47 protein-coding genes and 3 pseudogenes (1 of these 50 running past the window's edge) are annotated in these 57671 nt (G+C 43.4%); 36 read left to right on the top strand and 14 right to left on the bottom strand.

Translation table 11 applies throughout. The features are described 5' to 3' along the window. A protein-coding gene (locus MKY73_RS13725) for a glycoside hydrolase 43 family protein (RefSeq protein WP_339308091.1) crosses the window boundary here: on the top strand, nucleotides 1-1884 show its 3' portion. The gene continues 114 nt to the left of window position 1, outside the view; 1884 of the gene's 1998 nt are visible here — the last part of the coding sequence; its start codon lies off the left edge, out of view; its stop codon occupies nucleotides 1882-1884. A 103-nt stretch (nucleotides 1885-1987) separates the two neighbouring features. On the opposite strand, the gene MKY73_RS13720 is transcribed toward MKY73_RS13725, so the two are convergent. Then, nucleotides 1988-2800 (bottom strand): AraC family transcriptional regulator, encoded by an 813-nt coding sequence (locus MKY73_RS13720; RefSeq protein WP_339308089.1) that lies wholly within the window; start codon nucleotides 2798-2800, stop codon nucleotides 1988-1990. 168 nt (nucleotides 2801-2968) lie between these two features. Between MKY73_RS13720 and MKY73_RS13715 the strand changes: the two genes are divergently transcribed. The 7 genes from MKY73_RS13715 to MKY73_RS13685 all read left to right on the top strand — a co-directional run bounded on the left by MKY73_RS13715 (nucleotide 2969) and on the right by MKY73_RS13685 (nucleotide 14423). Then, nucleotides 2969-6664, top strand: a complete 3696-nt coding sequence (locus MKY73_RS13715) for a glycosyl hydrolase (RefSeq protein WP_339308087.1) — start codon at nucleotides 2969-2971, stop codon at nucleotides 6662-6664. Nucleotides 6665-6858: 194 nt separating this feature from the next. Then, nucleotides 6859-7722, top strand: a complete 864-nt coding sequence (locus MKY73_RS13710; RefSeq protein ID WP_339308086.1) for an ABC transporter permease subunit — start codon at nucleotides 6859-6861, stop codon at nucleotides 7720-7722. A gap of 52 nt (nucleotides 7723-7774) precedes the next feature. Then, nucleotides 7775-8644, top strand: coding sequence for a carbohydrate ABC transporter permease (locus MKY73_RS13705; RefSeq protein WP_339308084.1), 870 nt, complete (start codon nucleotides 7775-7777; stop codon nucleotides 8642-8644). 97 nt (nucleotides 8645-8741) lie between these two features. Continuing rightward, nucleotides 8742-10325: a hypothetical protein gene (locus MKY73_RS13700; RefSeq protein ID WP_339308082.1), complete on the top strand. Its 1584-nt coding sequence runs from the start codon at nucleotides 8742-8744 to the stop codon at nucleotides 10323-10325. Nucleotides 10326-10430: 105 nt separating this feature from the next. Further along, nucleotides 10431-12203, top strand: coding sequence for a sensor histidine kinase (locus tag MKY73_RS13695; RefSeq protein ID WP_339308080.1), 1773 nt, complete (start codon nucleotides 10431-10433; stop codon nucleotides 12201-12203). After that, entirely contained in the window at nucleotides 12178-12948 is a 771-nt protein-coding gene (locus tag MKY73_RS13690; protein WP_339308078.1) for a response regulator, read from the top strand. The genes MKY73_RS13695 and MKY73_RS13690 overlap by 26 nt, the downstream gene beginning before the upstream one ends. 134 nt (nucleotides 12949-13082) lie before the next feature. Beyond that, the gene (locus tag MKY73_RS13685) at nucleotides 13083-14423 is read left to right on the top strand and encodes a carbohydrate binding domain-containing protein (RefSeq protein WP_339308076.1); all 1341 of its coding nucleotides are present in this window, start codon (nucleotides 13083-13085) and stop codon (nucleotides 14421-14423) included. A gap of 457 nt (nucleotides 14424-14880) precedes the next feature. On the opposite strand, the gene MKY73_RS13680 is transcribed toward MKY73_RS13685, so the two are convergent. Continuing rightward, complete coding sequence (locus tag MKY73_RS13680; protein ID WP_339308074.1) at nucleotides 14881-15741, bottom strand: helix-turn-helix transcriptional regulator; 861 nt, start codon at nucleotides 15739-15741, stop codon at nucleotides 14881-14883. A gap of 128 nt (nucleotides 15742-15869) precedes the next feature. Between MKY73_RS13680 and MKY73_RS13675 the strand changes: the two genes are divergently transcribed. Both MKY73_RS13675 and MKY73_RS13670 read left to right on the top strand, forming a co-directional pair. Beyond that, on the top strand, nucleotides 15870-17819 hold the full coding sequence (locus MKY73_RS13675) for a beta-L-arabinofuranosidase domain-containing protein (protein ID WP_339308072.1): 1950 nt from the start codon (nucleotides 15870-15872) through the stop codon (nucleotides 17817-17819). Nucleotides 17820-17869: 50 nt separating this feature from the next. Beyond that, on the top strand, nucleotides 17870-19420 hold the full coding sequence (locus MKY73_RS13670) for a glycoside hydrolase 43 family protein (RefSeq protein WP_339308070.1): 1551 nt from the start codon (nucleotides 17870-17872) through the stop codon (nucleotides 19418-19420). A gap of 168 nt (nucleotides 19421-19588) precedes the next feature. Here MKY73_RS13670 and MKY73_RS13665 read toward each other — a convergent pair. Further along, nucleotides 19589-19708, bottom strand: a pseudogene (locus MKY73_RS13665) (lysine transporter LysE); the annotation flags it as partial. Between the two features lie 364 nt (nucleotides 19709-20072). Here MKY73_RS13665 and MKY73_RS13660 point away from each other — a divergent pair. The 12 genes from MKY73_RS13660 (at nucleotide 20073) to MKY73_RS13605 (ending at nucleotide 30763) form a co-directional block, all read left to right on the top strand. After that, complete coding sequence (locus MKY73_RS13660) at nucleotides 20073-20798, top strand: response regulator transcription factor (RefSeq protein ID WP_339308068.1); 726 nt, start codon at nucleotides 20073-20075, stop codon at nucleotides 20796-20798. 31 nt (nucleotides 20799-20829) lie between these two features. Beyond that, nucleotides 20830-21666 carry a histidine kinase gene (locus MKY73_RS13655; RefSeq protein ID WP_339308066.1) on the top strand — a complete coding sequence of 279 codons (837 nt, stop codon included), beginning with the start codon at nucleotides 20830-20832 and terminating at the stop codon, nucleotides 21664-21666. 2 nt (nucleotides 21667-21668) lie between these two features. Next, nucleotides 21669-22322 (top strand): response regulator transcription factor, encoded by a 654-nt coding sequence (locus tag MKY73_RS13650; RefSeq protein ID WP_188591889.1) that lies wholly within the window; start codon nucleotides 21669-21671, stop codon nucleotides 22320-22322. A 154-nt stretch (nucleotides 22323-22476) separates the two neighbouring features. Beyond that, nucleotides 22477-23457 carry an ABC transporter substrate-binding protein gene (locus MKY73_RS13645; protein ID WP_339308064.1) on the top strand — a complete coding sequence of 327 codons (981 nt, stop codon included), beginning with the start codon at nucleotides 22477-22479 and terminating at the stop codon, nucleotides 23455-23457. A 6-nt stretch (nucleotides 23458-23463) separates the two neighbouring features. Beyond that, a complete protein-coding gene (locus MKY73_RS13640) occupies nucleotides 23464-24471 on the top strand; it encodes an iron ABC transporter permease (protein WP_339308062.1) in 1008 nt (335 codons plus the stop codon). Next, nucleotides 24468-25250 carry an ABC transporter ATP-binding protein gene (locus MKY73_RS13635; RefSeq protein WP_339308060.1) on the top strand — a complete coding sequence of 261 codons (783 nt, stop codon included), beginning with the start codon at nucleotides 24468-24470 and terminating at the stop codon, nucleotides 25248-25250. Before MKY73_RS13640 ends, MKY73_RS13635 begins: the two co-directional genes overlap by 4 nt. A gap of 175 nt (nucleotides 25251-25425) precedes the next feature. Continuing rightward, nucleotides 25426-25620: a hypothetical protein gene (locus MKY73_RS13630; RefSeq protein ID WP_339308058.1), complete on the top strand. Its 195-nt coding sequence runs from the start codon at nucleotides 25426-25428 to the stop codon at nucleotides 25618-25620. Nucleotides 25621-25863: 243 nt separating this feature from the next. Then, nucleotides 25864-27372 carry a nickel ABC transporter substrate-binding protein gene (nikA, locus tag MKY73_RS13625; RefSeq protein ID WP_339308591.1) on the top strand — a complete coding sequence of 503 codons (1509 nt, stop codon included), beginning with the start codon at nucleotides 25864-25866 and terminating at the stop codon, nucleotides 27370-27372. A 2-nt stretch (nucleotides 27373-27374) separates the two neighbouring features. Next, complete coding sequence (nikB, locus tag MKY73_RS13620) at nucleotides 27375-28310, top strand: nickel ABC transporter permease (RefSeq protein WP_339308057.1); 936 nt, start codon at nucleotides 27375-27377, stop codon at nucleotides 28308-28310. A gap of 2 nt (nucleotides 28311-28312) precedes the next feature. Further along, nucleotides 28313-29155 carry a nickel transporter permease gene (gene nikC, locus MKY73_RS13615; RefSeq protein WP_339308055.1) on the top strand — a complete coding sequence of 281 codons (843 nt, stop codon included), beginning with the start codon at nucleotides 28313-28315 and terminating at the stop codon, nucleotides 29153-29155. Between the two features lie 7 nt (nucleotides 29156-29162). Further along, nucleotides 29163-29975, top strand: coding sequence for an ABC transporter ATP-binding protein (locus MKY73_RS13610; protein ID WP_339308053.1), 813 nt, complete (start codon nucleotides 29163-29165; stop codon nucleotides 29973-29975). Beyond that, the gene (locus MKY73_RS13605) at nucleotides 29972-30763 is read left to right on the top strand and encodes a dipeptide/oligopeptide/nickel ABC transporter ATP-binding protein (RefSeq protein WP_339308051.1); all 792 of its coding nucleotides are present in this window, start codon (nucleotides 29972-29974) and stop codon (nucleotides 30761-30763) included. The genes MKY73_RS13610 and MKY73_RS13605 overlap by 4 nt, the downstream gene beginning before the upstream one ends. 46 nt (nucleotides 30764-30809) lie before the next feature. On the opposite strand, the gene ureC is transcribed toward MKY73_RS13605, so the two are convergent. From ureC to MKY73_RS13580, 5 genes are all read right to left on the bottom strand, one after another. Beyond that, on the bottom strand, nucleotides 30810-32522 hold the full coding sequence (gene ureC / locus MKY73_RS13600; RefSeq protein WP_339308590.1) for an urease subunit alpha: 1713 nt from the start codon (nucleotides 32520-32522) through the stop codon (nucleotides 30810-30812). Continuing rightward, the gene (locus tag MKY73_RS13595) at nucleotides 32522-33145 is read right to left on the bottom strand and encodes an urease subunit gamma (protein WP_339308050.1); all 624 of its coding nucleotides are present in this window, start codon (nucleotides 33143-33145) and stop codon (nucleotides 32522-32524) included. Before MKY73_RS13595 ends, ureC begins: the two co-directional genes overlap by 1 nt. A 295-nt stretch (nucleotides 33146-33440) precedes the next feature. Next, a complete protein-coding gene (locus MKY73_RS13590) occupies nucleotides 33441-34271 on the bottom strand; it encodes a zinc ABC transporter substrate-binding protein (protein WP_339308048.1) in 831 nt (276 codons plus the stop codon). A 23-nt stretch (nucleotides 34272-34294) separates the two neighbouring features. Further along, nucleotides 34295-35098 (bottom strand): metal ABC transporter permease, encoded by an 804-nt coding sequence (locus MKY73_RS13585; protein WP_339308046.1) that lies wholly within the window; start codon nucleotides 35096-35098, stop codon nucleotides 34295-34297. Beyond that, on the bottom strand, nucleotides 35095-35787 hold the full coding sequence (locus MKY73_RS13580; RefSeq protein WP_339308045.1) for a metal ABC transporter ATP-binding protein: 693 nt from the start codon (nucleotides 35785-35787) through the stop codon (nucleotides 35095-35097). The genes MKY73_RS13585 and MKY73_RS13580 overlap by 4 nt, the downstream gene beginning before the upstream one ends. A gap of 267 nt (nucleotides 35788-36054) precedes the next feature. On the opposite strand from MKY73_RS13580, the gene MKY73_RS13575 reads away from it, so the two are divergent. Next, nucleotides 36055-38583: a heavy metal translocating P-type ATPase gene (locus MKY73_RS13575; protein WP_339308044.1), complete on the top strand. Its 2529-nt coding sequence runs from the start codon at nucleotides 36055-36057 to the stop codon at nucleotides 38581-38583. Nucleotides 38584-38756: 173 nt separating this feature from the next. Here the strand turns inward: MKY73_RS13575 and MKY73_RS13570 are convergent, their stop codons facing one another. Together MKY73_RS13570 and MKY73_RS13565 are read right to left on the bottom strand one after the other, a co-directional pair. Next, nucleotides 38757-39242, bottom strand: coding sequence for a FixH family protein (locus MKY73_RS13570; protein WP_339308042.1), 486 nt, complete (start codon nucleotides 39240-39242; stop codon nucleotides 38757-38759). Nucleotides 39243-39261: 19 nt separating this feature from the next. Next, nucleotides 39262-40680, bottom strand: a complete 1419-nt coding sequence (locus tag MKY73_RS13565; RefSeq protein ID WP_339308040.1) for a PepSY domain-containing protein — start codon at nucleotides 40678-40680, stop codon at nucleotides 39262-39264. A 406-nt stretch (nucleotides 40681-41086) separates the two neighbouring features. Here MKY73_RS13565 and MKY73_RS13560 point away from each other — a divergent pair, with 406 nt between their 5' ends. The 12 genes and pseudogenes from MKY73_RS13560 to MKY73_RS13505 all read left to right on the top strand — a co-directional run bounded on the left by MKY73_RS13560 (nucleotide 41087) and on the right by MKY73_RS13505 (nucleotide 51211). Next, the gene (locus MKY73_RS13560) at nucleotides 41087-41437 is read left to right on the top strand and encodes a hypothetical protein (RefSeq protein ID WP_339308039.1); all 351 of its coding nucleotides are present in this window, start codon (nucleotides 41087-41089) and stop codon (nucleotides 41435-41437) included. 169 nt (nucleotides 41438-41606) lie between these two features. Beyond that, the gene (locus tag MKY73_RS13555; protein ID WP_339308038.1) at nucleotides 41607-42269 is read left to right on the top strand and encodes a hypothetical protein; all 663 of its coding nucleotides are present in this window, start codon (nucleotides 41607-41609) and stop codon (nucleotides 42267-42269) included. 261 nt (nucleotides 42270-42530) lie between these two features. Then, nucleotides 42531-43685 (top strand): alanine racemase, encoded by a 1155-nt coding sequence (gene alr, locus MKY73_RS13550; RefSeq protein ID WP_339308036.1) that lies wholly within the window; start codon nucleotides 42531-42533, stop codon nucleotides 43683-43685. Nucleotides 43686-44023: 338 nt separating this feature from the next. Beyond that, a complete protein-coding gene (locus MKY73_RS13545; protein ID WP_339308034.1) occupies nucleotides 44024-44455 on the top strand; it encodes a D-alanyl-D-alanine carboxypeptidase family protein in 432 nt (143 codons plus the stop codon). Between the two features lie 53 nt (nucleotides 44456-44508). Next, nucleotides 44509-45561, top strand: a complete 1053-nt coding sequence (gene vanG / locus MKY73_RS13540) for a D-alanine--D-serine ligase VanG (RefSeq protein WP_339308033.1) — start codon at nucleotides 44509-44511, stop codon at nucleotides 45559-45561. A 1625-nt stretch (nucleotides 45562-47186) separates the two neighbouring features. After that, nucleotides 47187-47612: pseudogene (locus MKY73_RS13535) on the top strand (family 1 glycosylhydrolase); the annotation flags it as partial. 230 nt (nucleotides 47613-47842) lie between these two features. Next, nucleotides 47843-48205: a glucose PTS transporter subunit IIA gene (locus MKY73_RS13530; protein ID WP_339308588.1), complete on the top strand. Its 363-nt coding sequence runs from the start codon at nucleotides 47843-47845 to the stop codon at nucleotides 48203-48205. Nucleotides 48206-48690: 485 nt separating this feature from the next. Further along, the gene (locus MKY73_RS13525) at nucleotides 48691-48957 is read left to right on the top strand and encodes a hypothetical protein (protein ID WP_339308032.1); all 267 of its coding nucleotides are present in this window, start codon (nucleotides 48691-48693) and stop codon (nucleotides 48955-48957) included. Then, on the top strand, nucleotides 48920-49153 hold the full coding sequence (locus tag MKY73_RS13520; protein ID WP_339308030.1) for a hypothetical protein: 234 nt from the start codon (nucleotides 48920-48922) through the stop codon (nucleotides 49151-49153). Before MKY73_RS13525 ends, MKY73_RS13520 begins: the two co-directional genes overlap by 38 nt. 144 nt (nucleotides 49154-49297) lie before the next feature. Next, nucleotides 49298-49723: pseudogene (locus MKY73_RS13515) on the top strand (sigma-70 family RNA polymerase sigma factor); the annotation flags it as partial. A 9-nt stretch (nucleotides 49724-49732) separates the two neighbouring features. Further along, nucleotides 49733-50380, top strand: a complete 648-nt coding sequence (locus MKY73_RS13510) for a YcdB/YcdC domain-containing protein (protein ID WP_339308586.1) — start codon at nucleotides 49733-49735, stop codon at nucleotides 50378-50380. A gap of 132 nt (nucleotides 50381-50512) precedes the next feature. Next, on the top strand, nucleotides 50513-51211 hold the full coding sequence (locus MKY73_RS13505; protein ID WP_339308584.1) for a YcdB/YcdC domain-containing protein: 699 nt from the start codon (nucleotides 50513-50515) through the stop codon (nucleotides 51209-51211). Nucleotides 51212-51427: 216 nt separating this feature from the next. Here the strand turns inward: MKY73_RS13505 and MKY73_RS13500 are convergent, their stop codons facing one another. Continuing rightward, nucleotides 51428-52180 carry a hypothetical protein gene (locus MKY73_RS13500; protein ID WP_339308028.1) on the bottom strand — a complete coding sequence of 251 codons (753 nt, stop codon included), beginning with the start codon at nucleotides 52178-52180 and terminating at the stop codon, nucleotides 51428-51430. Between the two features lie 433 nt (nucleotides 52181-52613). Between MKY73_RS13500 and MKY73_RS13495 the strand changes: the two genes are divergently transcribed. Beyond that, nucleotides 52614-52832, top strand: a complete 219-nt coding sequence (locus tag MKY73_RS13495) for a hypothetical protein (RefSeq protein WP_339308027.1) — start codon at nucleotides 52614-52616, stop codon at nucleotides 52830-52832. 1175 nt (nucleotides 52833-54007) lie between these two features. Here the strand turns inward: MKY73_RS13495 and MKY73_RS13490 are convergent. The 3 genes from MKY73_RS13490 to MKY73_RS13480 form a co-directional block, all read right to left on the bottom strand. After that, entirely contained in the window at nucleotides 54008-55144 is a 1137-nt protein-coding gene (locus tag MKY73_RS13490) for a pectin acetylesterase-family hydrolase (protein ID WP_339308025.1), read from the bottom strand. 4 nt (nucleotides 55145-55148) lie between these two features. Next, nucleotides 55149-56078: a hypothetical protein gene (locus tag MKY73_RS13485; protein WP_339308023.1), complete on the bottom strand. Its 930-nt coding sequence runs from the start codon at nucleotides 56076-56078 to the stop codon at nucleotides 55149-55151. Nucleotides 56079-56669: 591 nt separating this feature from the next. Then, complete coding sequence (locus tag MKY73_RS13480) at nucleotides 56670-57554, bottom strand: NmrA family NAD(P)-binding protein (RefSeq protein ID WP_339308021.1); 885 nt, start codon at nucleotides 57552-57554, stop codon at nucleotides 56670-56672. Nucleotides 57555-57671 lie beyond the last annotated feature (117 nt).

The raw sequence follows: 57671 nt of genomic DNA, 5'->3' as shown, positions 1-57671 counted from the left end.
GAAAACAATGAACATCGTTATATAAACTCGGGGTTTCCCCAGCCTTGGGGAGACCAAGGTAATGGTCGCTATTGTAATCCTGTACTTCCAGGTGATTATAGTGATGCAGATGTGGTTCGAGTGGGGGATGATTATTATTTGGCTTCATCGACCTTCCAGAATTCTGGGGGTGTAGTCATCCTTCATTCCAAGGATTTGGTGAATTGGAAGACGATTAGTTATGCCATCAAGCATGTCTCTGTGCTTGGCCCCAAATTCAATTGGGATCAGATGGATAATTACGGTCATGGAATTTTTGCCCCATCTATTCACTATCATGATGGGGTATTCAGAGTATATGTGAATTGTTATAAAGGGGAAGGTTTCTTCGTTGCCACAGCAAAACAGGCGGAAGGTCCATGGCAAGTAAACCAGTTAAAAGACAAGAATGGCAAGTTGCTTCGAGTAGAGCCATGGACAGACCCGGATGCATTTTGGGATGATGATGGAAAAGCATATCTTGCCACAGCATATTTGGGTACCCATTCTTTGTATTTGTTCCAAATGAGCCCGGATGGAACCCATCTACTTGACGCAGATGTGGATGACCTCCCAGGTTCAGGCACCGTTTTTTATCAGGTCGAAGGTACAGAAGGCAATAAAATATTCAAGTATCATGGATATTATTATTTATTTAACGTGGATTTTCAAGGAAGAAGCCCCGCAGGACGGGGAGGCTATATCAAGCGATCCAGACATCTATACGGTACCAAGCCTGATGGAACGGCAGGAGGACCGGGCGATCTCGGATCGTATGACATTCGTTTTATGGGTCACCAGTTTCCCTCACAGGGTGCTTTTATTGATACACCAGATGGAAAATGGCATTTTATGGGCCAATACGATGATGGTGGTGTAGCCGGACGCAAAGTGCATCTGATTCCTGTGACATGGATGGATGACTGGCCTTATTTTGGCGAAATCGAGAATGGTTCTCCTAACGGTAGAATGACTTGGGAAGCTCCCAAGCCTGTGCAAGGATATGGTGTTGAGCAACCCCAGGGAAGTGATGAGTTTAATGAACTTCTCCTGTCACCAAGGTGGCAATGGAATCATGAACCTCGTGCGGATTACTGGACTCTCGCTGAGCGGCCGGGACATTTGCGACTCAAGGGATTCAGACCAATCAAGGGAGGTGGCTTTTTCCAGGCTGGGAATACGTTATCTCAACGCTACCTCATGACGACAGGACTACAGGTGGATACCAAGTTTGATCTTGCGGGAATGTCGGATGGGCTTCGAGCGGGCCTGGTTCATTTAAATGGGGGCGTGGATTATGCCATGATTGGAGTCTCACAGCATGGCGGAAGATGTGTAATTTATACTGAAGTAAATGGTGCATCGGAATATGGACCTGTGTTGGATACAAACCAGGAAGAGATCTGGCTGGGCACCCGAGTGAATGATGAATGTGTCAGCGTATTCTATTACAGTATGAATGGAACAGAATGGGTTAGATTTGGAAACCCGTACCCTTTGCGGTGGGGAGGGTATCGTGGCAACAATATAGGGTTGTATTGTTATAATCAGACGTATGATCAGGGCTATGTAGACTTCGTTTATTACCACTATTCTCATACTGGTCCACAATTCGAGGGAGAGGTCTATGTTCCTCATAATGATATTGTTCTTCGCCAAGGTGAGCCCATCGAACTTCCGTTGCTAAAATCCGATGGGTTTGGGCGTAAAGTTGAGATGAACGCCGAAGCCACGTTTTATTCCATGAGTTCTGACATTGCTACGGTCACACCAGACGGTACAATAATAGGCGTTGGAACAGGTATCACAGATATTGTTATCCTGTTAAATCAACGTACTTACATTGTGGGCCTACGTGTACTTTGATTTATATTCCATAATTTAGAGGCCGCTGTATTAAGATGTTCCCCAAGATGACTTTAATTAACTCTGTTTTACAGAGTCTAATGCATCTTGGGGATTTTGTTATTTACCTACTCCAAATACGGAATTTGGCGGGTGTCATCTCGGTATATTGAAGGAACATACGAGTGAGATGCGAACGCTCCATTCCTAGTTCTGTAGCGATTTCCTCTACAGACCAATCCGTGGTCAGAAGCATTTTTTTGGCACGCTCCATCTTCAGGCTTGCCCAGTATTGATGTGGTGTTGTACCGAATACTGATTTGAAATATCGAAAGAAGTACTTGGGGCTATAACCAAATGCCGTTGCAACAGATTCGATATTTAATGGTCCGTCGATGTGTTCTTGCATATACTGGGCGATTGCATCTGCACGCTCCTGCTGGCTATTTGCAATCAGCTTGGGACGAGCACCAGGTTTGCTCCATAACTCGTAAAACAGAGCGAATATAGCGGCTTTAACCGCAAGCGGTGACCATTCGTCGTCACTGTTAAACGCTTCAATTAATTGGGAAAAAATCAGCTCTGCACGATGATCTTCTCCAAGCTTGATGCGCAGTGGGGGATACAATATACGAAACAGTGGGATGTGTCCACAGTGTGCATGAAAATGACAGAACATTTGTCGAAAAGGTCTAGTTTGCGATGTAGAGTATGAGATGAGAGAACCCGCAGGTAGGAAATAGACTTCCCCAGATTGGGGGCGGAATGATTCATGATTAATCTCAAGTTTGCCTTGACCTTCAAGAAATAAATACAGACAGTTATTTGCAGTGACATGCTTGTAGTGATTCCAATCTGCAGGTACCCGCACATTCCCGGCTAAGGTCACATTAACCTTCATCTCCTCAAGGTGTCTTTGAAGCTGTGACAATCCCATCCATCCCCCTCCTTGTTTATGTCGTTGGATATGAATGATTTTAGCATAAGAGCATGAAAGGTTACTATCTTACACATCTACGTGAGTTCTATGTCTATGAGAAGCAATTCTTTTTAGGTACGATGAAAGTGTTAGCGTTCACAAAAAGAAATGGAGGAATCGACCAGTATGAACAGTACGAACATGGATGATTCATCTCAAAGGGAAGCAAAACTGGCCGAGGGAAAGTCAGAAGGGAAGCGGAGATTGGGGTACCCTAGTCGCTCCCCCGACCTCGATGTTCTATCCGGTTTTCAGTCCCCACCCGAAGGATACGGCGAAGTCGCCTTCTATTGGTGGGTAGGAGAGGCACTGGACAAGGAGAGACTCGAATGGCAACTGTGCCAATTGAAGGACCACCACATAACTGCACTACAAATTAATTATGCTCATGGGGATGAAGGCGGTCTATCATATGGGCTGACTTATCCGAGTGACCCTCCTTTGTTCTCCGAAGAATGGTGGGAGCTGTTCCGCTGGTTTGCGGCTAAGGCGGGAGAATACGGCATTTCCGTCAGTTTGAGCGATTATACGCTGTGTACGCCGGGGCAAGGCTCGTACGCGGATGAGATTTTGGCCAAATACCCTGATCTGGCTGGGTCAGTCCTCCAAAGCACAAGTTGGGATACGGGGCAGGATCTCTCGTCATGGGCAATTCCGTTACATACACTCAGCATAATGGCCGTTCGGGAAGAAGATGGAGCTGCAGTTGAAGTTCTTAACCTGAATGCCCATATCCATGGAGACTATCTTCATTGGTCCACGTCACAAGGTATCTGGCGCATAACCGCAGTCCACCTTGAGGAGCGACCCATGTCGATAGATCCTACGCATCCGCGCAGCGGTGAGCTTGTCATTGCGCATTTCTTCCAAAGGTTTGAGGATCGCCTCAAGGACATACCGGGGGCGCGTTTGGGGTTCTTTTTCTCCGATGAGCTTGATTTCGGACTGGGGAGATTCATCTGGAGTGACGCGCTCCGTCAAGCATTCATCAGGTATAAGGGTTATGATCCTCTGCCTGAGCTGGCAGGTCTATTCGTTGACATCGGTTCGCGGACGACAAAGATTAGACTTGACTACGGGGATGTGATGGTGGAGTTATCTGAAGACCATTACTTCAAACCTGTGTTTGATTGGCATGAGCGCCGGGGGCTAATTTATGGTTGCGATCATGGTGGACGGGGCAAAGATCCGATCGAATTTGGAGACTATTTTCGTACCCAGCGTTGGAATCAAGGCCCTGGGTGTGATCAGCCAAATCTAGCTTGTGATTTGATTAAAAACAAAGTGGCCAGTTCAATTGCACATTTGTACGAGCGGCCACGAACCTGGCTTGAAGGGTTCTACGGAAGTGGCTGGGGTACGACAACGGCAGCGTTAACGGACGCCATATTCCGAAATTTTGTGAGCGGACATAATCTGCTTACACTCCATGGGCTGTACTATACAACATATGGCGGTTGGTGGGAGTGGGCTCCGCCCTGCAATCATTTTAGAATGCCCTATTGGTCACATATGGAGAGCTTGATGGGATGCACAGAACGATTGAGCTATGTACTTAGCCAAGGTTATCATGTCTGCGATGTAGCCGTTGTCTACCCTGTAGCAAGCCTGGAAGCGGGGTTGGCTGGGGATACTTCCCTAGAGACTGCTTTCGGAGCGGGAGACAACTTATTTAAAAGAGGAATCGATTTTGATTTCATTGATCATCAGTCTATCGAGAGAGCCAAGGTAGAGTCAGGTAAGCTTGCAGTGGCTGGGGAATCCTACAAAGTACTTATTTTACCCGCGATGCGTGCGATTCGTGGATCGACACTGCATAAGGCACTTGATTTCTTTAACTCAGGAGGAATCGTAATTGCCATCGGTTGCCTGCCTGAAGCAAGTGAGCGGGCCGGTTCGTCTGACCCTCAAATGGATGAATCCGTTCGTCGGCTCTTCGGCTGGACGGCTGCGGAGTCAGCGGAGGATGGGGGATTCAGAACGAATAGGCAATCGGCTGGAGGCATAGCCAAGACGGTTCGTAACTGGACAGAGGCTGTTGAGTCGATCGAAGCAGCATTTCCCCGAGACTTTTACTGCTCAGGTACCTTTGATTTCGCTGATGCGTTTCCCTTTATACAACATCGCAGAATTGGTCAGTATGAGCTATACGCTGTCTACAACGTTCCCCGAGGAACCGAATGCTTCTTTAGATGCCATGGCTCAGTAGAGCTTTGGAACCCGTGGGATGGCTCAACAACACCTATTCCGGTTCAACGAGTAGATCAGGACGGAACCTGGCTCTGTATGCCATTGGAGCACACGGAGCTTCACTTGCTCGTCTTTAGGCCTGTCACAAAGAGCTTGGTACATCATACGGATGTATCGCTTTATGCGGAATCTCTAGAACCTGCTTCAATAATGTCATTGGGAGCGGAATGGTCGTTTCATCTCCTCCCAACGATGGATAACCGTTTCGGAGATTTTCGTCAACCGGCCAGCAACGAGATCATCGGTTCGGAGGCACGCTTTCTTCGATTTGCCTGGGAGGAAGATGTATCAGAAGTGCTGGACTGGCATACATCGAATCTGGACGATTCGTGTTGGAGACAAACAGAGGTTGGATATGGCCCCTTCTTTTGGAGGATGGAGCCCATCACTCTGGAGGAATGCTCCATGGAGCTGGAGCAAAGCTGGGCATTGTTGAAAAGCCCGCCCCAAGAGACAGATCATCTGGAGCAGGCGCGCTGGACCACTTATGCATACTCAACACGCTACGGTATTGCAGGTGATCCGGGGCATCAGGGCTATCACGGATTAAAGGGCAACATTTCGGATGCCTTCCTGAGCTTTGGTCGTCCGTTCCATACGTTAACCGGGATACAATATGAAGCGGACGATGCTGAAATCTACTATCTATGGTCCACCATCGATTCGGATATACCACAGCAGGCTGAGTTGCTCCAGGGTGGACTTGAGCCAGATCATCTCTGGCTGAACGGCCGCTTGTTGGGAGTGGAAGACAAGATTGTGCCACTCCATGCAGGAAACAATACATTGCTGGCAAGGTATAGCGGACCCGGTCGAGGGTATATTGTGTTTGCTTCAGCTCAACATGCGAGCAACACGGAGCTTTACCCACTTGCTATGTCCTCGTATAACCATGCTGCTGTCCTGCATTTTAACGCATTTCCTCAGCGACGAGAGCAACCATGCTGGTATCGGTTTAATGCTCCGCCCGGGCTAGAAGCGATGGAACTGACCGTACATGGGGAAATAGAAGTCTGGTCGGATGGAATCTCATGTCATTTAGTAGCCATAGGGAAAGGTGCAGAAGGTGCTGTTCGCTACCAGGTTACGCTGTCCAAACCCGTGATCCATTCGTCACCCGTAGCGATCCGCCTCGTGCCATCTGGCGGCTTCTTTGAAGGTGCCGCTATACCCGAACCCATACAATTAAAATGTGGTGAAGGACTGATTACGCTTGGAGACTGGTCCGAGATCGATGGACTTCAATGTTACTCCGGTGGGGCTGTCTACCGAAAGTACATTCATTGGAATCCACAACAAGCTCCAAGACGGGTCATTATGCAATTAGGGCATGTTTCGGCTACCGCAGCTGTAAAAGTAAATGGTAAACATGTGCGTACATTGTTGCAGCCCCCATGGGAAGCAGATATCACTGCCTATTTAAATTCGGGCGATAACGAAATCGAAGTGTGTGTGTACAATACGTTGGCTAATCATTATAAGACGATTCCGACTCAATATCGGGGTGAACTTGTTTCCGGACTGTTAGGACCGGTTCAGCTGGTCATATATGGAACAAATCATCATATGTAAGATGCAGCGTACGCTTAAAAATGACCCTCCTTTATTGAAAATGGACCGTATTCATGCCATTGTTTCCAATTATATAATTGGAGTAACGATAAGGTTGAATCAAAGGAGGGGTTCTCATTCAAAAGAAAGCGTATTCAAAACTACTGCGAAAGCAATTCCCCTTTCATGCATTCGTTGGTACCGGAATTCTGTATTTGTTAGTTTTCAGCTATATACCGATGTTCGGTATCATTATTGCATTTAAGGATTACAACATCGCCACAGGCATTGAAGGGATGTTCACCAGCCCTTGGGCCGGACTATCTCATTTCAAGGAAATGCTTGACGATTACAATTTTCCGAGTCTTGTCAGAAATACCCTGTGGTTAAGCATTCTTAAGGTGCTTTTCTCGTATCCAATACCGATTCTATTCGCAATTATGCTCAGTGAAGTTCGCAATGTCGTATTTAAACGATTTGTGCAGACCGTCAGTTATTTACCACACTTTGTATCCTGGGTAGTTGTAACAGGAATTGCATACGCTTTCTTTTCTTCCGGGTATGGCATATTTAACGATCTTTTACTCTCATTGCATGTCATTAAGGAACCGATTCAAGTTTTGACTGATCCTGATTCTTTTTATACGCTAGCCGTTTCGACGGCAATCTGGAAGGAAGCAGGTTGGTGGACCATTATTTTTCTTGCCGCGCTTGCAGGGATTGATCCCGCGCTCTATGAAGCCGCAGAAATGGACGGTGCAGGGAGAGTAAAGCGAATTCTCCATATTACGTTGCCGGGCTTAAAGGGTGCTGCGATCGTTGTCCTGATTCTTACCATTGGCAGCATACTTGGAGGTGGTCTGGTGGGATCCAACTTTGAGCAGTCAATGCTACTCGGAAATGCCCTGAATATAGAGCGTTCACAGATCATTCAGACCTATGCGTTTAATGTCGGTCTTGCACAAGGACGATTTTCCTTTGCAACTGCAATTGATTTGGCGCAATCTGTAATCTCGCTGATTCTTATATTCTCCAGCAACTATATCGCCAAACGTGTTTCCGGAACAGGCTTGTTCTGATGATTCTACAAGAAAGGAGCGGATAACCATAGGGAAGGGAAAAAAGCGGTCTTTGGAAGACTGGCTACTGGATTCGGTCATTGTAATTCTATTGATACTCATAATTCTGTTTACGCTGTATCCGTTTTACTACATCCTGATTATCACTTTTAACTCCGGGACAGATACGGCAAGCGGAGGCATGTATTTATGGCCGCGCCAATTTACGTTTGAGAACTACAGCTATTTTCTGAATGATCCCAAGTGGCTGAAGGCGTTTGGCATGTCCATCCTGCGAACGGTTGTAGGAACGACGCTTGGCGTGTTGTTCACCTGTCTGGTCGCTTACGGCTTGGCTCGCAAAGAGCTTTTGTTCCGGAAATCCTATTTTTTTATCATCATATTTGCCATGAACTTTTCGGGCGGTCTGATTGCTTATTATGTCGTGCTAAGGAGCATCGGGCTCATGAATACGTTTGGTGTATATGTGATCCCAGGTATGCTCAATTTGTTCTTCCTGCTCATTGCCATTTCGTTCTTTAACGAAATCCCAGAGGAGATTGGCGAATCTGCAAGGATTGATGGAGCAAGTGAGGTGAACATTTTTATTCGCATCATACTTCCTGTGTCAATGCCGCTCATCGCAACCATGTGTCTCTTCATTGGCTCTGGACATTGGAATTCGTGGCTGGATTCGGCTTATTTTGTTCAAAATGAGAACCTGCGCACCCTTACCTATCGAATGATGCAGGTTATTAACCAATCCATGGTTGCCTCTGGAGCCAGCGAGGCTGCGAATGCCGCAATGTCTCGAACACATGTCACACCATTTTCTATTCAAGCAACAGCAATGGTTGTTTCGATTTTGCCCATCTTGGGGGTGTATCCATTTTTACAAAAACATTTTGTGTCAGGCATGATGCTTGGCTCCGTCAAGGGATAATAGCAGTCAAGATGATTACGTAGTTTCAAGGCGTCTTACGGGCTGATTTTATCTGAAAATGCTTTAGATACAATTATATCTAACGGGGGTATAAACCATGTTGAAGCGGTTAAGAAAGTCAGCACTCCTTGCAGTCGCAGCACTCCTGCTTGGAGGCACAGTGGCATGCAACTCCAGTGATGGCACTGGCGGTACCAGCAGTGTTACGGGGGAAGGTGACAGTGCCCCTGCGAACAATAGTGGAGGGAAAGTACCAGGACAATGCACGAATCCGGTTGAGCTCGACATGTTTGTCGATGCTACATGGTATCCCTTCCAGGATTGGTCTGGCGAGATCCCCGAGGCCATTACGAAGGCAACATGTGTGAAGCCAAAAGTAACTGTTGCTACGGACGATAAGCAACTTGCTCTAATGGTAGCGTCAGGCAGCCTGCCGGATCTAGTGGTTTCCTTCAATTTCAAGCTAATGTCTGACAGTAAGCTCTCGCTTCCTTACAATGAAATCTTTCCTCAATACGCACGAAATGTGAAGTTTGATCCGGTGAAGGAATTTGTGAATACGGTAAGTGATGGGAATTATTACGCCATTCGTAATGACTTTTCTACGGAATCAGAATGGAAAGCCAATCCATACGCCCACATGATGACGGCCGGACTTGCGATGCGTAAGGATATTCTGGAGGAAATCGGTAACCCTCCGATCAAGTCTTTGGAGGATCTGAATAGTGTCTTCTTGCAGGTGAAGCAGAAGCACCCTGAGATGAGTCCTTTGATCCTGAATCCAAACTGGTTGCGTCCTTATTTTGATACCCAGTTTGGAGCCCAAGGCGGTTTTGTAGATGAAGGTGGCAAGCTCGTTTATTACCTGAAACAGAATGCATTACGCAAATCGGCACTGTATATGAATAGTCTCTATCGTAATGGTTTCGTATCAAGCGAGAACTTTGCTTATAAGAATGAATCGGAGACGGAACAAATGATGCTTGCAAATAAAGGGTTTGCTTATACCTGGACCTATGCTGCTGCAGATCGCTTGAATGCAGATGGCAAGGGAAAGTATCCGTTCGTTCAGCTTGCTGAGCCGCTTGGGCCTGAAGCGAAGATAGTCAGTACGGGAACCGGTGGTCTGGGTGTCTATGTAACGAAGAATAATAAAGATGTGGAAGCTTCTGTACGGTTGCTCGAATATATGTTTACAGAGGAAGGCTGGAGACTGGGTGAGTGGGGCATAGAGAACCAGGACTGGACATGGAACGATCAAGGTTATCCCGAATTCAAATATGATAACAACGACCTTGAATCGATTAAGAATAAAGGAGTTTACTGGTGGGGAGTCCCTTGGGAATCCGGTGTAGGCATGGCGCTCACATCGTATAAGGAGGGCTCAGAAACAACAAGACAAGGTGAGCATTACGACAAAATTATTTCATTTAACCCTGCTATCGGTATGATTGCTCCCGATACGGATTCTCCAGAGCAAATTATTAAAACGAATATAGATAATATGATCAAAACGGAGATTACCAAAGTCTATCTGGCAAAGGATGAGCATCAAGCGAATCAGGCGTTCGATGATCTATTGATTAAAGCTGATAAAATGGGGATCGAAAAACTGGAAAGCTGGGCGAATGCACAATATGGACCTTATAAAGAGAAATATGACAGTCTGACGAAAAAATAATCTTTTGCATAGAAGCATTGATCAGCCCGTGGGTCCATGAATAGTGGACCTCCGGGCCATATGTTTTTTAATTGTGTCATGATCACTTGAGTTGGAGGAAGGACGATGAAGATGCGGATCAGCACCAAAATGTTTATTGGATATGTCCTTCTGATTGTGTTACCCTTTTTGTTTTTTTTCATTTTTTTATATATACAGCTGAATGACAAGCTATTGACACAATATCAGCAGGCAAATCAGAAAAATCTCGAACAGATTGCGGGGAATGCAGAATCAACCCTGGGCAAAATTGAATCTCTTCAAACGATCTATCAGAACAACGCAGCTCTCATCGATTATTTGCAAGATACCAACATGGAAGACCGGGATATGATCTATTACTACCTTCGAGACATCAGTCCCGCATTTTCTTTTGCGACACTTGCTGAATCAAGCGTACAGTTTGTTGCCATCTACCCCAAGCTACAGCAACGTCTTCTGAACCTCCCCGGGTTCCTCCCGTATGAAGAACTGGACGGAAAGCTGACTGCTTCGGAAATGAGTGCATTGCGTCCGCTTAAGGGTCTATGGAAGCCTACTTTGGATGAGAAAGGCATACGCTTGAACTATTTTCAAAAAATCTATAGCGACCTTTATACTACCGATCTGGGTATGCTCGAAATTGTGGTGTATCCAGCGTTCCTGGACAACGTACTGAACCAGATTCTCGATAATCATTCGGAAACCACGTTACTCATGTTGGATGAGAATGGAAAGCTAATTGGAAAGCCTGTGGGTGCCACAATATCATCCGCTGATGTTTTAACACTAGAACAGGAATTATCTAGACAAACAACAAGCGCTTTCGATCTCCAACGCGGCGAACTACTCGTGAACCGGATCGAATTATCCAGGTTAGGACTGACCATCGTAGAAGTGGCTCAACGAAAGGTGGTATTTGATTTGCTTCAAGTCAAGTTGTTATGGGTGGCAGCAGGGCTGATCATGCTTGGTATTTTATCAGTACTGTATTACCTGATTGTGGCCTCTCTAACGAAACGTGTCATCAAGCTATCGCGACATATGCGAAAGGTTGACCTGGATACACTGGATTCGCCTTATACAGGCGCGGCGGGATCAGATGAGATTGGTGACATGATTACGAGCTATAATGCAATGATTCTGCGAATGGACGAATTAGTGAACAAAGTTCAGAATGTGGAATTGCTGAAAAGGGAAGCGGAATTTCGGATGCTGCAAGCCCAGATACAGCCTCACTTTTTGTACAACACGCTTGAAACGATACGAATGCTTGCCCGGTCAGGTCGTGGACAGGTCGTAGCTGATATGGCGCTTGCTCTTGGTAATATGCTCCGATACAGCCTCTCCTCGAAAAGCGATGCAATTTTCCGAGAGGAGTATGAGCACGTATGCTCCTATATGAAAATACACCAGATTCGAATGAAGGACCTTCAGTTATATCTGGATGTGGACGAAAGTATACTATCTATTCCTTGTCCACGTTTTATCCTGCAACCGCTAGTCGAAAATAGCATTCTTCATGGTCTTTCACGCAAGCGTGGAAGCGGGAGCATCTCACTTTCCATGAAACATGAAGAAAATGGGCTTCGAATAGAAGTGACCGACAACGGAGCAGGTATCGAACATGAACGTTTAATAATTCTGCAGCAGCTTTTGGCTAGTGGTACGACTATTGAAGGACGACTGGAGCCCAAGGGACTGGGTATTGGACTTGGCAATGTAGCGGCCCGGGTGCGCGCTTATTATGGTCCAGGTACAGCGGTTCTGATAAACAGCAAGCCAGGTGCCGAGACGACTGTTTCACTTAAACTGATGCTGGAGGATGGTAGCTATGCTAAAGCTGATGATTGTGGATGACGAGCCGATTCTGCTCTCCGGTATTCGGGACATAATTGATAATGCAAATACTCCATTTACACGCATTATGACTGCGGGCGACGCCTTTGAAGCACTGGAGATGATGGATTATTTCCATCCAGACCTGCTGATTACCGACATTCAAATGCCCGAGATGGATGGACTTGAATTGATTCAACAAGCCAAGTTAAAGCAGGTGAACCGATTCATTATCCTTTCAGGCTATGATTTATTTTCATATGCTCAAAGCGCGATCCGGCTTCAGGTGGCGGAATACGTATTAAAGCCAATTGATGAACGGTATTTGACGGATTTGTTAAAGAGAATGGCTCTTGAGGTGCTGGAGCATAAGAAGAGGAGCGAGGAGTACGGCGAGCTGACATGTGCAGGTGAGGGAGAAGAAAATAACGAGTATATCAAGCAATTGAAAGCCTTTATTGAAGCCAATTATATGAAGGATATTTCTCTATCCGCTGCTTCCCGATATCTGAATCTTCATCCGGTTTATGTGGGAAAGCTGTTCAAGCAGAAAACCGGTGAAAATTTTGTGGCATACATTAATCGATTAAGAGTCGAGAAGGCGAAAAAGCTAGTGATTAGCGATAGCACCATACCCCTAGACAAAATTGCGGCTTGTATCGGATTTGATAATAGCCGAACCTTTTATAAGGTATTTCGTAAATATACGGGACAGACACCGGGAGAGTATAGAGGCATCGTAGAGGGGACGCAAAGGGAACTCTGATGCTGACATGCTTCCATGTTGAATAAGCACAAACTTTGAAGACGATACACTTCAGGGATGGACTACACGGATCGGTAGTGAAAGCTTGACAGTTACACAGCAGGAGGCACACGAAGGTCAGTCCAGTATGCTGGTTGCCAAACGAGCGTTCCTATCATGGACCGATGTTATCCATGAAGGATCTGCTTGAGCGTAACCAAGAGTACGAAATTACGGCATATGTTAGACTTACCCAGGAGCCCACCACGGATCACACGCTACAGCTCACCACATGTAAAAAAACAACGGCCGAAAGCTGGAATCCGATCGGCAGCGTGAAGATTGCGAAGACAGAATGGAACAGCTGGCACAAGATCACCGGAAAATTTCAGTATAGCGATGATCCCACTGAATTGAATTTGTTCATCGAAACACCCTACCTCTCTGAAGATAGCGTAGATACGTTATCGTTCTATGTGGATGATGTATCATTTACTCTGGCCGAACAACATGAGATTGAAGAAGGTATCCCTTCTCTGGAAGACCTGTATCAAGATGATTTTCCCATTGGAGCAGCGGTGTATCGCTGGCAGTTGGATGGCGCATATGGACAACTGCTTACAAAGCACTTTAACAGCCTAACAGAAACCTATGAGATGAAACCGAAGTACATGTTTAAGAATATTCAGTCGTTAATAGGTCCATTTTCTGAACTATATAGTTCATGGGAGCATTGGTTTCATCGTGAATTGCATTGGTGTTCGAAGTGTATGGAGGGGGATCATTCTTGGCTGCATCAGTTTAAACTTCTCGATGAATGCGCATTTCATGATCTGAAATTGAATAATACTTTCCCTAACTGTAGATCAACAATACCTTTCTTGTTGTCGAATAGACAGTTAGAACATGCATTTCAGTGCAAGTGTGGATATGCCTTTGCTACTTTTTATATGTCCAGTTGGAACGAATGGAGAGCGCCTGATCAAATGAATCCTGCTGTCCTTCGTTGGGTTCAAGCAAACAAGGCAAACATGAAGATATCAAATATGCATTCCAAATGGATTATACATGCACAACATTTTCCAAAAAAAGATTTACTGCAAGTTACTTCTTATGCTGTTCAACAAGTTGTACTATTTCAGAGTATTCTTAAGTCTCATCAACATTGCATAACTCAATTGATGGAGCTTAGAAAATCGAATGAAACGATTGAATTCCCTGAAATTTGTCCCTATGCATATGCTTTTGTTTTTTGGAGAAAATCTCTGTTAAAGGAGGAGCATTTCTACGGCTTTATTCCGTTAAGAACAAGATCGATTTCAGATTCAGCACCACTTCTAATCAGGGAGCTTCTGGAGTATTTCTCTGATCAGATCGTCAAATATCAAATGAAAATCCGTGGAAGTTTTGATATGGGGGGACTTTCCTGGATTCTTGAAAACTGGTCATACAGTTTTGTGAGAATTTCTTCTGTGTTTGGATGGAGACCGCAGTGAAGAGAAGTAAAGAAGTTAGCGTACCTTCTTGAAAGGAAATTGAGAATATTAGGGATCACTCGTTTCCAGATGTTGCTTTCAAATATAACTTTGATGAGAGCAGCTGTCCAAGGACAAGAACATTGTGTCATTTCGGATTAGATTGTTATCTAAATATTATTATGATAAAGATAGTGTGGTGGGATAATGTAATTTGTTTTATTAAGCTAACAGGCAGCTTACCTTAACTAAAGGTAAGTAAAGAAAGAATAGCACTTATTCATTCTCCTTAATGATTAGATAAATGTCAAAATAATGAGCTCATTTACTTGAAAATTGAGTATTCAACATATGAGGTGCGATTTTTAGATTTCACATTAAATAAGAGATATAATCAGGCTGAAAACCCAACTTACAGTATTAAGCCGAATCCTTTAAAAAACAACTATCCTGAATGCTTAATATTAAAATAGTAGAATTATTTTAAATATTGTTTGCGAAACTGTAACGGTGAAGTACCGAATTCTTTCTTAAAGCAGGCAGAGAAATAAGGTGCATGTCGGAAGCCTACTTCTTCGGAAATACTTTCGATAGACCAGTCGTTGCTAACCAGGAGTCGCTTGGCTCTCTCAAGTCTATAGTGAAGTAAATAATCTAATGGTGTGCAGTTATATTTCTCTTGCATACAACGAACAATATAGTTTGGGTGGAAGTGTAAGGAAGAAGAGATTATAGCATTGGTAATTTTGTCTTTATAATTCTCTTGAAGGAACGTGACCGTCTGTTCGGCAATCTTTGTAATGGCAGAGTCTTTCTTTCCAAAGCTCATTTCCTCTATTAGGCCAAGTAGCTCTCCAAGCAATTGCTGTTCTTGCCAAAAGGAAAGCGCGGATGGATGAGCAAGCAATTGTTCTACCATATTGAACACTCTCTTTTTGTCGGGTAATCGCATATATTTAGGGATCTGAAGTGTATATGAATTGCTAAATGGCCTGTTAGATGGTTTAGAGAAATGATCCTGCATTGTTTCAGAGAAAATTAAATTTTTTTGGGTTAAATGCTCAAAATGAATCCAGTAAAAAACAGTATCCTTCTCACAAGGTTTTACAGAATAGTGTTCTGCATCAGGAAGTAACAGTAATAGGTCTCCATCTGTTAGTGTCCAAGACAAACCATCTTCACCTATATACATTTCACCATGTATCATAATTAGCAAATCATACGCCTGAATATTTCTGCGATGAGGATGTTTTTCTCCTTTTACATACTCTGTCTTTCCGCAGCCCAAATAATGTGGGAGGGGAGGGATTCGAAGCTCAATTCTAGTTTCCTCATGCATCTGTAAATTCCACCTTCGTTGTGTGAGATTTTATAGAAAATAGTTCATATCATTTGTATTACGCCCATTATGCCAAGCTTATAATTGAGTTCGTAAAGAGTCAACTTACACCACAGGAGGTACTACTAATGGGAACAACACAGGTCCATATTTCAGATCATTTTTGGGAGAACTATTTGGAGTTAGTACGCAAAACGGTGATCCCTTATCAATGGGAAGCATTGAACGACCGCATTGAAGGGGCAGAACCAAGCAATGCTATTCGAAATTTTCGTATCGCTGCCGGTTTAGAACAAGGCGAATTTGGTGGATGGGTGTTTCAAGATAGCGATTTATATAAATGGTTGGAAGCGGTTTCGTATTCTCTGCGTAATTACCCGGATTCAGCATTAGAAAGCATTGCGGATGAAGCAATCGATCTTATAGGTCGTGCGCAACGTGATGATGGCTATATCAACACATACTTCACAATCAAGGAGCCAGGTAAAGAATGGACTAACCTTTATGAGGCTCATGAGTTATATTGTGCTGGTCATCTCATTGAGGCCGCAGTAGCGTATGCAGATGCAACGGGTAAACACAAATTGATTGATATCGCTTGCCGATTTGCTGATCTGATTGATAGTCTGTTTGGGACAGGAGAGAATCAAAAGCGAGCTTATTGTGGTCACCAAGAGATCGAACTAGCACTAATCAAACTATACCAGGCTACCGGAGAAGAAAGGTATATGAAGTTGAGCCAATATTTTATTGACGAACGAGGCAAGAGTCCTAATTATTTTATTGAAGAGTGGGAAGAGCGGGGGAGAAAAAGTATTTGGCCTTGGTCGCTAGGTTCCCCTAATTTGCAGATGTTTCAATCACATCTTCCGGTGCGCCAGCAGACCGTTGCGACTGGTCACTCCGTACGTGCAATGTATATGTATACTGCAATGGCAGATTTGGCTCGGCTGAAAAAAGACGATAGCTTGCTTACATCATGTCAACAACTGTGGGCGAACACTACACGTAGACAAATGTATATTACGGGTGGCATCGGCGCGACACATCTGGGTGAGGCGTTCACATTTGATTACGACTTGCCCAATGACTCGGTGTATGCTGAGACTTGCGCATCCATAGGTCTTATATTCTGGGCGCGTAGGATGCTTCGTTTAGAAGCCAAAAGTGAATATGCGGACGTGATGGAGCGAGCGTTGTATAACAACGTACTTGGAAGTATGTCTAAAGATGGAACGCGTTTTTTCTATGTAAATCCTCTCGAAGTATGGCCGGAAGCAAGTGAACGAAATCCTGATAAGCATCATATTAGACCCGTCCGTCAGAAATGGTTTGGTTGCTCATGTTGTCCGCCTAACGTTGCCCGTTTACTTAGTTCGTTAAATGATTATATCTATGATGTTTGTATGGAAGAAAGAATAATCCATGTACATCTGTATATTGGAAGTACTGTACATTTTAAAACGCTGAATGATCGGAAAGTCACACTTACGCAGCGCTCAAATTTACCATGGAAGGGCGAAGTTGGGTTCAAAGTTTTACTTTCATCTGATTGTACTGATGGTGTTGAATTCTCTCTTGCATTAAGAATTCCGAATTGGTTCCAGAGTGAGAACCCTGTTCTTCTAGTCAATGGTGAAGTGCATGCTTATTCAATAATCAACGGTTACGCTCATATTCATCGGATTTGGTCAAATGAAGATGTATTGGACTGGACACTGCCAACAGAAACGCGGTTAATCGAAGCTCATCCGCAAATTCGTGCAAACGCGGGGAAAGTTGCGATACAACGAGGACCACTTGTTTATTGTTTAGAAGAGGTTGACAACGAATTGCCTCTTGCCACATTGTCCATTGTTGGTACTCCCAATGGGATAGAGTTGGAGAACTCCGAATTACTTGACGGATGTGTTGTTCTTGAGGGTGAAGGATTAAAAAGTGATGGATCGACTTGGCCAGAAGATCAGCCGTATCATTCAATAGCCAAGCCGCTTCTACCAACTCGATTTAAAGCTATACCCTATTTTTTGTGGGGTAACCGTAAATCTGGGGAAATGAGTGTATGGCTACGCAAATAGCACCCCCTAGATTCACATTTCGCTTGATAAAAGATATGGGAGGTAATGAGATGAAAAAAGACTACAATGTTATGTCCAAAAAAGGAAAATGGGGCGATCAGGGGGACGGTACTTATGTCAATCCTGTCCTGCCAGGAGATTACTGTGATCCGGATGTCATACGAGTTGCGGAAGATTATTATTGTATCTCTTCGACGTTGCATTGCTCACCAGGCATGGCCGTTCTGCATTCAAAAGACTTGGTAAATTGGAGTGTGATTAGTCATGTTGTCCATGATCTAACGCTCATCGGGCCTGAATACCGGCATAATCGAATGAATCGTTATGGAAGAGGAGTCTGGGCGGGTGCTATCCGTTATCATCTGAATAAATACTGGGTATATTTCTTCACACCGGATGAAGGCTTATTCATGAGCACGGCTACGAATCCCGCTGGACCGTGGGAGCCTCTTCATCACATGTGGGAAACTGATGGCTGGGATGATTGCTGTCCTTTTTGGGATGATGATGGTCAAGGGTATCTGGTTGCTACGAATTTTGCTGACAATTACAACATCCATCTATTTAAGTTAAGTGACGACGCGCAAAGTCTTCTGCATGACAGCGGGGTTGTGATACATCAATATAACGGAAGCGAAGCAAGCAAGCTCTACAAAATAGACGGATATTATTTTCTTTTCCACAGTGAAGTACGACAAGAGAATGGTCAGGATGTAAGGGTCGTGATGATGCTTCGATCCAAAGAACTATACGGTCCTTATGAAGAAAAAGAGTTGATCCATACGCATGGCGTGGAAGTGGATCGCGAACCGAATCAAGGCGGGCTTGTCCAAACACAAACTGGGGAATGGTACTTCATTAGCCACCAAGGAGCGGGCGGCTATTTTGAAGGCAGAACCCTACATTTGCTTCCCGTTTGGTGGATGGACGGTTGGCCCATGATCGGTGAAGATGTTGACGGTGATGGAATAGGAGAGATGGTATGGGGAGGAATAAAGCCAATTAACGGGCATCCCCAAACGGCCTTAGCCATAAATGATGATTTTGAAAGCCAAGTATTGAAACCGCATTGGGAATGGAATCATCAGCCTAAGGCAGATAAGTGGTCTTTAACAGAAAGAACTGGATATTTGCGTTTATATGCTTGTGTTCCTTTGGAGAAGAACAATTTCTTTAAGATATGTAATACTATTTCGCAGCGTACATTTCGAGTTAATCATAATGTAGTAACTGCCAAATATGATATCAGTGGTATGGTTGACGATCAGGAAGCGGGGCTCTGCCATTTTGGACAATCTTACTGTACGATTGGTATATATCAACGGCAAGGAGCTCGAATTTTGAAGTTTAACCATTCAGGTGAGATAGAATGGGGGCCGGCTATACCTTCATCCTTCATATGGTTAAGATCGGTGTGGAACCTACAGGGTGAAAACTGTTATGAATACAGCCTAGATGGTGAGAATTTTATTAGATTTGGTGGAGTCTACCAGATGGGTTGGGGGTACTATCGTGGAGATCGAGTCGGGGTTTATAATTTTAATAATGAAAGAGAACAAGGCTATGTTGATGTGGAAAATTTCTATTACGAGCATGATTAATATGAGTTCCAATTTTCTCTTTAACAGTCGCTGTCTTAGTAACAGGTTGAAGCTGTAGCAATCATTATGTGATGACGTAGAATTTTACTTGCACTAGGCAAAAAGAAAAATATGGGATCGCCAGACCACAAAACTGCCTGTATTGGAAGAAGTGTACGATTGTGACAGAACAGCCCATCCATGAACAAATCCATTTTTTAATCCTTGCTTCGTCATTTCTACTGTAATTACTCCAACTGGCATTGCAATAGCAAGTCCAATTAAAAAATACTTAAGATAAATTTCCATGAGTATCCCTTTCGCTTCTATATTATTCATTTTTGAAAATGTAATGTCAAATTTACATTAATATTATTCATATATCAATATAAAATCATAGAGTGGGAATTTTTGAGTTCAAGTCTATAGGTAATCTTCTATATTTTAGAAATTTAATGGAGTGCCCATGGCATGAATGATGTATTTTACTTTACGTTCATACATTGTTTGCAATTAAGTGAAATTCTTCCGAAAGCATGGCTCTATAGAGTCATGCTTTTTTTTATCATTTGACGGTATGCTGTTTACGATAAACTCATTTTACTCATTTCACACTGGAGCAGGACGTAAATGAACGCTATTTAGTTTGATTAGATGGAGGTATGACATATGAATGGGACCCTGCAAAAAAAACAGAATATTGATCGTGGATGATGATGAAAGGGTCCGGAGGCTGCTTAAAATGTATCTGGAAAAAGAACAATTTATTATCGAAGAGGCCTCCCTTGGTGTGCAAGCTTTGAGCAAACTTCATAAAGGTTCTTATGCATTAATCATTCTCGATTGGATGCTTCCTGACATTATGGGTATTGAAATATGCAATTATCTGAGATTGAGCACAAGCATTCCTGTGATGTTTCTGACAGCAAAATCTGAAGAAAGTGACCGAATTGAGGCGTTTAAGGCCGGAGCAGATGACTTTGTGATGAAACCCTTCAGCCCCAGGGAAGTTGTGCTTCGGATCAAGTCGATGATGGCACGTTTTACCGGTTTTTACGGGCATGTTATACCCGATCATTCTGCCAGTGAAGTCCTGATTTCATCCATTTTAATTAATCCCACTTCTAGAAAAGTTCTGATCAAAGATGAAGAAATTCATATGACACCAAAAGAATTTGATTTGTTATACCATCTGGCAACTCATCCGGAGATCGCCTTCTCCAGACAGGATTTGTTAAGAATCGTCTGGAAGTTGGAGAAAAATGAAGAACTGGATTACCGAACAGTAGATACCCATGTCAAAAGATTACGGGACAAATTATCGGAGTATGTATCGAATCGTGAAGACCTCATTCAAACCCTATGGGGGTTCGGATATATTCTTCGTTTGCCCCATTAATAGTTCTCTATTCAAATACAGGAGGAGCATTATGTCCTATAAACAAATTAAATGGATGATTCTCTTCATTCCAACCATTACAGTCGCTATCTGGGAATATGTGAGACATCAATTTTTATTACCCTATATCTCGATGGATTTGGGCAATTGGTTAACACCGGTGTTGGTGTATCTTGTTACTATTACATTGTTAACCAAGCTATTCCGTATCCTTGAAAACATTCAGAAAGAATTGGAACGTGCACGCTCTGCCAAAGCTGCACTTGAAGCACGTGAAGAGCTGGCACGAGAACTTCATGACGGAATAGCTCAATCTCTGTTTTTGCTATCTGTTAAGGCAGATAAGCTTGAAATAGGAAGTAACGGGAATCAACAAGAACAAAACGTTCTGTCCATTCGTAAAACGATTCATGAGGTAAATCGTTATGTCAGACAAGCGATCACCAATCTTCGACTGGATCGTAACGAAAATCCTGTACACCGGACCTCACCATCACTTCTGAAGCAAGTTCATGCGATGTCTAAAGACATCCGCACACCAATCCATATTCACTGGGATCTAGAGGAGCATCATCAAGACGATAAAGAAAAAATAGAATTATCTGCTTGTATACGTGAGGCACTTATTAATATGGACAAATATGCGTCAGCTACTGAAGGCTCAATCACTGCAGTAGGGATGAGTCACAGCTGGAAAATTACTGTGTCGGATAACGGTCAAGGGTTTGAGGGAGATCCATTTGCCAAGAAAAACAAGTTCGGTTTACGAATTATGAAGGAGCGCTGTAATGAGATGGGTTGGATCATGAACATGTATCGTAAGGATGGAAGAACCATCGTCGAGATTCAAAAAGGGGGATTGATATGACAATGACTCCAACAAGAGTACTGGTTGTGGATGATCACGCCCATGCAAGGGAGGCCATTCGTGAAATTTTGAGCCTGGACAATCATTTTGAAATTATTGGTGAGGTGAACAACGGACAAGCAGCGATTGACTTCATGGAAAAGTGGCTTCCCGATCTCATTTTAATGGATATTCAAATGCCCATTATGGACGGACTCGAAGCAACGCGGAGAATCAAACTCGGTTTTCCCTATGTGAAAATAGTCATGATTACGGTTTCGGATGATATGATTCATCTACTTGAGGCGCTCAAAAGAGGAGCACAAGGATATCTGCTCAAAAATTTGGAACCAACGACATGGCTTGAATATCTGCATTCTATCATTAATGAGGAAGCTCCCATGTCCAGAGATGTTGCCTATCAGATTCTGAAGGAAGTCAATGTAACCGAAAAGAAGAAAACCGAAGTTAAGCTGACGACCCGAGAACTGGATATATTATATGGGGTAGCTGAAGGATGGACAAACAAAGAAATTGCAGGGAAATATGACATATCCGAATACACCGTGAAGAACCACTTGAAAAATATTTTGCAGAAGCTACAGTTACAAAATCGGGTGCAATTAACGCGTTATGCTCTTGAGCAAGGACTTGTTTGGAATACAAACAGACAATAGATGTCAGCTTTATCCTGTTATTTCATTCATTGTTAGTTTTTCTTCTCACTTAGCTAAAAAATAGCTCAGTTGAGGCATATATTTATTCACATGATTTACCATAGACTTAGGTTTGTTGAGTGAAAATTTAAGAAAACGATCAAAGGGGATAACAATGATGAAGCACCGATTCAAATTCATAATCAGTATTTTGGTCACAATTCTAATTGTATGTGGTTGCCAAAGTACTTCACAACAACAAGGGAACATAGAAAATGTTGCGGCAAATGATTCAGCTAAACCTTATCTAACTTTTAAAGACTTTGATGGGGAAAACGTTACACTTCAGGAAAAACCTCAAAGGATCGTTATCTTGAATGAGCAGGTACTGCATTCCTTTTATCAAGTTGGAGGAAAAGCAGTGGGCGTACCGACTCCCTTTAACATTGATCCACCTGCAGAAGCGAAAGACGTTCCGAAGGTAGGATTGATGCACGAGGTTAATATGGAAAAGGTATTCGAATTGAAGCCTGATTTGGTGATTGGTCAGCGCTTTGACCATGGGAAATTGAGAGAAATGTTCAAAGAAGCTAACATTCCTTTAGCAAATTTGAATACCCAATCTATCGAGGACATAACACAGAATACGATTTTGATGGGGAAAATTACGGGTAATGAACAAAAAGCCAAAGAGCTTGTAGATAAAATGAACTCACATATCGATCAAACGATCGCGCAGATTCCAGATCAGAAAGAAATGCCGACTTATGCCATACTAACTGTCATGGGAGACACTGCATATGTTGAGCAAAGTTCAACCATAGCTATAGATATTGCGGATCAGTTAAAGCTTCGTAATGCTACAGTATCCATAGATGGAGAAGCATTTGCTGGATATATTCCGTTTAGCATGGAAGAGATGGTAATGATTAATCCTGATTATCTCTTTATTCTTTCTCATACAACGAATGAGGAAGCAGAAGAAATGATTGAGAAAAATTTTAAATCCAATCCAGCATGGAAATCACTTTCAGCTGTCTCAAATGACAGAATGTTCTTTCTTCCCAAACATAAATTTGCAATTACTCCTGGTGTTGATGTTGCCGAATCCTATAAATATATGGCAGACTTGATTGCTGCAAGTCAACCTAATTAAACGTTTATGATTAAGAATAGCGGCTTTAAAAACAAACTGAGCTGGAAGCTCTTTATTATTGGACTTTTTATGAGCTTCGCCATAATTAGTATCATCATTAGTTTAGGCTTCGGAGCTGTCTCCGTGGATGTACGGTCTATTCTAAGTATTTTATTCGGAAATACAAGTTCTGATTATTACACAATTATCTGGAATATCAGATTGCCACGTACACTTGTAGCCGTATTTGTGGGTATAAATCTAGCACTTTCAGGCGCATTATTACAAGGAGTTATGCGCAATCCTATGGCTGATCCCCACATCATAGGTGTTTCCTCTGGTGCGGGGTTATTTGGAACCACCATGTTGCTGGTTTTCCCGGCATTCTCACATTTGTTAGTACCAGTTGCGTTTGTTGGAGCGCTGGCTTCAGCTTTGTTAATCTATTTACTTGCTTGGGATAGAGGCGTTTCTCCAATGAGAATAATTCTTGCTGGGGTAGCAACATCTGCTTTTTTAAATTCCGGGGTCTCCGCACTGTATACTTTTTATAGTGATCGTATACAAGGTGCGGTTTCCTTTATGGTAGGAAGTCTGTCTGCTAAAAGCTGGGGACATGTCGATACGATTATCCCATACAGCATTATTGGATTGCTTTTGGCACTATTAAGTGCTCAACGAATGAACGTACTGTTGCTTGGGGATTCAGAATCGAAATCACTGGGATTAAACACAGAGGGGTACCGTTTATGGTTTATTGCTCTAAGCGCCTTGCTTGCTGCAAGTGCAATAAGTATCGTGGGTATGCTTGGTTTTGTGGGATTAATCGTACCTCATGCTGCCAGGATGCTTGTGGGGAATGATTATCGGATATTACTTCCTGCTTCAGCACTCCTGGGAGTGACGGTTCTGTGTTTATCTGACACCATTGGCCGTATTGTCTTCGCACCAATTGAGCTACCAGTGGGCATTATTATGGGTATGATAGGTGCTCCATTTTTCTTATATTTGTTACGAAAGAAGAGAACATTATGACACTGGAGATGAAGAATACTCATATTGGATATCATGAAAATGAAGTCATTTCAGCTCTAAACCTTACGTTTGAAGAGGGAAAGATTCATAGTATTCTTGGTCCCAATGGGTGTGGTAAAAGTTCACTATTAAAAGCACTGGGAAAGCAAATACAGACTACGGCTGGAGAGATTCTATTTAAAAATAGGGATATCAATACATGGAGCAGAAAAGCTTTTGCAAGAGAGTTAGCCTTTTTAATGCAAGTCCATGAGAGCAATCCTGAGGTAACAGTTAGACAACTTATCGAATATGGTCGTTTCCCTCATAAAAGTAAATTTGAACGATTAAATCAAGAAGACCTTGCCATTGTTGATCAAGCCATCTCACTTACTCATTTAATGGATTTAGCGGAAAGAACACTAGATCGTTTGTCGGGAGGGGAACGCCAGCGGGCGTGGATCGCGATGGCACTGGCCCAACAGCCTGCTGTTTTGTTATTAGACGAGCCTACTTCTTATCTAGACATCCATCACCAACTCGAAATCATTGAACTGATTAAACGGTTGAATAGCGAACAAGGTCTTACCATTATTTTGGTCCTACATGACATTAATCAAGCAGCCATGATTTCAGATCACATCATTGTGCTTCAATCTGGAACGTTGTACGACTTTGGCACTCCTCGAGATGTAATTACAAAAGAAATGTTACGTGATGTTTTTAACGTGGATGCTGAGATAAAAAATATTGAAACTGAACCCATTTCCGTCTACAACTTTCAGCTTTTTAAAGAATAAATTTGTTTATCCACCTCCCATGTTTGTTAAAAATCCCGGCGTAAAAGTACCACTATCAGTAAAGTGCATGAAATAGATGTTTTTTTTAGCTAAATTAATTGAAACATAGGAATATGTACTACTGAAAGTCTGTAACCACATCCGGAAGCGTATTAACAGCAATGCAGCCATTCCTATGCAGGATCACACACTGGATACCATATCCGAAGCGTTCATGCTGGCAGGATTTCAGGTGAGCATGCGTCGCATGCTGCCAACAGGATTCGTCGATCTGTCTCATGGTAAGAAGTGGTATAACCGAGTGGCAGATCAATTGCAGTTTGCCTATGAACAATCCTATATATTCCGGTTTATTGCTCCAAAAGGCTAGCATAAATGGTCTCTAGGGGTGCATTGTAGAAAGGGTATGACTATTGTTTTATCCTCTTGGCTCAAGTGGTTGATTTCAATGGCTTGAGCTTTTTTCTGTCACAAATTTTAGCTTTAATAGCTCATTGGGGCTATTACGAATATCCATACCATCAAGTACGATAAAGTACATATTGTTTTTATACAATTAGAGACGTTTATCAATGGAGGTTAGACAACGTTGCAGACACAGAGAAAAATAACGATGATTATGGTTTTAACTTTAGTACTTTTCATTTCTGCTTGTTCAAGTACATCGAAGGATGCAACAACGCAATCTGCAGCAACGGAAGATAAGGAAATTACGTTTTTGTTCAACTTTGCAAGCCAGACGATTGATCCACATCTGGATTATACTCCGCTCAGAGCCGGAGTTACTGAAACCCTGGTTAAGTTGGGTGAGGATCTGCAGATCGAGCCTTGGCTGGCTGAGAAGTGGGACACGACGGACGGACAGCACTGGACATTTGAGATTAAGAAAAATGTAACCTTCCAGGATGGACGGGCCCTGGATGCCGAAGCTGTTAAACAATCTCTTGAACGTGCAATCCAGGTGAATCCGGGTGTAGAACAGGTTTTGAAGATTAAAGAGATGAGTGCATCCGGTCAAACGCTGGACATTACGACCGAACAACCCTTCCCGCAGTTTCCATCCGAGCTCGTTCACCCGAACGCATCCATTCTGGATGTCAATGCGGCTGACCCGGACAAAACACCTGTTGGAACTGGGCCTTTCAAAGTTACATCCTTCACAGCTGGAAGCTCACTCAAGGTGGAGCGCTACGATGAGTATTGGGGCGGAGCTGCCAAGCTCAGTCGTGCCTCATTCAACTTTAATGAGGATGCGAGTGCGCGCCTTTCGGCTCTGATGTCGGGAGATGCGGATATTGTATATCGCCCACCAACTGAAAGTCTGGAAACGATGAAAAGTGATTCCACTCTTCATTTGGAATCGGTCACAAGCTTGCGGACACACGAGCTTATTTTTAATACAAACCAACCCGAATTCAAGGACAAATATATGAGAAAAGCCTTTGATGCCCTCGTGAATCGTGAGGAAATGAAGGACGTGATTATGGGTGGACAGGCTACGCTTGCAACGGGGCCATTCATGCCAGGCTTCTCCTTTATTCCTTCCTATGAAGCCAAAACGACAGGTGTCGAAGCAGCATTGGCATGGTTTGAAAAGGCGGGTTATCAGGTGGAGCAGGGTAAGGTCAGTAAAGACGGAAAGCCGCTCAGCTTGAAGCTTGTAACGTATACATCACGGGCGGAATTCCCCTTGTTTGCTCAGGTACTGCAAGCAAAAGCGAAAGAAATCGGTATCGATATTACGATTGAATTCGTGGATAATTATGAAGACTATTTGCTCACCAAAGATGACTGGGACCTGGGCACATACAGTCCATTAATTGCACCACGCGGAGATGCCAGTTACTTCCTCAATGTAGCCTTCAAACAAGACGGGACGCTGAATTTTGGCAAAATTAATGATTCGCAGCTGGATCAGTGGATTGATCAGTTGGATCAGATGGTGGATACTGATAAGCGAAATGAATTAATTGAAAAAATCCTGATGCATATTGATGAAGAAACATATTACTCCTACCTGGTTCATCCCAATACGCTCGTTGTGTATAAAGATCGGGTGAAAAATTGGGTAACCAGCAAAAGTGAGTATTACATGCTGACGAATCAACTGGATGTGGAATAGACATGAACAAGTTCCTGAAACGAAGTATAGAGTTCATTCTCTTTATTTTGCTTCTGTCCTTTATCAGCTTTGTATTTGTAAAATTAGCACCCGGTGATGCGGTAAGGGAAATACTGCGCTCGGATGATGTGGCCATTACCTCTTCCCAAATGGAAGAGCAGCGTGAGGCTTTGGGGCTGAATGACCCAGTGCTCGTGCAATACGGGCAGTGGCTCGGACGTCTTGTCCGACTCGATTTGGGCACTTCATATATGACCAATCGTCCGGTAACGGAGGAATTACTGGACAAATTACCGGCAACCTTGCTGTTGACGTGCACTTCACTGCTTGTGCTGATCGTCATCGCAATTCCGCTCGGCACACTGTCCGCCTTATATCCCAATCTCGTTATCGACCGGTTCAGTCGTCTTCTGGCTGTACTGGGCACCTCAGTCCCTAGCTTCTGGCTGGGGCTTCTTTTAATAGAAGGCCTCTCTGTGAGAACACATCTGTTTCCCTCTATGGGGACGGGGACCATTGCGCATCTGGTACTACCATCCCTAACACTGGGATTAACCATGGCAGCCGTATACGTGCGCCTCATTCGTTCAAGTTTGCTGGAAAGTCTGGGTCAGGATTTTGTTCGGGGAGCACGATCCAGAGGAATAGGTGGCTCGAGTGTGCTCCTTGGACATGCCTTCAGGCATGCACTCACTCCCGTTGTCACCATGTTTGGTGTAAGCATCGGAAGCTTGCTTGGGGGAACGGTCGTGATTGAAGTGCTGTTCGCCTATCCCGGTATGGGCAAATTCATTGTTAATGCCATTCAGAGTCGTGATTACCCGGTTATTCAGGGCTATATGGTACTGATGGGCGTGATCGTTACAATTATCCACATGCTCGTCGACCTTCTGAATGACGTTCTGAACCCCGAGATTCGGCTGAAGGGGGAACGATAATCATGCTTAAAACCAAGTTTAGACTTACCCCTCCAGTGCAAAAACCAAAAATGAGCGTTCACATCGTCATTTTGGTGCTCGTTGTTTTGACCTTAATCTGTGCGCCTTATGTTGTTCCGCATGATCCCTATGCAGTAGACTTGGCGATACGGCTTCTGCCTCCAGGTATGGACCATCTGCTAGGAACTGATGACCTCGGTCGAGATCTGTTCTCCCGTCTGCTGCTCGGAGGAAGGAATACGGTAGGAACCAGTCTGATGGTTCTCCTGGCTTCACTAGCGATCGGAATTCCCGCAGGATTATTGGCCGGGTATGCAGGCGGGTGGCTGGATCGAATCTATAAACGCATATCGGATGCTTTTCTTGCATTTCCGGATTTCATTATTGCCATTGTGCTCAGTGGACTGATGGGACCAGGTATCTTCAATCTGATGATTGCCATCGTTTCGGTCAAATGGATTACGTATTCCCGCATCGTTCGAAATAGCGTGATCGCGGAGAAACATCAGGAGTATATTACCATTGCCCGCCTGAGCGGATTACGCCCTCATCAGATTTTGTGGAAGCATTTGTTGCCACATGCGCTGTCTCATGTAATTGTGATCGCTTCGCTGGATATGGGTAAAGTCATTCTCATGATTGCCTCGCTCTCCTATATCGGATTGGGGGCACAGCCTCCTGCACCAGAATGGGGGGCCATGCTGAACGAGGGACGGGCATACTTTCATAGCTCACCTTACCTTATGATTGCCCCCGGACTTGCGATTATGCTTGTCGTACTCTGGTCCAACATGCTGGGAGATCGGGTTCGCGATAGGCTGGATATCAAACGAAGCAGGGAGTGAGAAGCGGATGAGTTTACTCGAAATAAAAGGACTACGGCTTGTGGCCGGAAAGCAGACCCTTATTCACGATATGCACCTGTCCATTCAAGAGGGCGACTGGTTGACTGTCATCGGGGAAAGCGGCAGCGGAAAAACACTTACAGGCTTGTCCATCGGTCGCTTGCTTCCAAACGGGGTGCGCCATATGGCTGGACAAATTACGTTTAAAGGCCAGTCTCTGTCAGAGTTGTCCGAGAAACAGATGAATCGGCTACGCGGAAAAGAAATTGCATATGTATTTCAAGACTATACAGGCGTGTTTAGCCCGTTTCTTCCCATAGGGAAACAACTGGATGAGACGCTTAGGGTTCATTATACATGGGGACGCCAGGAACGAAAGGAACGGATTGCGGAAGCTCTGAATGACGTTTCCTTGCCTGCCAAACGGGTTGTTGACAGCTATCCGTTTCAGCTAAGTGGCGGACAATTGCAGCGGGTATCCATCGCGATGGCGATGCTGCTTGAACCGAAGCTGCTGATTGCGGATGAACCTACGTCTGCGCTGGACTGGGTTACGGGGGAAGACATACTGTTGCTGCTCCTACGACTTCGAGCGAAGACAGGTTGCTCCATTCTGTTTATCACACATGACCTGAAGCTCGCCAGACGCTGCGCGGATCAGATTGTCATTATGCGGGAAGGACGAATACTGGAATCAGGCAAGGCTGAGGACGTGCTGACACAAACCACACACCCGTACACCCAAAAGCTTTTGGCAGCTGAATCCATACTGTCTTATACTGAACCTGGCGTCGTTCCGGAACGAGGTGGATTATCATGAGTGAAGAAGCTGTGTTTACCGTTCAAAACCTGATCAAGACCTATGCTGGACAGACAAGGGCGATCGACGGAATTTCTTTCAGTCTCCACCCGGGAGAATGTGTGGGGCTGATCGGAGAAAGCGGGAGCGGAAAGAGTACACTGGCACGCTGCATTTTATTGATGGAGAAGATGGATTCCGGGCAAATGTGGTTTCAGGGAAGAGAGATGTTAAAACCTCGAACTGCTTCCGCCTATCGAGCCCTTGAGGGTCAAGTTCAGGCCGTGTTTCAAAATCCTACATCGAGTCTCAATCCCAGACTTCGGATCATCGATTCCGTAATGGAACCGCTGGACATCTTAAAGAATCGAACACCGGTAATGGTCCAAGACTGCAGACAGAACAGGCTAAAGTGTGCCAAACGGTTACTGAATATGGTAGAGCTACCAGAGCGTCTCCTGCATCAGTATCCCCATGAGCTCAGTGGAGGACAGAAGCAGCGTGTCGCTATTGCCAGAGCAATAAGCAGCGAGCCATCCCTGATTATCATGGATGAACCCACATCCAGTCTGGATATGATTACACAAGCTCAGATCATTGAGATGCTTATGACACTGCAAAAAAATATCGGATTTGCCTGTTTATTTATTTCACATGATCTGGCTACAATCCAGCGTATATCCGATCGAATTATGGTAATACAGCAGGGACGAATCATCGACCATTTTGCTAAAGAAGCTTTGTTTACATTCGAGAGGCATGAATATACGCAGCAATTAGTTCACAAATACGCGAAGCGAAGAAGTTAAATTATAAAATCCGGCTAAGGATAGCCGGATTTTATTTATAACCGTATCAGGTAAGAAAGTATCGCTGGGCTAATGGAAGTTCATCAACGGGACGACACACGAGGGTCTCACCATTAACCGATACGCTATAATTTGCCGGATCAACCATAATGTCAGGTGTTTCTCCATTCAAGATCATATCTTTCTTGCCGACCGTGCGGCAACCGACAACAGGTTTCAGCTGCTTCGTGAGTCCAAGTGAAGGCAAGGTTCCCCTGTCAATGGCTACTTGAGAAACGAATGTGGCACAGATGGCTGAACGAGCTTTTCCATAACTACCAAACATGGGTCTATACATGTATGGTTGCGGGGTTGAAATGGTAGAGTTCGGATCACCCATGGCACTATGAATAATCACGCCGCCTTTGATGACCATTTCCGGTTTGGCACCAAAAAATGCAGGCTTCCATAATACGAGATCGGCCATTTTTCCAACTTCGATGGATCCAACATATTGAGATATCCCATGCGTGATCGCAGGGTTAATCGTGTACTTCGCAATATATCGTTTCACTCGATTATTATCTGCCTGGGTATCACCTGATAAGGGGCCACGCTGTTTTTTCATTTTATCAGCCGTTTGCCAGGTTCTGATCGCTACCTCACCTACACGACCCATAGCTTGAGAATCCGAACTTGTCATGCTAATTGCACCAATATCATGCAGGATATCCTCTGCACCAATCGTTGTTTCTCTGATACGGGAGGCAGCAAAGGCTACATCTTCAGGAATCCGCGGATCAAGATGATGACAGATCATCAGCATATCCATGTGTTCATCTATCGTATTACGGGTATATGGCATAGTAGGACTTGTTGAAGAAGGTAAAACGTTGGGCATGGATGCTACACGCAATAGATCCGGGGCATGCCCTCCGCCGGCACCTTCCGTATGGTAGGTGTGAATAGCTCTACCATTGAAAGCCCGGAGACTGTCCTCAACGTAGCCGGCTTCGTTCAATGTATCTGTATGAATATTCACCTGGATATCATATTGCTCTGCAACACTTAAACACTTATCTATTACATAAGGGGTGCTTCCCCAGTCCTCATGTATTTTAAGTCCGCCTACACCAGCCAGAACTTGCTCGTTCAAAGCCTCAGGTCTCGAACTGTTGCCACGTCCTAACATCACAAAGTTCATAGGTAATGAATCTGTCGCTTGGAGCATTCGTTCGATATGCCAGACGCCTGATGTGCAGTTTGTGGCAAGAGTCCCTGTAGCTGGGCCGGAGCCTCCTCCAATCATGGTGGTAACGCCACTTTGCAGCGCGATCTCGATTTGTTGAGGGGAAATGAAATGAACATGACTGTCCACACCACCAGCAGTAACAATCAAATTTTCTCCGGAAATAACCTCTGTGCCTACACCTATGTACATGTTTGGCGTGACACCATCCATGACCAACGGATTTCCTGATTTTCCGATCCCGCTGATTAAACCATCTTTAATACCAATATCAGCCTTTACAATACCCCAACTATCAATAATGACAACATTGGTAATGACAGTATCCAGAACGCCTTCTTCTCGTGTGGCGAGTGGATGCTGACCCATACCATCTCTAACGGTTTTACCTCCACCAAAAACACATTCGTCCCCATAAAACGTGAAATCTTTTTCAATTTCGATTTTGAGCGAAGTATCTGCCAAACGAATGCGGTCGCCTGTCGTCGGTCCATACATGCTTGCGTAAGTTGCACGATCGATTGTCTTCATCATTCAACCCTCCCGTTGGTCAAACCAGCAAATCCATGTATTTCTTTCAAACCACCAATCTCCACCAATTCAACTTCCGTTGTTTCCCCAGGTTCAATTCGAACGGATAGACCAGAAGGGATATCCAGGCGATATCCTTTTGTTCCTTCTCTATTGAAGGAAAGGGCAGGATTGGCTTCGCAGAAATGAAAATGAGATCCAACTTGAACAGGGCGACTGCCTGTATTGGTAACTGTACGGCTTATTCGTTTACGATCAGGTAACAGCACAATGGGATCATCAGCAAATTCATACTCGCCTGGAGTCATCCCACCTATAGGACGTGGAATAGGATCATGTACACTGACCAGTTTTGTACCGTCTGTAAACGTGGCTTCCACCTGTACTTCACTAAGGAGTTCAGCTACACCTTCCATTACTTGTTCAGTGGTCAGGAGATGACGAGCTTCCTCCATAAGTTCACTAACGCTTTTGCCATCACGAGCGCCTTCAATGACAAACCCGGTAATATAAGCAATAGCTTCGGGATAATTCAGTTTAACACCGCGTAATAATCTTTTTTCAGCCATGTCTGCGGCAAGATACATCATTAATTTTTCGCGTTCCTGAACAGTCAAATGCATAGTCGACAACTCCCTTTAAACTTAGTAATGAACTTCGGATGAGATTGAAAATGATGTTGGTTACGTAATTTAGTAACACGTATTTGTGAAAATGTAGCACGATATCCGGGGTCAGTCAACCATTTTATGTCATATTATATAACTCTATATTCATTTATTATCTATATAATGTAAATATTAGACATTATAATGCAAATTGATGTTAATAAAAATAACACATTAAACATGGATACAAAAAAATCCGCACCTTTTCAAATTCAAGGGCGGACTCTTTATATTTATCACATTCTAAGTTTTAATGAGCCAGTGTTAATCCCAGCTTTTTAGCATTATCCTGAATAAGCTGAACTAGCGTTTGTTCGGCAGTTTCGGGATAGTTACGAAGCTCTACAACTGGTCGATCCGCGATGTTTGCAATTTCCGCTCCTTGAGGAAAATGGAGATTATCGATGATCAGCGCAGGCTTCATAGCCGCAAGCTCTGCTGCTTGTGTCGGTGTCACTTCAGTCGGACCGAACTCGCCTACGACCTCGTATCCGAGAGCTTTGGCAACAGGTACCATGTAAGCCTGAGCAACCACTCGTTTGGATTCGGTGTCCAGCTTGGACGTTTCAGCAGTGACTGCTTCAAATGTGCTGTCGATTTCCTTCAAAGCCTGCTGTGCAGTAACCGTTGTTCCCAATTTCTCCGCAATGGTAGTGATCTGTTTGCGAAGCATGTCCGGTGTATTCTCTGTTACCACGATAAGCCGAGCTTCATCGGTTACTTCGGCTGCCTCCAAAATTTGTTTCATAAACGGTTCATATTCAGAGTAAATAACCGTTGACGCATCATTTACTTTTTCAATATCGGTGGGTTTAAAATCATACTCATTAGGATGTTTCATGTCCACGGGAGCAAGGGTCGAGATGCTGTCTGCACCGGCTGTTTTAGCCAGTAATGCTGTCCAGCTTGTGGATGCGACAATCTTTGGAGTGACCGTTTCAGCTTGCTTTGGTTCTGTGTCCTGAGCATTTTCGGTTACCGTACTGGATGCATTTCCTGTACACCCGGTGAAGAGAATGGTTCCCATGACAAGCACCAGTAGGGGGGAGAATTTTTTTAGTATGTTTTTTTTATTTTTCATTAGAATTAGACCTCCACATATCATTATTTTCGAGTAAACGTATAACAAAGACTTAAGATGATGACACCGACCATGGTTATGGAAGCACCCGTTGGCAAGTTAAAGATGAGTGAAGCGATATAACCTCCAACAGCAGTCAATGTGCCAAAAAGAGATGACAACAAGAGTAATTGCTTATACGTTCTGCTTACTCTTGTAGCTGCCATGGCAGGTAGTAGCAATAGTGCGTCAATCAGCAAAGCTCCCACAAGCTTCATCGCAATTCCAATCGAGATTCCAGTCAGAAACAGCAGCACATTGCGGATTCTGGCGGCGGGAATACCTAACCATTCCGCATGGTCTGCATGATGAAGCACCAGTTGAATCTCCCTGTAACAGACTACGAACAGAGACACGATAATCAAGCTGATTCCACCAAGCAACCACATGTCCAAAGAAGTGAGTGTGAGAATGCTGCCAGCAAACAGACCAAACACATCCATCGCGGGGATTCCCCCAATATGGAACAGCATTAAAGCCGCAGCAAGCGAACCTGTCATAAGGAAGGCCCCGGTTATGGCGGGTTCAAGCTTAACCTTGGCAGATAACGGACCGAATAACAACGAGCCGGCAAGAATAGCCAGCATGGCTCCAGGCATAGGTTTCATGCCAATCAGCAATCCAAACGCGCCCCCCAGAAGAGCCAAATGCATCAGAGCAAAACGGACAACCGTCAGTTGGAACTGAATCACGACAATACCCACGAGGGACAAACAGCTACCCCCGATCATACAGGCGATCAATGCCCGCTGGAACAATGGAATATGTATGTAGTCGATTAACGTCATGCAGTACCACCAACATCCGTTAGCGTCCCGTCCTTCATAAGACAAATGCGGTCATGCAAATGTTCCGTTTCTTCCAGTTGATGAGTGATCATGAGTGTGAGCAGCTGAGGTGCCCGTTGCCTGTATTCATCGATAAGTCTATACAGCAAATCTCTTGAGAACGTATCCAAATGAGTGCTTGGCTCGTCCAAAAGCAAGATGTCAGGCTCGCGTATTAAAGCACGTGCTATATTCATCCGTTGTTGCTGTCCTCCAGATAAATCCTTGCAATCTTGATTGGCCAGTTCCGTTAATCCGACATACTCAAGCCATTCCGTCGTTTTTTGTTTATCTGCTATGGAAGGACGCTTCCAATATGCAAATGACTTTCCCCAGTTGCCAAGCATTACATACTCAAAAACCGTGATGGGCAGATTTCCTTTCTGTACGCCCTGAGGCACAAACCCGATTTTTTTCTGCGCCCATTTAAAGTCTTTTTTGTGTTCCATCCGTCGTCCGCCAATGCTCATGGAGCCTTCTCTCATGGGGATCAGACCGAGGATGACTTTAAACAGCGTTGTTTTTCCCGCGCCATTCGCACCTGTAATCGCAATCGTCTCCCCGTGATCGCCTTGAAAGTCTAGCTTGTGAAGAACGGGGGAAGTGCCATAACCGGCCGTACCATGCTGAATTTCCAGAGCTGGAGGCATGATTCATCGTTCACCTTCTTTCCTATCCAGTATGAACATTGGACGACAAAGCGAACATGGCTCGTTCTAGCTATATTAGGATGGATATTGTTACAAAGACATGAATTTGGAACCAAACTGCTATGTTTTGGTGAAAAAGTTCATATATTATTTTCATTTGTAAACTATAACCGCCTGGAGATAGCTCTTATGAGTCATCCTGTGTTAGTTCTTATTCAAGTATGATGGTTCTAGTTGGTTACAACGTCAAAAAAGGAGACCGAAATTATGGACAAGCTTTCCACATCTAACTCAACCCAACCTTCCAATACAGATGATCACCCTGCACTGTGGCAAACAACCCTTAACATTAAGGGGATGACTTGTGCAGCCTGTTCAGCTCGTATTGAAAAGGGATTATCTCGTATGGAGGGCGTACAACAGGCTAACGTCAATCTTGCGATGGAGAAGGCGACGATTTCCTATGATCCTGCCAATATCGGTATACATGATTTTAGGAACAAAGTGGAAGCTCTGGGCTTCCAGACTGTCACCGAATCTGTTGACTTGAATATTACAGGCATGACATGCGCAGCCTGTTCAGCGCGAATTGAGAAAGGCCTTTCCAAGCTGCCTGGCGTGTCTCGTGCCAATGTGAATCTGGCCCTGGAAACGGGTCATGTCGAATACGTTTCAGGAACATTGAAGGGCTCGGATCTCATCCACAAGATCAGACAATTGGGTTTCACTGCCCATTTAAAAGAAACGGAAGAAGAGACCGTCTCCCTGCGAGAACAGGAATTACAGCGAAAAAAATGGAACTGGATTCTGTCGGCTATTCTTTCTCTCCCGTTATTATGGGCGATGGTAGGTCACTTTTCATTCACTTCCTGGATCTGGGTGCCTGATGCATTTATGAATCCATTGTTTCAATGGGTACTCGCTACTCCTGTGCAATTCTTCCTAGGTCGCCAGTTTTACATCGGTGCGTATAAGGCATTGAAAAACCGAAGCGCCAACATGGATGTACTGGTTGCTCTGGGAACAAGTATGGCTTATTTCTATAGTCTCTACTTGACTTCATTGACCAGCACAGGTGGATTATCCGGTCACAATCATGGAGGTAGTGCAGTTGTAACGGATACCGCGAATGCTGCGGCACAAGCTCCGGTTGATTTTTATTTTGAAACCAGTGCGGTACTGATCACTCTTATTCTTCTAGGCAAATGGTTGGAGGCTTTAGCCAAGGGACGATCCACCCAGTCAATCAAAAGCCTAATGGAGATGGCTCCGCGTAGTGCAAGAGTAATTCGGGATGGTCAGAAAATCAGTCTCGTGCCTGAATACGTCTTGATGAACGATCTTGTTATCGTGAAGCCTGGAGAAAAGATACCCGTAGACGGTGTAGTGGAAGAAGGATTCTCATCCGTTGATGAATCCATGTTGAGTGGTGAAAGCCTTCCCGTGGACAAGAAACCGGGTGACTCCGTCACAGGAGCTACATTGAACAAAAACGGTATACTCCGTTTGAGAGCAACACGTGTGGGCGCAGACAGCGCACTATCGCAAATTATTAAGATTGTGGAACAAGCGCAAGGCTCCAAGGCCCCCATACAGCGGATTGCCGATGTAATTTCAGGTATTTTTGTCCCCATTGTAGTCAGCCTTGCAGCCATCACGTTTTTGTTCTGGTACCTGTTGATCAGTCCTTATGACTTCGGTGGTGCTCTGGAGAAGGCGATTGCGGTATTGGTCATCGCTTGTCCTTGTGCTCTTGGGCTAGCCACTCCAACCTCCATTATGGCGGGTTCCGGGCGTGCAGCCGAGTACGGCATTCTGTTCAAAGGCGGAGAATATTTGGAATCTGCAAAGCATATTCAAACGGTCGTCCTGGACAAAACAGGAACGGTGACAAACGGTAAGCCGGTTCTGACAGATGTTAAAACTGCTGCGAACTGGACAAGAACAGCGCTTCTGAACCGGGTAGGGGCGGTGGAGCAAAGCTCTGAACATCCACTGGCTGAAGCGATTGTGGAAGGGATCAAAGCAACGGGAATAAGCCTCTTTCCGAAGTCAGAGCACTTTAAGAACATGCCAGGCTACGGAGTGCAGGCAACTGTGCAGGGACAGGACGTTCTCATTGGTACACGACGTCTTCTCTCAGATCAACATGTGACCGTTCCGCCAGAAGCACTCACTCAAATGTCTGAGTTGGAAAAGCAGGGGAAGACCACGATGCTCGTAGCCGTAGATGGACAGTGGGCTGGCATGATTGCTGTTGCAGATACGATCAAAGACACGTCAAGACAAGCCATTCAAAGGCTTCAAGCCATGGGTGTCGATGTCATCATGATAACAGGAGACAATGAGCGTACAGCTCGATCGGTGGCTGCACAGGCTGGTATCGTGACCGTACTGGCTGAAGTGCTTCCAGAGGGCAAAGCAACGGAAATACAGCGTCTTCAGGAAGGTGGTCGGAAGGTTGCGATGGTGGGGGATGGGATTAATGATGCCCCGGCTCTGGCTGTAGCCGATATCGGCATGGCTATTGGAACTGGAACAGATGTCGCTGTGGAAGCTGCAGATGTCACGCTAATGCGTGGTGATCTGAGCAGTGTCGCGGATGCCATCGAGCTCAGCCGAAGAACGATGCGCAATATCAAGCAAAACCTGTTCTGGGCACTTGCGTATAATGTCATTGGTATTCCGATTGCAGCTCTGGGTTTCTTGGCGCCTTGGCTCGCTGGCGCAGCAATGGCCTTTAGCTCCGTATCGGTTGTATTGAATTCTTTGCGCCTGCAAAGGATGAAGCTTTAGCAGGATTTTTCCTTGAGATGAACAGAACTAGTGGGACGAGCAAAGTTTGAACAGGTCAAGAAGTCGCTAACATAGCGACTTCTTTTTTTTCATGGACCAGGTTCATTGTATAAGTATGCGGTATCATTTACGTAGTAATGAGAGTGATGTATGTGTATAGGAGGATGGTTTATTTAATGATGTCCGGCTGCTGGAGCAGGCGCATCCGTGTGTTGATCGTTCTCAAGCTGTACAAGACGCTCTATGTCCTGATTTCCAATAGCAAAACGTTTGGTTGGCATAACCTGAGCATCAGCGAATTGGATACGTGATTGCACAACATATAGTCCTTCTTTTTCAATAACATAAGAGACTTCATACGAACCGGGGGAGGGCTCATCTGCTTGAATAATTACAGCAGCATCCTTGTCGTTCTCTGGCCATATAACAAATTCTGCTTTCTCTGCATGCTCTAGCGGTACATTACGTTTGGACACTTGTACTGAAAAAACGTTAGAGCTACCTATTTTGAGTTCTTCAGGTAATTGAAGATCCACGCTTATATGCGGTGGAAGGCCGTTCTCATCGGTTTCTGCAACCTTGGCAGTACATCCGCACAGCAACACAACAAGCAGTACGGGAGACATCCATTTGTACATTCGATTTATTTTTATATTCATATTTAGACTCCTTCAGCTATTAAATCGAGAACCAGTGCCTGAGCGACTTGATTCTGCGGAGAATGAATAGATCGAGAACAAGCACGATTAAAATGGACAAGCCTACTAGCGGCATGACGGCGCCGCAAACCAGCATGATAATCAACACACCTATCGTTACTTTTGGATTTTTCGGTTTAGACGGTGCTCCGAGCTTACCTGAAGGCTTTCGCTTGCGCCACATGACGTAAGAGCTAATGGAAACGAGTATCAATCCCAGGCAAGCAAGTAAACCCAGAAGTTGATTAGCCAGCCCGAATAGTCTGCCTTCATGAAAGGCGATACCATACGAGATAAGCTTGGCCATAATTCCATAATCCGCAAAGCGAACATCGGTCAGTACCGCACCGCTGTATTGGTCAATATGAAGTGTGGCGCTGTGACCTGGCTTGGAATGGGAAGTAGATACGGCGAACACACCCGTTGCTCCGGCAGGATAGGTAATGGTATAGGGCTTGATAACTTGCTGATCATCTGCGATAAGGGCAATGTCGTTGAGTCCAAGCGTAACGTACTTTCCAGACATTGAAACGGGTACGGGAACATTCTCGGCTACCCAAGGCAGATCCTCGGCAATATCTTTTGCTACTGTTACGGATTCCGGTTTTTCTCCAAAGCTGTAGGCGAAGGGAGGCGTATTCGTATTGGTCGAATTGGCTAATTTATCGATCTGACCGCCGAATATCCCTGACCAAGGAAGGCCACTTAAGATAATGACCAGAATCAGCAGAGATAACCAGAAGGCAGGGACAGCATGTAAATCACGCCAAAAGAGGCGGCTTCCCGGTTTACTAAGTCGTGGTAAAACCGTTCCCCAAATGGATGCTTTATTTCTTGGCCACCACAGGAATAGCCCCGTTAAAATTAGAATAATCGCCCAGCATGCCGCAAGTTCGACAAGTCGGTTCGCGAACGTACCACCGATCACAAGCTCACTGTGCATTTTTTTGAAAAAGGCTGAGAACGTCTTGCTGCTATCCATCGCACCGCGTGCATGTCCCGTATAAGGGTCCACATACATCGTCTTAGAAATTCCATCACTAGTGACGGAAAGCTTATAAGTAGACTCCCTATTGTTTTCCAATGTGATTGAGGATACCACCGTTCCGGGATAACCTTTGACTATTTTCCCGACAATACTCTCTGGTGCCATCGGTGTTGTCCCGACTTCACGGACCGTCAACATATCTTTGTACAGCTGGCCTTCAATCTGAGGCTTGAATAAATAGACGGCGCCGCTAAAAGCTAAAATAATTAAAAAAGGCGCAAAAATTATACCAGCGTAAAAATGCCACCTCCATACGGATTGATAGACGGTCTGGCGTACTACAGATGATGTTTTTCTTTTCATTTCGAGTGTAGAAGAGCTTGAATGTTCTGCTGGCATCGTTCTCATCATCTAACTCCATTCTTAACTGAATAAAATACTTTTTAAGTATACGGGAGCCTTTCGAATTAGAAGATGGCTCAACAGAGCTATCTCGTGATATATAAAAACTTTTTTGTTCATCATTTTGTCACTTTACAGTAAAAATGGGTGATGAGGATTTTTCTATTCGGTATTATCCATTAGTAGCAATGGATTCTATAGAAAACTTCAAACTTATTTATTATGGAAACTGGAACATTCAGATGTTTAAGCTTATGTTTTGATTTAAGGGAAGAAATTCTAATGTTAATTCAAACTAAACGTGAAGGAGAATAAAAGGTCATTCGTCTGAGGAAGCACCTTACTAACTGAACAGCAGTTTAGTGAACGTCTGGAGGCATGTAAAGAAAAGCTTTATCGCTTCGCGTTTTCTTATGTGAAAAATGAGCAGGAAGCTTTGGAAATCATATCCGAAGACTCTTATAAAGGTTTTCTATCTTATGAGAAAGTGAAGAGTCCAGATTATTTTGAAACCTGGATGACCCGAATTGTCATCAATTGTTCTCTGGATCACATCAGACAAAAGAAGAAACACACGTATATGGAAGAAAGTACAATACCATTTGCAGCCGAAGAGAGTTCCATGGGGCTTGAAGAGCAATGGAATTTATACGATGCACTTGATCACCTGCATACCGAAGATAGGGCATTTATCGTTTTGAAATTTTTCCGGGATCAGCGATTCAAGGATATGGCGGAGGTATTATGCTGCCAGAAAGCACGGTGAAGACCAGGTTCTATAAGCTCTTAAACAAACTCAAAAAACATCTAACCAAGGAAGAGGTTGATTTTACATGACAGGAAAAGAAAAATAAGAACAGATCATTATTCCATCCGGTCTTTCCGGAGTTATTCAGCAAGCCCGCCAGCGCGCACGAAACCAAAAGCGAAGAAAAATGATGATCTGGCGCAGTTCCTCCCTGGTTGCTGCCTGTGCTGCGGTGATGATAACAGCTAACATACCAGGTGTGGCCAAGGCACTATCCGATGTACCCGTTATAGGTTCTGTCGTTAAAATTCTGCAAGTTGGTGGTGGCGGGGAGCGCACGGATGGGGTTTCGGTTACAACGACCAAAGAATCAGATACACTAAACATTAATTTTCAGATCGATGGTGAACAGATCACGTCTGCTCCATCGTATACCGTGGATCACAAAGAAGGGCCGAACCGATTGATCTTCACCTTCAATGGGGTACGTCATCTGGATTATGACAAGCTGGAGAAGGATGATGTGGAATACTCCGTATCAGAGTATCAGCAGCCTGGATATATTCAGTTGAAGCTTTCTTCTGACGGGAAGTCGACACAAGCGCTTGAACTTTTCTTTGTCCGTAGTGAAGACATGGAGCAGGGTGAAGCACTGGCCATGTTGGCTGAACAGTATTCTGCCGATGGCAGCAGCGTTGTGCAGATTCAAAATAGAAAATTCACCGTCGTTATGGGAGGCTTCGAGAATCGTGCAGATGCAGAGAAACGTTTAAAACAATTTACGGTCCGTGAGGACTACAGTGAACCACTGTATGTTGATAGCTGGATGAGCAATGAAAATCTACAATAATGAAAGAAACCTGCCCTAGTGCAGGTTTTTTTTTGTTGTAACTATGAGATGTGGAGAAGTGCAAATCTGTAATCTTACATCGTTGTCAGTTTTGCGTAAGTTTGATCGATAGGAGCTGAAGTGGCCTTAATATACACTTAGATCAATTCAACGCACCACATTCACACCTTTAGGAGGCCAAACTATGAAAAGTGCATATGCGGATCTACTAAAAATAGTAAGTAAAAACATACCATCTATTCGGTTGAGGGGATTATTCGAATGTACCGAGATACATGGGCTGAAATAGATTTAACGCAAATTCGCGAGAATGTCATACAGATCCGCAAATTTCTACCCCGTTCGGCCAAATTAATGGCAGTTGTTAAAGCAAATGCATATGGCCATGGAGATATTGAGACGGCCAAAGAAGCAGTAGAGGCAGGCGCAGATTATTTAGCGTGTGCCTTCATTGAAGAAGCCATCCGCTTAAGAAAAGCCGGCTTAACACAACCGATTCTTATTTTGACTCCGATACGTCCAGAACTTGTACCTCTGGCTCTGGAACATGATTTGATGCTTACTGTTACACAAGCTTCATGGTTTCAGCAGATGAGAAAATACAAACCTGTTCATACCCGGCATAAGCTATCTATGCATGTGAAAATGGATTCTGGACTTGGGCGAATCGGTATACGTACGGAAGAAGAATGGCTTGAAATGCTTCCGTGGCTCGGGGCTCCAGACGTAATAGTGGACGGGTTCTATACTCATTTCGCGACAGCGGGTGTGACAGACAACAGCTATCTGCAGCTTCAGATTCAACGCTTCCTGGAAATGAAAGAATGGAGCAGTATATCCCAGATTCCAGTCAATCATTATCACTGCGCGGGAAGTGTGGCAGCTCTTCGATTTCCGGAATTGTGTATGGATATGGCTCGAATAGGAGCTGCAATTTATGGTTTCTATCCGGAAAAACTAGTATCGAACATCCAGCTAAAGCCTGCATTCAGTATGCACAGTAGATTATTGCAAACAAAAAGATTAAAAAAGGGCGAATATGTGGGCTACAACAATGCTTATCAAACAGACTCCGATCAATGGATCGGAACAGTGCCTATCGGTTATGCAGATGGATGGTCGCAGAGAATGCAAAATACGAAGGTGTTGGTGGAGGGGCATCAAGCAGAAATTATAGGAAAAATCTCCATGGATCAATTGATGATTAAGCTTCCCATGTATTTTCCGGAAGGATCCAAGGTGACCTTCATTGGTTATTCAGGTGAGCAGAAAATTACGGTTCAGGAACTGGCCAATCATATCGGTGGTGTATCTCAAGAAATAACGAGTTCCATCACTGACAGAGTATTGCGAATCTATAAAGAAGGCGGGGAAATTCAACGTGAAATCACGGGAAGTCGTACAACAACATATTGAAATCAGCGTAAGTAACGAAGAACTATGTCGCGGGCACTTAGTGTTAATAAATTTTCAAAACCCAATCAGAAGGCAAGTACAAGCTAATCAACTAGAGTCCTTGGATTCCTTACTTTCTATAAAGAAGTTAAATAAGGAGATGCTTCTGGAGAAGCAGTGCTTCAAACAATTTCATGCTCTACTTAAGGCTTGTGGGGGGAAGGATGAAATTGTCGCTGTCAGTGCATATCGAACCAAAAAAGAACAATCCCAAATCTATCAGGATTGTTTGATAGAACAAGCCAGAATATACTTCCAAATACGTAGCCTTGCCTGACCAGAGTGAGCACCAAACAGGGTTGGCTATCGATGTCGGTAAATTGAAATCGAATATCGATTTTATTGCACCTTCCTTTCCTGACACGGGCATATACAGGTCCTTCAGACAACATGCCATACAATTCGGTTTTATTCTTCGATATAAGCAAGAAAAAGAATCAATCACTCGTATTGCGTATGAGCCATGGCATTTTAGATATGTAGGATACCCCCATTCCAAAATCATGGAAGAAAACAATCTATGTTTAGAGGAGTACATCGATTTTGTACAGCAATATCGGTACTCTGGAGAGCAGCTCACAGTTAAAGAAAAAGACATGACAATCCAGATATATTATGTTCCAGCGGATAAAGGGGCGTCTAGTCATATCCCGATCTTGAAATGTGATTCTTATCGGATATCAGGTACGAATCGTGAAGGATTCATTGTTACGACTTTCTCTAACAATTAAGTAATAACAATAGGAATTATATAGATTATATTACATTTTAGGAGGATATTAAGATGCAGAAGAAATCGATTGCGGTATTGTTTGGCGGATGTTCAGGTGAGTATAACGTATCTTTGAGTTCGGCCGCTTCAGTGATTGAAAATTTGGATACCGAAAAATACAATCTTGTGTTAATTGGAATTACACAGCAAGGTTCTTGGCTCAGATATAGTGGAACGGTTGAGGATATTCGTAATGATCGATGGCATTTGCATCCGAGTTGTATCCCATCCTTTTTCTCACCGAGCAGAGAAGTCAGAGGACTCATTGAGCTAGTGCATACGGAGTATCATGTAACACCGATTGATGTTGTATTTCCAGTGCTTCACGGCAAACACGGTGAGGATGGAACCTTGCAAGGATTATTGGAACTGTCGGATATACCGTTTGTTGGATGTGGCATGTTATCCTCTGCGTTATGTATGGACAAGGAACTGGCTCATAAACTGGTGCAGGCAGCAGGGATTGATACGCCGCGTTCCCTTACGATACATCGAAGTGAACGGATGGAAAAAGTGTTATCAGCAGCAGAAGCACTGGGTTACCCACTCTTTGTTAAGCCGGCTAGATCAGGATCGTCTTTAGGGATATCGAAGGTGAACAATAGGCAGGAATTAATTACTGGGACTGAACAAGCCTTCTTACATGATAGTAAAGTTGTTATTGAGCAAAATATCAACGGTTTTGAAGTGGGGTGTGCAGTGTTGGGCAATTCTGATCCCATAATCGGCGTTATTGATGAAATTGAATTGCTGGGACACTTTTTTGATTATTCGGAAAAGTACTCCTTGTTGAATTCGAAGATTCACTTGCCAGCCCGTATTGATGAGGATACTGCAATGAAGGTTAAAGAGAGCGCTCTGACTATTTATAAAACGCTTGGATGCAGAGGGTTTGCGCGAGTAGATATGTTCCTGGACACTGACGGAAGAATTGTGTTCAATGAAGTCAACACGATACCTGGTTTCACATCGAATTCCCGCTATCCTAACATGCTCCAAGCTAGCGGCATGACTTATGCCAATATTCTTGACCGGCTCATCGAGCTCGCCATTGGTGTGAACTGAGAGCGGTTGAACTTGCGGTTGAGCGAGGATTGGATGGATTCATTGTCGAGTTCAAAGGAACGGATCCCCGAGATTTGCAAGAATACTTTTTTGGATTATCGAAAAATTAGTTGTTTAATTTAGGGAAAATCAGGGAATTTTTTTTTAATGCCTGGCTGAAGATAGCAGGGAAGAGAAGTAAGGAGATTAGCACGCCTTCTTGGGATGAAGTAATTGCACAAGCATTACAGAAATCAGTTGAAGCATATTAAGAGATTAAACTTTTAGAACCGTAAGTCTGTGATATGAAGATTTAACGGTTTTTTGTTGCAGTAAAAAGATATAACTTAAATGCAAAAAGACAATGTTGTTGTGAAAATGTCGAGAGAAAAGAACATTGTTCCATTCAGAGTCGCTATTTTAGCGGCTTTTTTATTTTATCGGTACAAGTTCTTGTCCCACGCTAAGGACAAGAACTTGTACCGATTGCCGATTAGGCTAATATCTAATTGTTATTTTGCCTGGAGGATAATAATGAAAGAACACAAACAAAAAGTGTACTATGAACGTGGGATGTTAGAACTTCGAGAAAAAGCTTACGAGCTCATAAACATGTTAAGAAATGTAGTGGTTGCGATTCAGAGAGTTTAAGCAGGGTACTACTGCACAATATTGGATATGGCAGAGGTTCGAATCGGTGGTAATTCCATGATAGCACCTGATGTTGGTATTATACGACTGGTCATAACGTAAAGCAGAGGGATGGATAGAAATCTGGTTACTGTATTCCTATAAGGGAATAATACTCGAATTGGAGGCCACTGTGGAATTCTTCGAGGTGTTTCAATAGGTGATAACTCCATACTTGCTACAGATATTTTGCCAATTTTTCGCACCGCGTTCATCTCCCAGCACGCGGTGTCCTGCTTCATGACCAGGGATCAGCAACCTAACGAGCAGATTAATGTAACAGATACAACATTATGGAGTAAAAAGTGGGATAAAAATTCAATAGGCTAAGGCTGGGGAATATAAGTTGCAACCGGTTTAACTAAGAAAGCCTATTTTCTAGTTGTTATAAAAGAGAAAATAGGCCTGAGTTAGTTCATAAAGACTCAGATTGCTGAAGATCAAACATAAGTAACTAATTTTGTTATAAAATTTAATCCTTATATGCTTAAGCGAATTTTCTTCACAAACTATAATATATTTGAAAAGTCATAATAATCTAATCTTCGTTAACACATCTTATTTTGGATAACGCCATTTCTTTTAACTTTTCATTTTCTATCACTTCTTTAGTTGTTCCCGTTTTGGCTAAATGTACAATAACCTGACCCAATTGTTCAGATGGTATAGCCCACTTCATTCGTTTTAGCAACGGATGCAGGTTTTAATACATTGTATAGGATACGATAAAGTGCTGTTTTTGAGCGAACACCGTGCATGGGTAAGATAACTAATGGACGTAACATATATGCTCCTTTGAAAGGTAGGCGAAGTAACGCATTTTCGGTTTTCCCTTCCACACGGGCCCATAGTTCTGGTCCTTGCTCCGTACTATCTACTCCCATTCCCGTAATATAAATCATTTTCATATCGGGATTAAGTTTGACTAATTGTGAAGCAACTTTTATGGTCAATTCATAGGTGATATTAAGAATCCTTATCTGAGCTCAACCAAAAGTGGCTGGCAAATTGATCCGCTGGGATTCAGAATTGCTTTAAATAATCTGTACGATCGTTATCAACTTCCCTTGATCATTGCAGAGAATGGCTTTTCAGATGTAGAGATCCTTGATGAAAATAACGAGATTCAAGACGACGCAAGAATTCAGTTTTTGAAGGATCACTTGGAACAATTACTTGAAGCTATCCTGGATGGGGTAGACGTATTCGGGTACTGCTGGTGGGGACCAACTGACATTATTTCTTCCAGTTCATCAGAGATGACTAAACGATATGGATTTATTTATGTGGATCAAGATAATGAAGGAAACGGTAGTTTGAAACGTTACAAAAAGAAGAGCTTCTATTGGTATAAACAATTTATCGCAGAACATTCCAATTAATAAATTCTCTAGCAACTTCACAATGTTAGTTAATATGAAAAGTGTGTAGGGATATACCGTCTTGGATTCATACTACAGGATAAAACTGATCCAAGGCGGTAATCATCTTTTCAGAACTTACTAAAAAAAAGAAATGATCGAGTTGAAGGCATATGTAACAGGCCAATTGGTGAGCATTGAAGAAGTGCCAGATCCGGTCTTTGCAGAAAAGATGATGGGAGAAGTTTGCCATTATTCCTTCAGAAGGGAAAATATATGCACCAATCGAAGGCGAGGTAGTCCGTGTATTACCGAGAAAACATGCAGTTGTCATAAAAGCTCACAATGGTGCTGAGATTTTAATCCATATTGGGCTTGAGACTGTATCCATGAAGGGTGAAGGATTTACCACACATGTTACCGAAGGAAACAAAGTTAAAGCAGGAGACTTGCTTGTAACCGTTGATTTAAATTTGGTGAAAGAGAAAGCAAAAGATATTATTACACCGCTTGTTATCACCAACGCTGATATAATCGAACGTATAGAAAAGCCGATTTCAACTGGAAAAGTGAATGCTAGCGAGCAAATTATTTTAACGGTAACAGCAAAATAGCACGACGTTTATTTTAAAACAACATATCTTTATGAAGGCTGCTAGCGATAGATGTCCAAGTAAAAGAGATTCAAAGTCGCTATTTTTTTTTCTATGTGTATTGTCGAGGGACAAGAACTTGTACCGATTACCGAAATGGACAAGAACATAGACCCATTGCCGATTAGGTGTATATCTAAATAATCAGCATATGCACTTATTTGGGAACAACTATAAACAAGAGATATATTCGGGCGGACAACCAACTAACGACTCCTGGTGTACAACGCCCCCAATAAAGATTCAGGACAAGGCCAAAGAAGACCGCAGCCTGAGAAGTTCCGAACATCCAGAGAGGTAAAATCGCTTGGGGGCAGAAGTACAGAGTATCAGGAAGCAGATCATGGCGATTCCACATCTATACGTTCTGCACAGCAGAAAAACCGGGTACAGAGCATTTCGTTACATCCTTCGAGCAGCGAGGGGGATCGGTCATTCAGGGGCCAGTGAAGACATGGCTTGGTGCCATTATTGCATTAGGCATGATTGCACTACTTATTGGATCGATCTTTGAAGGGAATCGCATTGAACAAGAACAGCGCTGCGGAACGCTAACGATCGTCAAATCCAAAATGACCAATGTAGAGCTGGAGCCGCAGAAGGAAGTACAAACCAATATTAGTACGTTAGCTTATATCATTAAGGTCAAATTAGTGGATGGACAATGGAAGATTGATGATTTGGGTGTACGTTCAAGGGCGTGGAACCCATGAGGATATTGCGAAAGAAATCCATGTCGCTCGCGCTATCGACTACCGGGGGATCGAACGAGGAAAGGACTGTGTGTTCTCCAATACCCATACCGGGTTGGTAGACTGCTTCAGTGGGATGAAGGAGCTTCAGCAGGAACACGCCAAGAATGACGTCCTCTTTGGCACCCGTGCTTGCCGCATGCGGGTGGTCACTTGATCAGTCAGTTCCAGAATAATGTTACATTAATTAAATCCAAACCCCAGAGTTAGCTGTCTATATAACAGGAGGTGAACGATAATGATCGATGCACAGCAACAAATAAACGCCGCATAAAACGGAGATCACGATGCTTTCGTTTCTCTTATAAAGGATCGAACGGATAAGCTGCACCGAGTGGCTCGCCATTATGTACGGGAGTCCAAAGATGCGGAGGATATCGTTCAGGATGCCCAGGTTAAGGCTTATGAGTCACTGCATACCCTGCAGCAAGCCGAAGTGTTTGAGAGCTGGCTTACCAGAATTGTGGTGAACCGGGCGCTCAATCATTTAGAGAAATCCAAGCGTGTTCACCTGAGCGAAGACCCTCAGGCGCAAGAGCCATTGGTCGTTAATGATATCGATCAAACCCTGGATCTGGAGCGTGCATTGGCCAGTCTGAATCCGAAGCTGCGTCAGCTCCTGTTCTTAAAATATAAGAAGGACCTGAACCAGCAGCAAATCGCCCATCTCCTGGATATGCCATTAGGTACTGTAAAAACACAATTACGGAAGGGGCTGGAACATTTGCGCAACGAAATGGCTCAAGATTTTCTCGAACGAGACCTGGATACATTATGCCTGCAGTTAAGAAAACAGGCAGAGCACCAGTTTGCCGTTTCACCGGATTATGATCTGATCGTCAATGACTATCAAGAGAACACCATGAGGGGAACAGGGAAGGGAGAAGCGGGATTCTTATGGGTTAAAACGGGGAGTGATGACGCCGTTTCTGCCACGCTCTCCAGGGACGGCAACTTGCTAGACTATGCCATTTCCTGGGCCTCATTGGACAACGAGACACGGATATCTGAGGAAGAGCTCAAACAGCAGGCAGAGCAATTCCTGGAAGATCATTATCCCGGCGCACTGCGTGATTTTCCGTATTGTGAGATGGAGTGGATGGAAGAGATGTTTGGGTACACACGACAGCAGAAGGCGATGGGGCTGCCGCTTCCTGAGACGGGATGCCTGATTATGGTTCACCCCAGCGGTCGCGTGGTCGGATTTAGGTACTACGGAACCGTTCCAGGGCCAGCGCTCCCAACCATGATAACACCAGAAGAGGAACAGATGGCGTGTATGAAGGCGAATTTTTTGCTACATGTGGAATATTGCGTATTGGACAAAGCCGTGTACACGGATGGTGACGATCAGGTCCATCTTGTTTACGCCCCCCCGAAGTAGAGGGCTAATCTATATTGCATCATCACAGGAGGAAGTTCCGACAGCCTATAGGGCAGAAGCTGTCCCCTCTGACCCAAGAACTCTGGACGAGTGGCCAGGTGAGTTCCCGCCCGCACGAAGCCTGAAGAGTGGATTGGCGTAGACAACGACCAATTTCAGTTAGTACAAGACGACAATATTGGCTCGAACACCAAGTTGATGGTGTGGAAGCAACAGAATGAAGAGCATCCAGCCAAGAATGACCGGTCTTGGAAGACCTATTGGGCTGATCAGATGGAGGGAGCAGTCAAGGCGCGAGTAGACAGCCAATCCGGACAACTGATTGACTTTGTTTCGCATGGTAAGCCAGATCAACTAGCTCCATTAACCTGGGATCGAGACGCATGTATAGAAGTAGCTATCGACTATGTCCGAGGACTAGCAGCCGACATGTTGCCGTATCTCAAGCTTCTAACTGAAGAGACAGACGACGAAGATCGTTTGGAAATCATTCGCATTGGTGAATATGTTCAAGACGTATCTGTCAGGGATGAATGCTATCAACTAGCTGTTGACCGCTCTAATGGGAGGGTAAAAAGTTTGATGTCCCCCTCCATAAGGCCAGAACAGTTAAAGAAGCTGGAGACCGTGCCTTCATTTGATTACCAGACAGCCATCCTCCGATGGACGGCACAGGCCAAGCTGCGTCTGCAATGGGAACGGATGCACAATGCTAGGGCGGAAGAGGCCCCGTACGAACTAGTGTATCGAATGATTGGTAACGAGCACGAGCGGACGCCCGAAGTGCTTGATGCGCATACGGGGAAGTTATATGAAAATACTTTTTACTGAAAAACAGAAAATGGTCAGAGGAAGCAAACCAGATATGGATTTTATTAAACTCCAAAATCAGTTGAAGTATATGTTAGTTCTTGTTACGAAGGTGAGAAAGAGGAACTTACCTAAGAAGGAGCAATGTTCTTGCAGTAAAATAATACTCGAAACGGAATAAAAAAAGGTGACTGCATATACGCAATCACCTTTTTTTAATGAAGATCAGCAACTATATTACCCTTGAATCCAATCCATAGTAACGATAGAGGATTTGCTTGGCTCCAGCATAGATGCTCCACCTAAATAAGTATCCCCGAAGATTCCTTTTTGATAAACTTGACAGAAAGTTGACTTGTAGACGGGATATCCAACTACAATTCCAGTTTTTTGACCTGGAATGTTCATTGGAACCATAACTGATGTAGAAACGCCCACTGATTCGTTAAGTGATCGTCCGAACTCTGCCGCCACAAACTCTTTCACTCCAACGCTTAGGGAGGTTTGTACCTCAACAGCAACGTTCTCATTTGCGGAGACTGTGATTTCTACCCCATTGCAACTTTGTCCTTTTGCCTTTGTGCAAAAGTGCTTTGCTCTTGCGATTTCAGTCCATCCATCGATATATTGAGGTGTTCCTTTTGTAAGTTTAAACCCAAAAATATTCTGAGGGTTAACAGATTCATTATCCTCTTGCAAGAATTCTCTTGAGCCGCGCGGGTCAGTATTAACAACGCGAATCGTTTGTAACTTCGCACCTTCTGACGGCTTTTCAATACCGAACTTGGAAATGATTTCATCTTGGTTTTCTTCTGTCACTTCAATGACTTCGTTTTCCTTTATCGGTACACCATTAAGATAAACGTAACCGCTTTCGATTTTACCTGAGTCAACTGGAATTACTTGTGTCTCAGATGCGCTTGCAAACGAATAAACTGATACAGATAAAGCCATGATTGATGCCAAAATGAGTGATAACTTCTTTTTCAAAGAATTATTCCTCCTTTAGTATTATATACTAATTATATCCAATAACCCAAAAGTGATCAACCTATATTTGTAAATTAAATATATAATATGGATTATTGTTCACGTCTTCTATTACAAGCTGTCAATTACTGATGTATGATGAGAGAAAAGAGATATTTGAAGACAATTTGTATTACCCATTAGATAAAGACCTTGACATTGATTTAGTGAGTCCATTGGCAAAAAACATTTGATTCAAATGATTCAAGACAGAAAAATTCTGAAAAGTCACCAACTTAAACTTGAAGACATGACTCATCTGATATCCCACGACAGGAGCGTAAAGGAGTGAAGTGTACATGAAAGGGCATGGACGGGGATCAGGTCACGGCTGGCGGACCGGTACCTCCATGACCTGTAAATCGTAAGGGGAACAGGTTGAAGGAGGAGCTTCATGAAAAGTCAGCAACACCGTAAAAACGACGAAGAAAAACTAAGTTGGGTAAGCCTGTCTTTATTTGGCGCGGGTTGCACACTGGGAACGGGATTTTTTCTAGGAACCAGTCTCGCGATTCATTGGGCTGGCATATCCGTGCTTATATTGTTGGTGCTGGCGGCGGCAGGGACTTACTTCTTCAAATATGCTAAACAAATCTCGCATTATAATGGGTGAAATAGCAGTGACACACGCAGAAATGTTGAGGGACAAGAACATATACCCATTGAAGTCGCTAATTTAGCGGCTTTTTTATTTTATCGGTACAAGTTCTTGTCCCGAGCCAAGGACAAGAACTTGTACCGATTGCCGGAATGGACAAGAACATAGCCCGATTTTCGATTAGATAAACATCTAAATATCAATCAAATGTACTTAAAACTTCATTAAATATCATAATACATGAAAATCTTCAAATTTATTTAGAACAACTTGAGGTTAAACAGAGCGGCTAAGTTTTAAAGAAGTAAAGCTTGCTGATCTCGTTTTGCTTGATAAAAATCTGCTGGAGGATATAAAAAACAAAAAAAGCATCTCTGCATTATCGTAGATGGGGAATGGATGGACAAGCGGAGCTTGGATCAGGAAGTCAAAACCTATCCAGTAATAAAAGATGCCCAGATATAGTTGCAAATTTATAGCTCTAGGCACATTGCGTGTGTGTAGTCATATACTGACTGCATAATATCTATAAAGGAATGGTGCAAAATGTCTTACTTTTATACGTCTAAACAGAGATACTTGTCGGTAGACCATATACCTTTAAGGAGTCAGCGGAAGCATCGGCAGAATCTACGAATCAGACCCTTGATTTTCAAAAGGGACAAGAGGTGATTTTAATCGTAATATAGGGCGAGTAGGATATCACAAACAGGATTGATGCATGCTACAAAGCTATCAGGATTATGCTATAGCAGGAAATAAAGAAGATTAGGGGTTAGGCACTGTGGGCCACTATGCTGATTAATATCAACGTACAGGTGACTATACATTTGTTTTTTTATTCATCTGTAAACGTGGTGGTTCTAACCAATTGGCGTAAGTACAGATATACTAGATGTGCTGCGTTCTTTTATTCACAAATAACGCAGAAAAAAAGTGTCATGATGTGATTTAATTACAACATCGCTGCACCTTTATCCAGTTATCTTGGAGGAATTTGGAAAAAATACGTTGTTCAACATTAAACATGATTCTATCCAAATTCCAAATAGATGAAGATTTAAATGTAATCTTTGATTTACTCTTACATCCTGCCAGTTGGTAGAGGGAATCTCAGCATGGTACCGCCCTTAGAAATGAAAGGTCTTTTGCAGTTATCGGCTAATCAGGTCAGTCTTCCGATTTTTTCTTTAGTATTTTTTATCTACTAAATTTATACCATGATCCTGCAATTTACCATTAACAGCATTCATTAACCAATCGGCAATAGACACATCCTGATATCCCATCTTGGCGAAAACATAAGGCGTCGCTATGATCGTATGCATCGTAAGATTTCGTGGATCGTCATACCAAGGCAGCCCATCCCATACATACAGATATGCTCCTGCCTGTTTTTTGAAGTGTGGAATAGTATCTTTCAAACTTTGCTGATAGATGTCTGCTTTATTTTCATCTACATCTAAAATTCCTGTATCAAAATAGTTTTGTACTTTTGCCAGATCTCCATCCCGGGTGGACGAATCAAAGAGAATATGAATATTATTACCTAACTTTTCATGTAGTGCTGTTAAACTATCCAGGGTGATATTATCTGACTTCAATCTGTCAGATATTCCCTTTGGTGTTTTCCATACATCAGTTGCAATTTTGTGCCAGTCATCATTTAGGAGGAGAGAGGCATCCACCAGAACGGTTCTGCTACCGGCTTTTGGGAAGTAATTAGTAAATACATCATCAGCAAGCAAAGCAGCTCCAAACCCACCGGCACTATAACCTGTAACAACTACGGCCTCCGGGTTATCTATCCCGGCTAGCTCCATAACCCTGTTCATCACAGTACTATAATTCCTGTAACCGTAATGATAAAGCGTTTTTTCCTTACCATTCTGATCTACATATTTGAATTCATTCGTTCCTGTATGAAAATCCCCTGTTGCATATGGAAATAAGATTACGGTCCAATCTTTAAAGGGATTTGTCTCACCTGCTGTAGCAAGACCGCCCATATTCATGGTTAAGTTTGCAAGCATATCAACGCCAACAACCTTTTTGTTATACATATCTTCTCTTGCGGTCTCTGCATTGACACTGACCCCGCCGCCTGCAAAATAAACAAGTACCTTGTTCTCGTTGCCTTTTTTGAAGAAAGCACGATACTGGCTCCCATCTGATGATTTCATTTCTTTGTTGGTAACACGATACCATTTGTCTAGGGCTGGGTCACTTTTCAGGTTTGGATATTGTAAAACAAACCTAAAAATGATTAAGGCTATAACTAAAATAATCGCCAATAATATCCCCAATACTTTAAAAAGTTTCCTCATACCACTACTCCTCTGATATTAAATCAATTTTCTGGTCCTGATATAATGGGTTACTTAATAATTCCGGATTATCTCCAGTAAAAGCTTTAGCAGCTTCTTCATCTCCCTGTAGTTGCCACATGAACCATGCAGTAACATAACCACCAGCAGAATACATCATTTGGTCGTGATCCATTCCGATTCTCCTAGCCATAACCTTGGAAGCGTGTATTTTATCGTACATCCTATTCATTTCGGTAATTGGAATGACGATTTTCGTTTCAAATTCTCCCACAGTACCCGCTAACATGAGGATAGGGCGGTTAATCTTTGCGCTATCATATGGATAATCAGTACTTTGTTCTGCGGTTCTTTCACTCACAGGAGAAAGCGGAACTGCAGTTTTGAAGTAATGACTTTCGTCATACATATTGAAAGCTCTAATTGTGGCAGCACCTCCCTGTGAAAATCCAGTAATGCCAATGTTGTCTACATCAATCTTGTGGTAAAAAACACTATTTGGATCTTCGTTCTGTGCCAACATATAATTTAAGGTCGTAATCGTTGTTTTACCTGTACCGGTTCCTTTATCTTGTGTGCCAACTACAATGAATCCCCACGAAGCCATTTGCTCTAGCTCAGGTTTGTATTTGGTGGCTTTGAAACCTGTTCCGTTTATGACCAGTATCATCGGGTAGGGCCTTTCAGCATTCTCCAATTCTTCTGGATGATAAATCGTATACTTTTTGAGGGGCTTCTCCGCTTTTGCAGTGGTCTTCTTCGTTGTAAAGTTCCCGTTCTGCAAATATTTGTGTTCAATATCTCCCCCTGTTTTGATTTTTTGATTATATCCCTGATGGATGACAGGAGCATTGTCAGCGTAAAGATACAGAATAACTATGCCTAAAACAACAACGAGTAGTAGATATCCAGTAATTTTTAATACCTTTCTCATAAACTTGCTCCTTTTCCTAAGTGTACTGAAGGGCGATTAATTCGAACATATGTACCATTTAGCGGAATAAATGTATCAACTGTAGTAAAGGAAGTCAACGAACTTTGCGAAAATGGAACAAAACGGGGGCAAATGTACCATGAAAAAATTAATATAAATACTCCTTATGTAGATAAAAGAATTACAAAAGCTGCACTGTAACTATTAGGAGAAGAAATTATAAAAACATCTTATCTTCCAAACCTCTGATCCGAGTTATACAAAATTTCAGGCAATCCATCAAGTGCACTTATATATGTCACATGATTTGAGTATCATGCTTTTAAAAAAGAGATATTTAATACATTTATTTTTAAACGTTTTTTTGATATCTTTGGCTTAAAGAAGGCATACGATAATATTTGGGCATATACAACTTTATTTATCGTATTGAAATGATTAAACGTAGCAACAATTGCAAGTTGATCTGGTCTGGGCAAATGGGAGCGAACTGCGTGTTTCAGGTGCATTAAAACAAAATCAAACTAAAAGAGGATGTCCCTCGTCATATTCATGACTTTTGGGACATCCTCTTCTTTACAACATATTAATTTATTGTTGCTTTTTTAAAACTTTTTCTAACCATTCAGAGAGGGTGGTCCATTGGAAGCTACTTATTATTTTTGGATTAGCTTCACTGAAATCGGGTAGTAATTCTGTATTTTGGCTTAACCAGCGATAAAGACCACTAAGGCCAAGAGCCGTTTCTTTGCCCAACATGGGGCTAATAGCTGCTTCGAAACCTTCAAAAGGAAGGGAGACGAACTCAATCTTTTGATTTAAAATGTTGCTAATACGTTCAGACAACTGCGCTCCAGTTAACGCTTCAGGTCCTGGAGCTTGCAGTGTATTTCCTTCCAACTCAGCATGAGTTAACGCATAGAAGTGATATTTAGCCGCGTCCTCTGCACTGATCCAAGCAATGGGTTTATTAGAAGGTACAGGGTAAGCAAGCACACCATCATTTAGAACACCTGGTATCAGGAGATTCTCCATGTAAACGATCGGTTGAACAATAATATAAGGTACGCCACTTTCTTTAACGTACGATATTAGTTCACGTTTTATCTCAATAGCCAGACAATCTGTAGGCTGCTCATACACGAACACACTCGTATTAACAACTAGCAGTTTAACGTTTGCTCGTTGAGCAGCATCAACTGCATTTCGGAAATTTCTCCGAACTTTACGGAGATCAAAATCAACAGGAACATTCAGAAATACTTTATCAATTCCTTGATGTGCCTTATCTAATGACTCATTGTCGGAAAAATCTCCAATGAAAGCATCAATCCCTTGATTTCTTAATGTAATAGCCGTTTCGTTACTCCTAGTAACTGTACGTACCTGCTGTTCATTCATGATCAGTAGTTGAGCAACAGCGCCCCCTTGTACACCAGACGCTCCATAAACAAGATAACGTTCTTTTTCTTTCATGATATGCTCCTCTTCGTGGGTGGATTGTGTTAAATTAAGAGATAGGTCTTACCCGTATTGTAAAGAGAATTTAAATTACATGTAAGTACGCACATTAAAGATATGTAGTATCACTCG

The sequence above is a fragment of the Paenibacillus sp. FSL R5-0519 genome (assembly GCF_037974275.1).
Classification (GTDB): Bacteria; Bacillota; Bacilli; order Paenibacillales; family Paenibacillaceae; genus Paenibacillus.
Note: the sequence above shows the minus strand (reverse complement) of the source record. Positions and strands in the feature narration are given on the sequence as shown.

Bases quoted from the DNA above. Each gene is read 5' to 3' on its own strand.
- MKY73_RS13720 (WP_339308089.1), bottom strand. From the start codon at position 2,800: ATGGGATTGTCACAGCTTCAAAGACACCTTGAGGAGATGAAGGTTAAT.
- MKY73_RS13715 (WP_339308087.1), top strand. From the start codon at position 2,969: ATGAACAGTACGAACATGGATGATTCATCTCAAAGGGAAGCAAAACTG.
- MKY73_RS13700 (WP_339308082.1), top strand. From the start codon at position 8,742: ATGTTGAAGCGGTTAAGAAAGTCAGCACTCCTTGCAGTCGCAGCACTC.
- MKY73_RS13695 (WP_339308080.1), top strand. From the start codon at position 10,431: ATGAAGATGCGGATCAGCACCAAAATGTTTATTGGATATGTCCTTCTG.
- MKY73_RS13690 (WP_339308078.1), top strand. From the start codon at position 12,178: ATGCTAAAGCTGATGATTGTGGATGACGAGCCGATTCTGCTCTCCGGT.
- MKY73_RS13680 (WP_339308074.1), bottom strand. From the start codon at position 15,741: ATGCATGAGGAAACTAGAATTGAGCTTCGAATCCCTCCCCTCCCACAT.
- MKY73_RS13675 (WP_339308072.1), top strand. From the start codon at position 15,870: ATGGGAACAACACAGGTCCATATTTCAGATCATTTTTGGGAGAACTAT.
- MKY73_RS13670 (WP_339308070.1), top strand. From the start codon at position 17,870: ATGAAAAAAGACTACAATGTTATGTCCAAAAAAGGAAAATGGGGCGAT.
- MKY73_RS13660 (WP_339308068.1), top strand. From the start codon at position 20,073: ATGGGACCCTGCAAAAAAAACAGAATATTGATCGTGGATGATGATGAA.
- MKY73_RS13655 (WP_339308066.1), top strand. From the start codon at position 20,830: ATGTCCTATAAACAAATTAAATGGATGATTCTCTTCATTCCAACCATT.
- MKY73_RS13650 (WP_188591889.1), top strand. From the start codon at position 21,669: ATGACTCCAACAAGAGTACTGGTTGTGGATGATCACGCCCATGCAAGG.
- MKY73_RS13645 (WP_339308064.1), top strand. From the start codon at position 22,477: ATGATGAAGCACCGATTCAAATTCATAATCAGTATTTTGGTCACAATT.
- MKY73_RS13640 (WP_339308062.1), top strand. From the start codon at position 23,464: ATGATTAAGAATAGCGGCTTTAAAAACAAACTGAGCTGGAAGCTCTTT.
- MKY73_RS13635 (WP_339308060.1), top strand. From the start codon at position 24,468: ATGACACTGGAGATGAAGAATACTCATATTGGATATCATGAAAATGAA.
- MKY73_RS13630 (WP_339308058.1), top strand. From the start codon at position 25,426: ATGCAGGATCACACACTGGATACCATATCCGAAGCGTTCATGCTGGCA.
- nikA (WP_339308591.1), top strand. From the start codon at position 25,864: ATGATTATGGTTTTAACTTTAGTACTTTTCATTTCTGCTTGTTCAAGT.
- nikB (WP_339308057.1), top strand. From the start codon at position 27,375: ATGAACAAGTTCCTGAAACGAAGTATAGAGTTCATTCTCTTTATTTTG.
- nikC (WP_339308055.1), top strand. From the start codon at position 28,313: ATGCTTAAAACCAAGTTTAGACTTACCCCTCCAGTGCAAAAACCAAAA.
- MKY73_RS13610 (WP_339308053.1), top strand. From the start codon at position 29,163: ATGAGTTTACTCGAAATAAAAGGACTACGGCTTGTGGCCGGAAAGCAG.
- MKY73_RS13605 (WP_339308051.1), top strand. From the start codon at position 29,972: ATGAGTGAAGAAGCTGTGTTTACCGTTCAAAACCTGATCAAGACCTAT.
- ureC (WP_339308590.1), bottom strand. From the start codon at position 32,522: ATGAAGACAATCGATCGTGCAACTTACGCAAGCATGTATGGACCGACG.
- MKY73_RS13595 (WP_339308050.1), bottom strand. From the start codon at position 33,145: ATGCATTTGACTGTTCAGGAACGCGAAAAATTAATGATGTATCTTGCC.
- MKY73_RS13590 (WP_339308048.1), bottom strand. From the start codon at position 34,271: ATGAAAAATAAAAAAAACATACTAAAAAAATTCTCCCCCCTACTGGTG.
- MKY73_RS13585 (WP_339308046.1), bottom strand. From the start codon at position 35,098: ATGACGTTAATCGACTACATACATATTCCATTGTTCCAGCGGGCATTG.
- MKY73_RS13580 (WP_339308045.1), bottom strand. From the start codon at position 35,787: ATGCCTCCAGCTCTGGAAATTCAGCATGGTACGGCCGGTTATGGCACT.
- MKY73_RS13575 (WP_339308044.1), top strand. From the start codon at position 36,055: ATGGACAAGCTTTCCACATCTAACTCAACCCAACCTTCCAATACAGAT.
- MKY73_RS13570 (WP_339308042.1), bottom strand. From the start codon at position 39,242: ATGAATATAAAAATAAATCGAATGTACAAATGGATGTCTCCCGTACTG.
- MKY73_RS13565 (WP_339308040.1), bottom strand. From the start codon at position 40,680: ATGATGAGAACGATGCCAGCAGAACATTCAAGCTCTTCTACACTCGAA.
- MKY73_RS13555 (WP_339308038.1), top strand. From the start codon at position 41,607: ATGATGATCTGGCGCAGTTCCTCCCTGGTTGCTGCCTGTGCTGCGGTG.
- alr (WP_339308036.1), top strand. From the start codon at position 42,531: ATGTACCGAGATACATGGGCTGAAATAGATTTAACGCAAATTCGCGAG.
- vanG (WP_339308033.1), top strand. From the start codon at position 44,509: ATGCAGAAGAAATCGATTGCGGTATTGTTTGGCGGATGTTCAGGTGAG.
- MKY73_RS13520 (WP_339308030.1), top strand. From the start codon at position 48,920: ATGATTTGGGTGTACGTTCAAGGGCGTGGAACCCATGAGGATATTGCG.
- MKY73_RS13510 (WP_339308586.1), top strand. From the start codon at position 49,733: ATGGCTCAAGATTTTCTCGAACGAGACCTGGATACATTATGCCTGCAG.
- MKY73_RS13495 (WP_339308027.1), top strand. From the start codon at position 52,614: ATGAAAAGTCAGCAACACCGTAAAAACGACGAAGAAAAACTAAGTTGG.
- MKY73_RS13490 (WP_339308025.1), bottom strand. From the start codon at position 55,144: ATGAGGAAACTTTTTAAAGTATTGGGGATATTATTGGCGATTATTTTA.
- MKY73_RS13485 (WP_339308023.1), bottom strand. From the start codon at position 56,078: ATGAGAAAGGTATTAAAAATTACTGGATATCTACTACTCGTTGTTGTT.
- MKY73_RS13480 (WP_339308021.1), bottom strand. From the start codon at position 57,554: ATGAAAGAAAAAGAACGTTATCTTGTTTATGGAGCGTCTGGTGTACAA.